Raw genomic sequence first — 41,509 nt, 5'->3', positions numbered from 1 at the left:
ATCCTATGTGCCTATATCGGAATAAGGAGATGATTTCCAATCTCCTACCGCGACGCGTCAATCTCACTCCCTTTCTTTTCTAAAATTAGAAAAGGTAAGAAGAGTATTGGATCACCACCTCAATAAATAATTTTTTTAAAAGAACTAGAAGGGATCTTAACCCCTGGTACATCAACTTTTCCCGAGGGAGTCTCAGGCACTTCGGCTTCAATACTTTTTTAGCTAGAGCAACAATCTTTATGAAAACAGACGTTCATGAACATTAATTCTCACCATGGCGTTTGCAAACTTGTTTGCGGTATTATTCGGCTGTGGTCTCTATATCTTCTGATTCTTACAGCGCATCGTGCGGAGTTGAACGTAATACGCGACACTCCTGCAAAAGTGCGAGAAAGGCGAGACCCCGCAGGGGCAAAGCCCCGAGGAGGCTCGGCGCGAGTCCGCGGAAAGGGAGCGTATTCCGTTCAACGAAGCTGCCGAAATAAAAGGAGGGGTTTAGCACCCTGCCTAACAGGGGGATCCTAAATTTTTTTAAAACATAAAAACAGATCACACTGCGACTATAGTCCTGAAATGAAAAAAGTCAGAAAAAAGTGTTTATTCATGATCTGAGAGGGTACTACATATAATAAGACAAAGATTGAATCTCTCACATACGAGGTTTAATCATAAGGGTCCTAGATTGACCGTGGTAACTCAACGTTTTGAGCCAACACAAGAACATAGGGAGCTTTACTCGTTCTTGCGTGGAGTGCAGGCCTTGCAGTACATAGAGGAAGCGTGAAGCGAAAGACAAAGCACCCACCTGCTATTGCAGGTTCAAAACAAGAGTAGAAAAAACGGCTATACCGGGATCCTTATCCACTTTAATTCTCTCCCGTTAATCATTAGCGGGATTTTAACTGCAAAAAAACTGCCCTGTTGTAAGGGCAGTTTTTTTATTTTGCAATTTTCTCGAGATTTCCGTTTTTATCCATCTTAAATGCAGGAGCTGCGCGATCTTCGCTTACTTCCTCCTCAAGAAGAGCCATCCGTCTGGCACGGTTCATAATCTGTATAATGGATTGATAATCCTCTTCGACCACTTTATGCTCTTCTTCCAGTTCTTTTAAACGATCCTCCAGCTCGGCTACTTTACGGTTAAGAAAATCATTTTCCCTTACAAGTCTGTCGTTTTCCACTTTGGCAGTAGCAGACATGTAGTTGTTTTGTGCCATGCGCTCAAGGAACTCGATTACGTCAGTGAGAGTCATTTCCCGTTTACGGTGTGTAACCGGCGGAAGAGTCACTTCAACCAATTCAGCTTCCTCTGCCACCTGATAGGGTTCTTCAGGGCGGTAGGTTTTTTCGATAGCTGAAGGTTCACTAACTGAAGGGGTTGTAACAGGCTTGGCATCGTGAGCCAAACGGCGTTTACGTTCTTTCCGGTGTTTTTTTGCTAGTTTGATTGCGTCGTCGTATTTATTACGCACAACAGCGTTCCAGCGGAAGCCACAGGCAGCTGATGTTCTGTTAAGGGCATCCCCTACTTCATCAAATGCGTTAAGCTGGGTGCTTCCTTCACGGATATGTCTTAATACAGTTTCAGCCAGCAGCAGATCATCTTCTTGTGACCATGCATCTTGTCTTACTTTCATGATTGCACAATCCTTTCTTTGGTTAAGATTCACGATTTACTACTAACATGGTCATATAAAAGAGTAAATATACCAGACTCACTAAAAATTACTAGCTTCTTCCAATATGGTAGCTTTCACCTTCTAGTGAACAGCAAACAGGGCGGCCAACAAGGAAACATCTTCCCTGTGGGCCGCCCTCTTAAAGAAACTGGCGATCTTTAAACACTTTTATTTCTTATTCTGTTTACGGTCTTCAAAGTAATCCAGACGTTTTTGTACCGTTTTTTCATACCCGTTGGTAGAAGGTGTGTAAAATATCCTGTTCTTAAGATGGTCGGGGAGGTACTGCTGCGGTACATAATGATTTTCGTAATTGTGGGGGTATTTGTATCCTTCACCGTGTCCCAGCTTTGAAGCTCCTTTGTAATGAGCATCACGAAGATGAACAGGAACATCACCGCGTTTTTCTTTTTCAACAGCCTGAAGAGCACTGTCAATACCACTTATGACAGCATTGCTTTTAGGAGCGGTGGCCAGATACAGCGTAGCTTCTGCTAATGGAATCCGTGCTTCAGGCAATCCGACAAACTCGACAGCATGTGCCGCCGCCTGTGCGATCAGAAGGGCGTTCGGGTCCGCAAGTCCCACGTCTTCAGCAGCGTGAACATAAAGACGTCTTGCAATAAACTTCGCATCTTCTCCTGCATAAATCATTTTGGCAAGCCAGTATAATGCGGCATCAGGATCAGAACCTCTGATGCTTTTTATAAAAGCAGATATTGTATCGTAATGATTGTCCCCTTGTTTATCATAGTGAACGACTCTCTTTTGTATAGATGCTTCAGCTGTATTAAGGTCAATCCGGATGATCCCGTCTTCATCGGGATCTGTTGTGAGAACGGCCAGTTCAAGAGCGTTGAGTGCCGTGCGGGCATCTCCGTTGGCTACGTCAATTAAATGATCGCGGGCATTTTGGTCGAGAGTGATTTGATATTCTCCAAATCCCCGCTCCTTGTCACCCAGCGCATGATCGATCACATTCCCGATTTCGGCATCCTCCAGAGAAGATAATCTGAAAAGACGAGACCTGGATATAAGGGCGGGGTTAACTTCAAACATAGGGTTTTCCGTAGTAGCCCCGATTAAAATGACCGTCCCGTCTTCAACAAATGGAAGAAGGGCATCCTGCTGTCCTTTATTAAACCTGTGGATTTCATCAATAAACAGAATGGTTTTCGTTTCTTCATATTTGAGACGCTCTTTTGCCCGTTCAACAATTGCCCTCACATCTTTAATTCCGGCTGAAACGGCGTTCAACTGTTCAAAACGGGCAGATGTGGAATTGGCGATGACCCTTGCCAATGTTGTCTTCCCTGTTCCAGGGGGACCGTGAAAGATCATCGCTGTCAGCCGGTCGGCCTGAATGGCACGGCGGAGTAAAGTGCCTTCTCCGATAATGCCTTTTTGGCCGATGACTTCATCAATGGTTCTGGGCCTCATCCGGGAAGCGAGAGGGCCTTTCGGTTTACTGTTTTCAGGGTAGTCGAACAAGTCCATGATTTTTCCCCCTGTATCTAGGATTTAATGATTGCAATTATCTTCAAACACCGTTAAAATGCTAGTGGCTGTAAAGGGTATTCAGGCCTTTTGCAAGTACGTTTATACAACAGTCTGATCATACCACGGATGCCTTTTATTGAACATTTATGTGCTATAATATAGGAAAGATAAATGATAATACAAGTAAACCTGTCTGAAAAGAATGGATAGTGTTTCCTTTTATCAGGCGGGAGGAGCAGAATATGAAGACATCTGTACCGGACCAGAAGTTTTTCAGGTGGTCCGTCTATATTATCGGGTTGATCATTATGAGCCTGGGCATATCGTTAACAATTCTTGCAGATCTGGGAAGTGCACCCTGGGATGTACTTCATATCGGACTGACCAATCAATTTGGACTTACAATTGGTACTTGGACAATAATTATGGGTTTTATTACGCTTATTACGGCAACCATGTTAACAAAAGAATGGCCGAAAGCAGGAGCCTATTTGAATATGATCCTTGTCGGGGTCTTTGTAGATATTCACCTGTTCATCCTGACTACACCGAGTACCCTTATTGGGCAGGGATTCATGCTTGTTGCAGGAATTCTTATTATGGGATTTGGGATTGGTCTTTATATCAGCCCGCGCTGCGGTGCAGGTCCGCGAGACAGTTTTATGCTTGCTGTGTCTGAGAAAACAGGAATGACGGCCTCGCGTATCAGAGGCTTAATGGAGATCGTTGTATTAGCTTTTGGCTGGTATCTCGGAGGCCCTGTTTTTTTCGGAACAATTATATTCAGTTTAACAATCGGCCCGGTTACGGGACACTGCCTGGTTTTGTGTCAGACCTGGATGGACCGGAGAATGGAAAGAGGGATTAGCGTTGAAAATATCCACTAAAGGAAGATATGGACTCACTATTATGATGGCTTTGGCAAAAAAATACGGTGAAGGTCCGATTTCACTAAAATCGATTGCAAAGGACCATAAATTATCCGAACACTATCTGGAACAGCTCATAGCACCTCTTCGAAATGCCCAGCTCGTTAAGAGTGTGCGGGGGGCATATGGGGGATACATGCTGGCAAAAGAACCACAGGACATTACAGCCGGTGATATTATCCGGGTTCTGGAAGGGCCGATCAGCCCGGTTGAAGTTGTCGACGATGAAGAACCGGCAAAGCGGGACCTTTGGATAAAGATCCGGGACGCTGTAAAAGATGTTTTGGACAATACGACTCTCCACGACCTTGCCACATATGAAGATCAGGGAGATCAGGAATACTATATGTTTTACATTTAGAGACTTTTCTGCAGTAACTGTCAGAAGGAATAGTGAAATGTACGGCTAAAGTGAGGCCTGTTTTTAGCCCTCGCTTTTGTTATGAGTAAAGGGACGATTTATCGGCCCGAGAGGTGATTAATATTGAAGAGAATTTATTTGGACCATGCAGCAACATCCCCGGTAGCACCTGCAGTTGTTGAAGAAATGATGCCTTATTACAAGGAAGCATTCGGTAACCCGTCAAGTATCCATCATTTCGGCAGAGAGGCACGACGGGGGCTGGACAGTGCAAGGGAAAGTATTTCTTCCGCAATCAATGCCCGGTTCGATGAGATTATATTTACGAGCGGCGGCACAGAATCGGATAACCTTGCTGTTATCGGTTATGCGACAGCCCATAAGGAGAAGGGCCGTCATCTGATTACAACTGAAATCGAACATCACGGGATTCTGCATGCTTTTGAGTACCTGGAAACACAGGGGTTTGAGGTTACTTACCTGGCCGTGGATGAGTCAGGAAGGATTACTGTTGAGCAGGTAAAGCAGGCACTCAGAGAGGACACCATTCTCGTTTCTGTTATGTTTGGAAATAACGAAGTAGGAACAGTCCAGCCAATTTTCGGGATTGGGCGTCTGCTGACAGATCATACGGCTGTTTTCCATACAGATGCGGTCCAGGCTTTTGGAATGGAAGAAATCGATGTAAGGAAGCTGAACGTCGATATGATGAGTGTGTCAGCTCATAAAATTAACGGACCAAAAGGAATCGGTTTTTTGTATTTAAAAGCAGGACTGTCTGTGAGCCCGGCTCTTTACGGCGGGGAACAGGAGCGTAAACGCCGTGCCGGTACGGAAAACGTGGCGGCTGTTGCAGGGATGAAGAAAGCCGTACAGCTGACATTGGACAAACGGATTCAAAAACGTGAAACGTACGAAAAATACCGGGATATAATTTTAAATACTTTTGAAGAGCAAGATCTTACTTTCTATGTTAACGGCAGCAGTGACGACCGTATGCCTCATATTTTAAACGTGAGCTTCCCGGGAGCAAATGTTGAATCAATGCTCACAAACCTTGATATAGCAGGGGTGGCTGTATCAAGCGGCTCTGCCTGTACAGCTGGATCGGTTCAGCCTTCCCATGTACTTTCAGCAATGTTCCCTGATGATCCGGACCGAAGTCAGTCGGCCATCCGTTTCAGCTTTGGTGAAGGATTAACAGAAGAAGATGTTTTGTATGCTGCAAAACAGACAGCAAATACAGTAAAGCGTTTAGTAAAATAACAGGAGGTGGCACACGATGGCACAAGTAAAAAAAGCACCTGAAGATACCAGGGTAATTGTAGGAATGTCCGGCGGAGTAGATTCCTCTGTAGCGGCTTATTTATTGAAAGAGCAGGGCTATGATGTAATCGGCATTTTTATGAAAAACTGGGACGACACTGATGAAAATGGCGTGTGTACAGCAACTGAAGATTACGAAGATGTTATCCGCGTCTGTAATCAGCTTGAAATTCCATATTATGCTGTAAACTTCGAGAAGGAATATTGGGACAAGGTCTTCACATACTTCCTTGAAGAATACAAAGCGGGACGCACCCCAAACCCGGATGTGATGTGCAACAAGGAAATTAAGTTTAAGGCTTTCCTGGATCATGCCTTATCACTGGGAGCTGATTATCTGGCAACAGGACATTATGCCAGAATCGGAAGAGAAGACGGTAAAGTGCAGCTTCTCCGCGGCATAGACGATAACAAAGATCAGACGTACTTTTTGAATGCTTTAAGCCAGGACCAGCTTCAGCATGTAATGTTTCCGGTAGGGGAAATTGAAAAGCCCAGAGTCCGTGAAATTGCAAAAGAAGCGAACCTCGCCACAGCTTCAAAGAAAGACAGCACAGGTATTTGTTTTATAGGCGAGCGCAATTTCAAGGAATTTCTCAGTGAGTTTTTGCCTGCCCAGCCAGGTGAAATGCAGACCATAGACGGGGAAGTAAAAGGGACCCATGATGGTTTAATGTATTATACTCTCGGTCAGCGTCACGGCCTTGGTATCGGCGGGGCCGGAGAACCGTGGTTTGTCGTAGGAAAAGACTTGGAGAGAAACGTCCTCCTGGTAGGACAGGGATATGATCACCCTAACCTGTATTCAGATGGATTAAAGGCCATTAAAATCAACTGGATTGAGCCTGTAGAAGGGAAGACGTTAAGCTGTACAGCGAAATTCAGATACAGACAAGCGGACCAGGAAGTAACGGTCGAACTGACCGGCAGCACAGAAGCAACTGTGACGTTTAAAGAACCACAGCGGGCGATTACACCTGGACAGGCTGTCGTTTTCTATGATGGGGACGTATGCCTGGGCGGTGGAACGATAGACGAGGTCATTACAAAGTAATCATTCAACAAGGGGAGAGGCAACAATGACAGACAAAAATCAGCAGGCTGTAAAGGAAATGCAGGAAGGAGATCTTGAGGCTGCAGCGAAATTATTAAACGAAGCGATAGAGGAGCATCCTGAAGATCCGGTTGCATATACGAACTTCGGAAATCTTCTGGCTGCAGTCAAAGAGGATGAGAAAGCCCTTCGATTTTTTGAAAAAGCGATTTCCATCGATGAAAATACAGCAGCGGCCCATTACGGCAAAGGGAATATCTTTTTTAACCAGGATAACTTCGAAAAAGCAATTGAGGCTTACCAGAAGACATTGGAGCATGGCCTTTTGGAGTCCGATGTTTATTATATGCTCGGTCTCAGCTATTACCAGATGAACGATTTATCACATGCTCTGCCAAGTCTGCAGCGGGCGATTGAATTAAACCCGAAGGATATTGATGCTAATTTTCATTATGCTCTTACACTTGCCCAGCTGGAACTTGTGGATCAGGCGGTTGAAGCTTTTAATGATGTCCTTCTTTTGGACCCTGAGCACGCGGACAGCTGCTTCAACCTTGGTGTTGCTTATGCGTATAAAGACGAAGCGGAGAAAGCTCTTAAGATGTTCGAACGGGCTATAGCCATCCAGCCGGATCATGTGCTGAGCCACAATGGTAAAAAGCAAATTGAAGCTCAGCTTAATGGAAATTAAGCTGATTAAGGGTGAAAGATCAAGACCAGAAGCGATAGAAGCTCCGGAAAGCAGGTCTGCTTATGATGAGCGAATCAACTGAAGCAAATTATGCAAAAGGGGAACTTCTTCATTTGATTTATCACAATGAAGAAAGTCTGTATACAGTTGCAAAAATAAAGGTCACAGACTCGAGTCTGGATCTTCCGGACCGTGAACTTACGGTGGTGGGGATTCTCCCTAAACTCGATTATGATGTGACCTATCTTTTTCATGGAGAAATAAAAGACCATCCGCGGTTCGGAAAGCAGTTTAAAGCTGAGCAGTTCCGTAAAGAAGTCCCACAGACGAAACAGGGAATTATTCATTACTTATCAAGTGACCGGTTCCCCGGTATTGGCGCCAAAACCGCTGAAAATATCGTTGAAACACTTGGGGATCAGGCCATTACGGCCATTCTTGAGGATAAAACCCGCCTTTACCAGGTGGAGGGACTGAAAAAGGACAAGGCTAATAAGATCTACGGTACTCTCCTTGAGGAGCAAGGCGTAGAGCAGGTCCTGTTAACGTTATATGATTACGGCTTCGGACTGCAGCTCGCCATGAAAGTGTATCAGGCATATAAACTTGATGCCATGCGGATCATTGAAGAGAACCCTTATAAAATGATTGAAGACGTGGAAGGAATCGGATTCTCCAAAGCTGATGCCATCGGCTACAAGCGTGGTCTCAGAGGAAACCATCCAGATCGTATCAAAGCTGCCGTCATTTATGTACTTACAGAACAGACGATGAATGAAGGTCATGTTTACACGCCCGTTAAGGCTGTTCTGACCGGGGCTCAAAGGCTTCTCAGTGAGAGAGAACGTGTGGATGAAGGAGATATTGCCCAGGCGGTTATTGAGATGGGTGAAGAAGGCAAAGTGATGGTAGAAGAAGAACGGATGTACCTTCTTACCCTGTACTTTGCTGAAAAGGGGATTGTCTCCAATCTGCACCGGCTGATCAGCCGTGGAAAATCAGTAGAGGATTTTCCGGAATCCGAGTTTTTAAAAGCTCTAGGCAGAGTAGAAGAAGAACTGGGAATCGAATATGCAGTTACTCAGAAGGAAGCCATCCAGACGGCTCTTACCTCTCCCGTAATGGTTCTGACCGGGGGACCGGGAACAGGAAAAACGACAGTGATAAACGGTCTCGTTGAAGTTTACGGAAAATTAAAGGGTGTTTCGGTAAATCCCGATGACTATAAAAAAGACGATCAGTTCCCGGTTATTCTCGCCGCCCCAACAGGGCGTGCGGCTAAAAGGATGACCGAGTCTACAGGTCTTCCTGCCTCAACGATTCACAGGCTTCTTGGCTTTAAAGGAAATCAGGACGACTTTGAATACGGTGATCATCATCAGCTTGAAGGAAGCCTGATTATTTTGGATGAAATGTCCATGGTGGACACCTGGCTTTGCAATCAGCTGCTAAAAGCGATTCCTGACGACATGCAGGTTCTGTTTGTAGGAGATGAAGATCAGCTGCCCTCGGTAGGGCCGGGTCAGGTTCTGAGTGACATCCTGTCAACGGAACTGTTGCCGTCTGCTCAGCTGACGGCCATCTTCAGACAGGCTGAAGGCTCCAGCATCATTACTTTTTCCCATGCTATAAAAGAAGGGAAGAACCTTGCAGAGGTAGACCGTAAAAGCAGCGATCTCCGGTTTATTCCATGTGCCATGTCCCAGACAGCTGATGCGGTTAAACAAATCTGTGAAAGAGCAATAGTGAGAGGCTACACCCCGAAAGATATTCAGGTCCTGGCTCCTATGTATCGTGGGGACGCAGGTGTTACAGCTTTGAATGAAATGCTTCAGGAGTTGTTTAATCCAAAAAAAGAAGGCAGGCGGGAAGTGGCCTACGGAGATGTAGTCTACCGGCATGGCGATATGGTTCTTCAGCTCGTTAACAATCCCGAAGAGAACGTATATAACGGGGACAGAGGTGAGATAGTTGCGATTTTCACACCAAAAGAAACGGAGCAGAACCAGACGATGATCGTTATTTCATTTGATGGAATTGAAGTCGCTTATTCAAAGTCGGACTTAAATCAGATCACCCACGCATACTGCTGCTCCATTCACAAATCACAGGGAAGCGAATTCCCTATTGTTGTTATGCCAATTGTGCGGAGCTATGCGAGAATGCTCCGTAAAAATCTGATTTACACCGGTGTGACAAGGGCGAGGGACTTTTTGTTAATGTGCGGTGAATGGCAGGCCCTTGAGCTTGCTGTTGGACGTGAAGAAGGGACCGGGCGGAACACGACCCTTCGTGAAAAGCTGAAAGCGGCATTTATGGAAGTGACTCACCAGCATGATAAAACGGGTGTTACCAAAGACTAAGGAGTGTTCAAGGAGTGTGATGCACTTTGCGAACATTTCAAAAGGTCAAGGGAACACCCGTTTTTTTACTGGCTGATGGATCGAATATTGGTAAAGTGAGCGATCTCTTTGTTGATGACAGCGGCAGTGTGACCGGCTTTTGGGTAGCGGGGAGGAAATGGTGGCAAAGACGTAAATTCCTGCGTTTGGATACCATTGAAAAAACAGAGGCTGCAGCGATTTATATAAAAAGTGATGCAGATCTGTCGTTTGCACCCGAAGCGCTTTTCCGCTTTCATGACGGGAAAAATCATCTTTTTGGAAAGCCTTTGTTAACGGAAGACGGGGCCGTAACCGGGCTTCTGGAAGATGTATATTTTCTTGACGATCTGGGCACGATTGTAGGGTATGAAGTGACCAATGGTTTTATTTCGGACTTTACTGAAGGCAGGCATGTTGTAAAAACTGACTGTCCTCTCAGAGTCGAAAAGGACCAGTTGGTGCTGCGGACTCACAGTTAATGCTTGGAGGAGAGCGAAATGCGTTGCCCAAACTGCAAAGGCAAAGATATTGGAAAAATCGGTTCAAATCAATTTTACTGCTGGAACTGTTTTATTGAACTCACCTTGTCAAACGGACGATTATCATTACACCAAGTAGAAGCAGACGGGAGTTTAAGTTCTCTCGATGACCTGTTTGCAGAAGAGGAACGTCGTGTCGAAACAGACTTCTGACTGGTGGTGACAGACGAATGAGGTATTTATCTTTAATGGCCATCGGTGCCGGCGCTGCTGCCTATGCCATGAGCATGGACAAAAAGACCCGGAGACGATGGAAAAAACGGATGGGGAACGTAAACTTCCTGGAGGAGTTTGACCTGGATGACTACATCCCAAGCAAACGCCAGATGAAACGTTACCAGCGACGTTTAAAGAAAGCAATTTCGTAAAACAAGAACCGGCAGACTTTCCTGCCGGTTTTTCAAATTGTCGGGGGTCTGTCCCCGCATAATTTTGTGCGGGGACAGACCCCCGACAATTTTGTGACTAAAAGGATGGATTTGGATGCACCCTAAATGGATGAGGGGGTGTATGCGATGCACGAGAGGTATGTGAGAAGACTCGTTAAGCTTGGGGCTGTAGTTTTGTTTTTAGTCATCATTGCAGTTCTTTATATGATGGTTGTTGAGCTTAAGGAGCTCTGGATAAAAGTCGGGCGAATTTTTCTCCCATTTCTCCTTGCTGTTTTTATCGCATATTTACTTCATCCGGCTGTGGTGTGGCTTGATCAGAGGAACGTCCGCCGTCCCTATTCGATTCTTCTCATCTTCGGGTTATTTTTAGCTGTATTTGTCACTGCCATCGTTAAAGCAACACCGTATTTTATTCAGGAAGGCAGGGACTTTCTCGATCAGCTTCCGGGGCTCGCAAATACATACCGGGGGTTTATGTCTGATTTTCATGAGCAGACGGAATGGCTCCCTGACAGCTTTCAGGTTAAAGCAGAAGCGTGGCTTCAAAAGGGGGAAGCCTTTACTGCGGATGCTCTTCTCGGGCTGGTCGATTTCCTGAGAACCGCCCTTGATTTTCTGTTTTTGTTTATCGTTATTCCGTTTATCGTCTTTTACCTTTTAAAAGACATTAAACTGATTCATAAAGTAGTCTGGTATTTTACACCGAGACGTTTTCGGAGTGAAGGGAAACAGCTTCTTGCAGACGTAGATGAGTCTCTCGGAAATTACATCCGCGGCCAATTGCTTGTCTGTTTTGGAGTAGGTCTGGTTGCTTTTATCGGTTTTTGGATCATCGGACTGCCTTATGCATCCTTAATTGCCCTGTTTATTGCCGTTACGAATATCATTCCGTACTTCGGGCCGGTTATCGGTGCAGTTCCTGTTTTGCTAATTGCTCTCACAGAGAGCATAAACCTGGTGGTTTTCGCTCTGGCAATTATCATCATCGTTCAGATAGTTGAAGGAAATATCCTTGCCCCGCTTATTGTAGGGAAATCTCTTCATATGCACCCGGTGTTGATTATTTTTGCCCTCGTAGTAGGCGGTGAGCTTGCAGGAATCATCGGTCTTATCGTAGCTGTTCCGTTACTGGCTGTGCTGAAAGTGTTTATTATTCATATTCGTAAGCTGTTACGAGAAAAAAAAGAAGTGATCGAACGCCAGGAATATTGACAAAGCTTTAACCGATTTCTATAATGACAGGTAGACAAGTGATTCCACATGAAAATTGTTGAAGGAACGGAATCGTTACAGCCCATCACAAAGAGAGGTACCTCCCAGGCTGAAAGAGGACCACGATGAAGAGTAACGGTCGGCTACTCCGGAGAGCAGGTTAATCCCTGCCGGCTGACACACTGTTATTGTGTTGCGAGGTGACAGACAACAAGTCTGTAACCAGGGTGGTACCGCGTGAGAACTCTCTCGTCCCTGATTTTCAGGGGCGGGAGTTTTTTGTGTTTTTAAGAATCTTTTTTAAAAAATGTTGACGAATGCACGACACACGTGGGGAAACGGAGAGCGAGGGAGCGTCAGCATTACATGATCCAAGTCAGATAAGACCAAGTGATTAATATGAAGGAGGAAATAAACATGAAACGATTAACATCTGCAGAAGTAAGACAGAAGTATCTTGATTTTTTTAAGGAAAAAGGACATGACGTGGAGCCGAGTGCCTCCCTTGTCCCGCACGAAGATCCATCACTTCTTTGGATTAACAGTGGTGTTGCAACACTGAAGAAGTACTTTGACGGCCGGGTGATTCCGCAAAACCCGCGGATCGTGAACGCACAAAAGTCTATTCGTACAAACGACATTGAGAACGTAGGAAAGACAGCCCGCCACCACACGTTTTTTGAAATGCTGGGTAACTTCTCGATCGGCGATTACTTTAAAAAAGAATCAATCCATTGGGCTTGGGAATTCCTCACTGATGAGAAGTGGATCGGATTTGATCCCGAGAAGCTTGCCGTGACCATTTATCCTGACGACGATGAAGCCTTCCAAATCTGGCACGAAGAAGTAGGACTGCCAAAAGAGCGGATCATCCGTCTTGAGGAAAACTTCTGGGACATCGGTGAAGGGCCTTGTGGACCAAATACTGAGATTTTCTATGATCGCGGTGAAGCATACGGCGATGACATGGACGATCCGGAAATGTTCCCTGGAGGAGAGAATGAGCGTTACCTTGAAATCTGGAACCTTGTTTTTTCCCAGTTCAATCACAACCAGGATGGCAGCTACACGCCTCTTCCAAAGAAAAATATTGATACGGGTATGGGTCTTGAGCGGATGGTAAGCGTGATTCAGGACGCCCGTACGAACTTTGATACGGACTTGTTTATGCCGATTATCGAATCTACAGAAGCTATTGCAGATACAAAATACGGTAGCGCTTCAGAAACAGATACGGCATTTAAGGTAGTAGCAGACCACATCCGTACCGTTACATTTGCTGTGTCTGACGGCGCGTTACCGTCCAACGAAGGCCGCGGCTACGTTCTACGCCGCCTTTTACGCCGTGCGGTACGCTACGCAAAGCAGATCGGAATTGAACGTCCGTTTATGTATGAACTCGTGCCGGTAGTTGGTGAAATTATGGAGCCGTTCTACCCTGAAGTGAAACAAAAAGAAGCGTTCATTCAAAAGGTCGTTAAAAACGAAGAAGAGCGTTTCCACGAGACACTTCATGACGGGCTTGCAATGCTTAATAAAGTCATGGATCAGGCTAAAGTAAATGGTGTTTCTGAAATTTCAGGTGATGATGTTTTCCGTCTTTACGATACGTACGGCTTCCCTGTGGACCTCACAGAAGAGTATGTGACAGATGCGGGCTTTACGGTTGATACTGAAGGCTTTGAAGCTGAGATGAAAAAGCAGCGTGACCGTGCCCGGGCAGCAAGACAATCTTCAGGGTCCATGCAGACTCAGGATGAAGTACTCGGCAACATAAAAGAGCCAAGCGAATTCATCGGCTATGATGTCCTTGACATTCGGTCCGTCGTAAAAGTGATTGTCAAAGACAAGCAGCTTGCTGAAACAGTAAAGGCCGGTGAACAGGCACAAATTATCGTGGACCGCACACCGTTTTACGCAGAAAGCGGCGGGCAAATTGCCGATAAAGGAACATTCGAGACTGAGGGTGTTAAAGTGAACGTACTGGACGTTCAAAAAGCTCCAAACGGCCAAAACCTTCACTCGGTTGAAGTAGTAGAAGGGACTCTTGAGCTCGATATGGGACTGAGCGCCAAGGTCGATCAGACAAACCGCATCGGTGTTATTAAAAATCATACAGCTACACACCTTCTCCATCAGGCACTTAAAGATGTCCTTGGTGAACACGTAAACCAGGCAGGTTCCCTAGTTGAAGAAGGACGACTCCGTTTTGATTTCTCCCATTTTGGTCAGATTCAGGAAGGAGAAATGAAGGAGATCGAAGAAATTGTCAATGAAAAAGTATGGAATGCCCTGTCGGTGCACACGATGTATAAGAGCTTAGCCGAAGCAAAGGAAATGGGTGCCATGGCTTTATTCGGCGAAAAATACGGAGACGAAGTACGCGTCGTTAAAGTTGGAGACTACAGCCTGGAGCTCTGCGGAGGATGTCACGTAAACAATACAGCTGAAATTGGTTTGTTTAAAATTGTTTCTGAAGCAGGAATCGGAGCGGGTGTCCGTCGAATCGAAGCACTAACCGGGAAGAATGCCTACATTCACATGAATGGTCAGGTTAATGTATTGAAAGAAGCAGCTGTAAGCCTTAAGTCGAATCTTCAGGACGTTCCAAAGCGTATCGAACAGCTGCAAAAACAGTTGAAAGAAAAGCAAAAAGAAAACGAATCCCTTTCAGCCAAGCTCGGAAACATGGAAGCAAGCAGTGTACTGGACGATATTCAGACTGTGGACGGGGTTAAAGTATTAAGTGTAAAAGTAAACGCATCTGACATGAATGGTCTTCGCCAGATGGCAGATTCTTTGAAAGACAAGCTTGGATCGGGTATCCTCGTGTTAGGAACGAACCAAGGTGAAAAAGTAAGCATTGTAGCCTCTGTTTCACAAGATCTGATCAAAGAAGGGTATCACGCAGGCAATATCGTCAAGGAAGTGGCTGCGCGCTGCGGAGGCGGTGGCGGTGGCCGTCCTGATATGGCCCAGGCCGGCGGTAAAGATCCTTCCAAGCTTGAAGGAGCTCTGCAGGCAGTACCGGAGCTTGTAAAAAGAAATTCCTTATCGTGATTGTTTCGTGTACAATGAAATTAGGTAAATTCTCCACTTTAAGTGGGAGAGACTGGAGAGGTGTTTGTGATGAGTTCAATGGATAATACAATGAAGTTTAACTTTCACGATGACTCAATGGATGCTGACGTAAAAGAAGTTCTGCTTACGGTTTATGCGTCCTTGGAAGAGAAAGGGTACAATCCCATCAATCAGATTGTCGGATACCTGTTATCCGGTGATCCGGCTTATATTCCCCGACATAATGATGCCAGATCATTAATTCGTAAAATTGAGCGGGATGAATTAATCGAGGAATTGGTGAAATCCTATTTATCACAGCACAAAGAGGAGAAGTAATGAAATCGTTAGGACTTGATGTAGGTACGAAAACCATCGGTGTAGCAGTCAGCGATGCGTTTGGCTGGACAGCTCAAGGGGTAGAGACCATCAGGTGGAAAAAAGGTGATGAAGAATCGGCCATTAAACGGATCGAACACTTTATTGCTGAATACGACGTATCTACCATTGTAGTAGGTTTACCAAAGAACATGAACGGAACCGTCGGTGAACGGGGAGAAGCGTGCCTTGAGTTCGCTGATCAATTAAAGGAACGAACCGGACTTGAGGTTACAATGTGGGACGAGCGACTGTCCACAGTAGCTGCTGAGCGTATGCTCGTCTCAGCGGATGTGAGCCGGAAAAAGAGAAAAAACGTAATCGACAAAATGGCAGCCGTGATGATCCTGCAAGGGTATCTCGACCGCCAGCAGTCGGCAAAGTAAACTCAAGCGCACAAGTTGTGCCTAAAAATGAGAAGAATTGAGGGTTTTACATGAGCGAATTTCGTATGCAAAAACCAGAAGAACAAGAACAAATCGTAATCCCGGATGAAACAGGGGAAGAGCATCTGTTTGAAGTGCTGTTCAGCTTTGATGTAGACAGCACAGGCAACTCCTACATCGTCCTTGCCCCGGCGGGCGCTTACGAGACAGACGACGAAGAAATCGAGGTTCATGCGTTCAAATACGAAGAGCCGGAAGGCGAAGACATCGCTCTTTTCCCAATTGAATCAGAAGAAGAGTGGGCAATGGTTGAAGAACTGTTGAACACATTCACAGCTGAAGAAGACGAAGTGGAATAATCATGAAACCGCCCAGCAGGGCGGTTTTTTAATTTGAATACTATGTTTGCTGCTGTCATACAGCCAGGCCACCGAGTCGGACGAATAGATCTGTCGAATATAAGCTGGTAAAAATAAGAATCAAATACGGTTATACAGGACCTCCCATTCTTATTTATAAATTCAGTCCTGCGGATATTTGATTTCATCCGGGTCAGCGCGGCTGTTTTTACACTTAGGCTCTGAATTTTTACGTTTAGGATGGTGCATTTTACACTTAGGGTCCCAGTTTTTACGTTTAGGATCTGTATTTCAACGTTTAGCCACATACACAACTCAATCCGTCAGAATAACACCTCAAACGGATTTACTTTCTCCATGACTCCATAACCCGGTCCGTCCCGCTCCATGCTGCAACCGACCAAAGCCATAGTGAACAGATAAAATACCGCAAAAGCATCGATAATTTGTCGGATTATAGTATAATAGAGGACGTATGGAAGGGGGAAAAAGATCTTGTCCGATAAGAAAGACCAACACAATCATGAAGAAAATCAAATAAGCGGCAAATTAATTGAAAAACAAAAAGAAGCGAGTTTGGTGCGAAAGATCGTGCTGATCTGCTTTGTTGTAATTTTACTATCCGTAGTAGGTGCAGCAGCGGGTACATATGTTTACATTACAAATGCAATCGGACCGGTGGATGAAGAAGCTGAGGAAGCAACATCAGTTGAAATTCCAATCGGCTCTTCGACTTCCGGTATCGGAAACATCCTGGAAAGCGAAGGACTTATCAGTAACGCAACCATCTTCCGCTATTATGTCCGTTATAAAAATGAAGGCGGATTTCAGGCGGGAGAATATGAGCTGTCTCCGTCCATGGATATGGATGAAATTATTGCGGCATTAAAAGAAGGCCGGGTATATCAGGACTATGAGTTCAGCTTTACAATTCCTGAAGGCCGCTGGCTGGAGACAATTATCAACCACATTGCCGAAAACACAGAGCATGAGTACGACGAGTTTATGGAGCTCCTCTCTGATGAAGATTACCTGAGGGAACTCATTGATGAGTATGCCATGCTGGACGAAGAGATTTTGGAAGACGATGACATCCGTCATCCGCTTGAAGGGTACTTGTTCCCGGCACGGTATGACTTTACAGAAGAAAACCCTGAAATGGAAGAAATCCTTACAACCATGCTGGACAGAACCCAGGGAATTCTGGCTAACATGGCTGATGAAATTGAAGCAAGTGAATACACTGTTCATGAAATATTGTCGATGGCTTCCATCATCGAAGCAGAATCGATTGGCGATGAGGAACGTGAGACCATTTCAGGTGTTATTCATAACCGCCTTGAAGATGACATGCCATTGCAGATGGATCCTACGATCGCGTATGCCCAAAATAAGCATATATCACGTACAACCAGGGATGATACACAAACAGATCACCCATACAATACGTATGTGAACAGAGGGCTTACTCCGGGGCCGATTAACAACCCGGGCCAGAACTCGATTATCGCTGCCCTTAATCCTGAAGATCACGACTATCTTTACTTCTATCATTCAGAAGACGGACAGTCTTTCTTCTCTGAAACGTATTCAGATCATCAGGATGTTCTAAGGGAGCACCGTGACAACAATTAAAATGACTTCAGAAAGGGAATGCCCCGTGCATTTCCTTTCTTTTTATGTTAAAATAAGTCGGTGTTTATAACTGAATGCGCATAATTTATAACCGATGGCACCCAAAAAAGGAGGCCCTTTTTTTATGAACGATCAAAAGAAAACAGAACACTATATAGAAGCTTTACTCCCGGAAAGAACCGGGATTTTATCTGAAATGGAATCTCTGGCCCGTGAAGAACGGGTGCCGATTATGGAACAGACAGGACTCGAAGCGATGCTTTTGATGATGAGTCTTCACAAGCCTAAGCGGATTTTGGAAATTGGAACGGCAATCGGCTATTCTTCTCTCAGAATGGCAGACCGTCTTAAGGATTCGACAGTCGTAACAATTGAACGGGACGAGGATCGTATCCGTCAGGCAAGAGCGTTTCACGAGAGAGCGAATGCACAGGACCGGATCACGATTATTGAAGGAGATGCTTTGGAAACAGCGAACCAGGTTTCTCAGCTTGGACCGTTCGATGCACTGTTTATCGATGCGGCTAAAGGGCAATATGAACGTTTTTTTGAGCTTTATGAGCCGATGGTTAACGACGGAGGAGTTATTTTCTCCGATAATATCCTTTTTAAGGGGTTTGTACCGGGTACAAGAACACCTGAGAAAAAGCGTATGGAGCAGATGGTAAAACGTCTGCAGCAGTATAATGAAGCCCGCATGGCAGACGGCCGTTTTCAAAGCATGATCTATCCTATCGGAGACGGATTGATGGTAAGTATAAAAGAACCCCGTAACAACGGATAAGAAAGGCTGGTGCAGATATGACAAAAAAACCGGAGCTTCTTATAACACCTGCTCGTGTTGAAGATATTTCTCCTTTAACTGAAGCTGGAGCGGATGCATTTTTGATTGGTGAAGAACGTTTTGGCCTACGCCTTGCCGGTGAATTTGGCAAAGAAGCAGTAGAAAAAGCAGTCGAAGCTGCTCACGCAGGAGGAGCTAAAGTATACGTAGCTGTGAATGCTCTGTTTCACAATGAGATGCTGCCTCTGCTCCCGGAATACCTTACCTTTTTAAACGAAGCCGGTGTGGATGCTGTCGTTTTTGGAGATCCGGGTGTACTGATGATTGCCAGGGAATCAGCACCTGATATACCTTTGTTCTGGAGTACGGAAACAACCGGGACAAACTGGTATTCTGCCAATTACTGGGGGAGAAAAGGTGCCCGCCGTGCTGTGCTCGCTCGGGAACTGAACCTTGATTCTGTAGTGGAGATTAAGGAAAATGCAGAGGTTGAGATTGAAGTTCAAGTGCACGGGATGAGCTGTATGTTCCAGTCCAAACGCACATTGATTGGAAACTATATGGACTTCCAGGGGAAGGATCTGAAGGTGGAAGGAAAGAGTAAAGACCGCAGTCTTTTCCTGTTCGACCCTGAGCGTGATTACAAATATCCCGTCTGGGAAGACAAGAATGGAACTCACATTATGAGCCCGAAAGATATGTGTATGATTGATGAACTGGACGAATTGGTGGATGCAGGGATTGACAGCTTTAAGATTGAAGGCATCCTGAAAAGTCCGGAGTACCTTGTGAAAGTCACAAAGCTTTACAGGGAAGCAATCGACCTGTATGCGACGGATGCTGATGCTTACTTTGATAAAAAAGAAGACTTTCTATTACGTGCTAAAGAAGTTCAACCTGAGAACAGGGATCTGGATACTGGTTTCTTCTTTAAGGAAACCGTGTATTAAGGGGGAAAAAGTATGGCCGAGATATCAGTTAAAACAGCGGATGGTAAGCGTGTCATTACAAAAAAGCCGGAACTTCTTGCACCGGCAGGAAATCTTGAAAAATTAAAAATTGCTGTTGAATATGGTGCGGACGCAGTCTTTATCGGCGGACAGGATTTTGGCCTCCGTTCCAATGCAGGTAACTTTTCCATTGATGAAATGGCAGAAGGAGTTGCCTATGCAGACAAATTCAACGCCAGAATTTATGTAACGACAAATATATTTGCACACAACGAAAACATGGACGGGCTTGAGGGCTACTTGAAGGAACTGGAGCGTGTAGGTATCAGCGGTATTATTGTCGCCGATCCTCTAATCATCGAAACGTGCAAGCAGGCTGCTCCGAAACTGGAGATTCACCTGTCTACCCAACAGTCACTCACAAACTGGCAGGCAGTTAATTTCTGGAAAGAGGAAGGGCTTGAACGTGTCGTTCTTGCCCGTGAGGTGGGTCTGGAAGAAATGCTGGAGATGAAGCGAAACGTGGATATCGAAATTGAAACGTTTATTCACGGAGCTATGTGTATCGCATATTCCGGACGCTGCGTGCTGAGTAACCATATGACAGCCCGGGACTCCAATCGTGGCGGATGTTGTCAGTCCTGCCGCTGGGATTACTTCCTTTATGAAGGGGACGCTGAATCTGCAGATCAAACTGCCCTGTTTAATGATGGAGATGCTCCATTTGCCATGAGCCCGAAGGATTTAAACCTGATAGAAGCCATTCCGAAGCTCGTTGAAGCAGGTATTGACAGTCTGAAAATAGAAGGCCGTATGAAATCGATTCATTATGTAGCAACAGTTGTCAGTGTATACCGGAAGGTCATCGATGCGTACTGCGCTGACCCTGATAACTTTTATATCAAAAAAGAATGGCTTACTGAACTTGCAAAATGTGCAAACCGGCCTGCTGCACCGGCATTTTTTGAAAATACGCCGGGGTACGAAGAGCAGCTGTTCACAAATCATAAAAAACAGGCTTCACATGACTTTACAGGGCTTGTTCTTGACTATGATGAAGAAACGCAAATGGTGACACTGCAGCAACGGAACTATTTTGAGCCCGGTGATGAAATAGAGTTTTTCGGACCGCAGATAGAGAACTTCACCCAGAAGGTAGGTACCGTCTGGAATGATAAAGGAAAAGAGTTAGATGCAGCAAGACATCCGCTGCAGGTTGTGCGCTTTAAAGTTGATCGACCTCTTTATCCTGATAATATGATGAGAAAGGGAGTATTATAATGGATAAAAAGCCGATCATCATCGGTGTAGCAGGGGGTTCGGGCTCCGGTAAAACAACGGTGGCAAACGAGGTTTACCGTCAGTTTATGAACCAGTCAATCGTTATGATTGAACAGGATGCATACTATAAAAATCAGGACCACCTGCCGATGGAAAAGCGACTGCAGACCAACTACGATCATCCTCTCGCTTTTGATAATGACCTGCTCCTTGAGCATCTGAAGCAGCTGAAAAACTCAGAGCCTGTGAATAAGCCTGTTTATGATTACAAAAATCATACAAGAAGTGCAGAGGTTATTCCTGTTGAACCGAGAGATGTTATCATTCTTGAAGGTATTTTAATTTTGGAAGATGAGCGCCTCCGTGATATGATGGATATCAAACTATTCGTCGATACAGATGCTGATATCCGGATTATCCGCCGTATGATGCGCGACATCAATGAGCGTGGCCGGACGATTGACAGTGTTATTGATCAGTACACGAGTGTAGTCAGACCCATGCATCTGCAATTTATTGAACCTACGAAACGCTATGCAGATGTGATCGTGCCAGAAGGTGGCCAGAACCGGGTCGCCATTGATTTGATGGTCACAAAAATTAAAACCATCCTTGAAGAAAAAGCTATTTTATAATAGGATTAGAAAATAAGGAATCATTTGGCAAGCGACTAAAAGTTCAGTGTCCGGGTACTGACCATGTTCCGGGCACTGGGCGTTTCTTTATATGGCAGAGGGACGGGCTTTTCGTATAATATTTGCGTTTTGGCTTCAATACCTATATATTAATACGTATTCATAATGAATGAGTGGCGGATCGTTACCTGATTATGTAATCATATTTTCACATTTAGTTCATATGACTTAGTTACAATCCTTTGTCCTTTAACGGGTCGCCCATTGATCATGATTAACCAGCCTTAAACAAATGAAAGCGTTCGCTAAATGAGTAAATTGTTTGGAGGAGTGAAAGACATGGCAGAAGAAAAACACTATATGACACATGAAGGTAAAGAAAAGTTAGAAAAAGAAGTAGAGTACTTGAAAACAGAGCGGCGTAAAGAGGTCGTTGAACGTATAAAAGTGGCTCGCGACTTTGGAGATCTCTCTGAGAACTCCGAGTATGATTCTGCAAAAGAAGAACAGGCCTTTGTAGAAGGCCGGATCAATCAACTTGAAAAAATGATCCGAAACGCTGAGATCATTGAAGCAGATGCTTCTGACTCCAGTGTCGTATCCCTCGGTAAATCCGTGAAGTTCAAAGAGCTTCCTGACGGAGAAGAAGAAAGCTATCAGATCGTCGGCCGTGCCGAGGCTGACCCGATGGAAGGGAAAATCTCAAACGACTCACCTATGGCACAGAGCCTTCTCGGTAAAACGATTGGCGAAAAAGTCAGCGTACAGACTCCGGGCGGAGAAATGGAAGTTGAGATCCTCGAAGTAAACTAATTTAGAATACACAGTCAGCGTGTAATAACGCTGACTGTGTTTTTTTAAGGCTGTTTTTTGCAAGAAGATGAGACTGCAGAGCGAATAAGGGTAGCGAAAAAGTCTCGGCTGTTGCATTCAGCATTATGTAAAACTCTATTAGAACCGCCAAAGAGTAGAATTGCACCTCGAAATATTAGAGCAAATGGGCTATAATATCCATGTGTAATTTGAGCGTATGTGAATAAGGAGGTCTTGTAATTGGCTCAATACGGGAATTATGGTGGCCCAAACAGGGCAGATATGAAGAAAAAGCAACGTATTAACCGTTTGTTAAACGTAGCAATAGGCGTCGTAGTTATCACGATCTTTGTTGTGGCAGGGATGACCATTTTTGGCGGAGGATCATCTCCGGCAACGACGGAGGAACAACAAGAGCAAGAAGATCAGACCACAGGTGAATCAGACAACGGTGATCTCAACATTGAATCAGAAGAAGATGCCGAGCAGGATGGAACAGAAGAGGAAGCTGAAGAAGGCAGTGACAGTGAGTTTGATGAGAGTGCCGATTCTTCCGACCTTGACGAAGCAGGCAATGAAGATGGTGACTCCAATGAAGCAGATGAAGAATCATCATCAGAAGAGGAATCATCATCTGAAGAGGGTACAGAAGACGAAGACGAAGGAACTGAAGAAGATACGTCTTCTGACGATGGAGAATTTCGTCCGGTAGGAACTTCGCAGAGTGAACCGTTTGCGATGACAAGTGAACATTACAGCCGTGACCACGTAAACTGGGGCGAGATGATGCAGGCTGTTGAACAGGCTACAGGATTAAATGAAGGAAGCGACGGTGTCACCCTCTGGCGTATCCAGAACGGTGGAGACCCTCAGAGCGCAGTAGCCGTAATCAGCGAATCATCTGAAGCAAACACCCCGTTTGAAGTCCGGATAGAATGGGTAGAGAATGAAGGATGGAAGCCTGTATCTGTGGATCAGCTATCGTCGAATCCTTATAATTAATAACTCAATGGTAACGCCCGCTATGTCTTTCATAGCGGGCGTTCACACTAGTAATCATTTTTAATTTTGAGCTTTAAAGTGGACAACTGCGGTGTAAACTAAGTAGCCCTTAGGATGAGTTGATACCTGATGTGATACATGATGCACACTGAGCATAATTGCCTGGTTGTCCTCTATTTTCTGCTGGATTTGTTTTTCGAGTGCTTTTAAGCTGCCCGCTTCAAAAAATTCAATTTTGTCTTTGAACGCTTCTGTATGTAAGAACATGTTCCACACCCCTGCTAATTTTCTACATACTAAGCATACTAAACGTTGCAGTCAAACAACAAGAGAACGGCCAAAAAGTAAAAGAATAATTTCGATACATCTTAGAGATTGGAATCACTAGTAGTCGAGGGAGGGGACAGCCATGTCACCGGAAATGATTGGTCTTAGTTTTATCTTATTAGGTTTGTTCATTGTTATTGGAAAGTGGATCCGCGTTTTTTCACCACTTTTGCAGAAGCTGTTCTTGCCAACATCCATTATTGCAGGATTACTGGCATTAGTATTAGGGCCGGAGATTTTAGGGCGGATTGTGGCTTTGTTTACGTCAGATGATTATATACTTACAAACGGATTTGTACCGCCTGAAGTGGTGGAAGTCTGGTCCGAACTGCCCGGACTGTTTATTAATATCGTTTTTGCGTCATTATTTCTGGGTAAGACACTGCCCAGCCTGAGGAAGGTATGGATCATCGGGGGTCCGCAGGTCGTTATGGGTCAGATGGTTTCCTGGGGACAGTATGTTGTCGGTTTGCTCTTAGCTGTTTTCCTGCTGGCGCCGGTATTCGGCGTAAACCCGATGGCAGGTGCCCTCATTGAAATCAGTTTCGTCGGTGGTCACGGTACCGCCGCCGGTCTGTCTGGTACATTTGCAGATCTTGGATTTGAAGAGGGTGCTGACCTGGCGATCGGTCTTGCCACAATCGGTATTTTAACCGGTGTGGTTGTCGGTATTATCCTGATTAACTGGGGAGCAAGAAAAGGATACGCCAAGGAAGTAGGCGGTCAGCAGGGATTGTCCAGTAACGGACGTAACGGAATCGTTGAACTTGAAAACCGCGACAGCGCAGGAGAGCTGACGACCCGTCCGGAATCAATTGAACCTTTGTCTCTGCACATTGCTTATGTGGGAATTGCAATCTTTATTGGTTTTATTCTTCTTGAAGGATTAATCCTGCTGGAAGCATTCACTTGGGGACCTTGGACAGACACGTACCTGATGATTTATGTTCCACTCTTCCCCCTTGCCATGGTCGGGGGGATTATTACACAGCTTATTTCGGATAAATACGATAAATTCCGTCTGATTGACCGTAAGATGGTTAACAGGATATCAGGATTTTCACTTGATGTGTTAATTGTGAGTGCCCTTGCAACGGTTTCTCTTACAGTCATCGGGGACAACCTGGCTGCCTTTGTCACACTTGCTGTTGCAGGTGTTGTATGGAACGTATTTGCTTTTGTTGTACTTGCACCAAAAATGATCCCTCAATACTGGTTTGAACGAGGTATTGGTGACTTTGGACAGGCAACAGGTATTACAGCCACTGGGTTACTTTTAATGAAAGTGGCAGACCCGGATAACAAAACCCCGGCCCTTGAAGGTTTTGGGTACAAACAGATAATGTTCGAGCCGTTTGTAGGAGGGGGACTCTTTACCGCCGCATCGCTGCCGCTGATATTCCAGTTCGGTCCGGTTGCAGTATTAATCTTTGCTACCATTGTTACGATTGGCTGGCTCTTATTCGGTTTGTTATACTTCGGAAGAAAATAGTATCTTGTTCTTGCACCACTCCTGTACTATGATAAAAGTTGTGAATAAGTGAAGGGCTGCGGCCTGGATAAAAGGAAGGGAATGCCTTATGATAGTTGGAATAATCGGTGCAATGGAAGAAGAGGTTGAACTTCTGAAGAAAAAGATGAATATCAGAGAAGAACAAGTGATTGCAGGCTGTGAGTTTTACTTTGGGAAATTACAGGGTGTTGAAGTGGTTGTTTCTAAATCTGGAATCGGCAAAGTCAATGCTGCGATTTGTACAACACTTATGAATCAGCTTTATCATCCCGATGCCATTATTAATACCGGTTCTGCCGGAGGCTTTCATAAAGAGCTTGCTGTGGGAGATGTGGTCATTTCTACAGAAGTCCGATATAACGACGTAGATGCTACTGTGTTTGGCTACGAGTTTGGCCAGGTACCGAGAATGCCAGCGTTCTATGAGCCGAATGAGGAGTTAAAATCAATTGCAGAGAAATGTGCCGGAGAAGTAGGGGTTCGCTCTGTTCCCGGTCTAATCATATCAGGGGATTCGTTTATGAGTGATCATGTCCGTGTTGAAGATATCCGCTCGCGGTTTAACGACCCTTATTGTTCGGAAATGGAAGCAGGGGCTATTGCGCAGGTGTGTCACCAGTTTCAATGCCCGTTTGTCATCATTCGTTCTCTGTCTGACATTGCAGGGAAAGATGCGAAAGTTTCCTACGATGAATTTTTGGAAACAGCATCTGTAAACTCTGCGAGAATGGTCATTGCTATGCTCGAAGAAATCAGACAAAAGCGGTAAATTTGGCATCTTTGGTGGGAATTTCTAACCAGATTCCTCACACCTTCATGATATAATAGAGTTGCTTTGCAAGAGAGAGTTACTCTATTCGTGAGGTGATGCTCCATGTCACAACAGCAGGTTGAAACATTGAAAGCCAAGGTTACGGATTATAGACGATACGCCTTTGTGATGCTGGCGTTAAGTATATTTATGTTTGTCGGTATTCTTATTCCCAATGAAGCGCTGGCGGCAGAACACCAGCCCATTCTGATGGGAATGAACGTTGTAGCCCTTCTTGCAGCCGTTGTGTTTCATAGAATTGCAATGGGTACAGAGAAGAAGCTCCATGAAGATGAATAGGAAAGTGATAAAAGGACGTCCATTTCGGGCGTTCTTTTTTTAGAAGGCTCTGTTAACCTCACGTGTAGATTTACTCTCATTGCAGTGAAGGCGCAGGTGAGCCTCCTGAAGGGTTTACCTGTTTCTTCCTCTACCAGTAACGCTATCTTTTGCTTTTTAAGGACACTGTATTCCGTTCAACGAAGCTGAATTTCAATAAAGGCTAGTAACACGCTTCCTAATTGTTTTTCAAAGGAGCCCTAAAGAATCGCTATATCTGCCAAATGTTTATTGGTACTGGACAAAACCCGTCTGTACTGCTCATTGAAGAAGACATGATATAATCAAACTTAAAAAAGAATAGTCTGTCGGAGGGGTATTATGGGGAGCAGTAAAAGAAGGCCTCTTATTTTGGCGTGCGTCATGCTTGCGATGTTCATGAGTGCAGTTGAAGCCACGATCGTTTCAACAGCAATGCCAAGTATAGTCGCTGATCTTGGCGGTTTTTCGTTATTCAGCTGGATTTTTTCTACATACTTACTGATGCAGGTCGTGACAATTCCAATCTACGGAAAACTCTCAGATATGTTCGGAAGAAAAATCGTTTTCGCCACCGGTGTAAGCTTTTTTCTCATCGGGTCGGTTATGTGTGGGTTTGCTCCTTCCATTGAATGGCTTATTGCAAGCCGGGTGATACAGGGAATCGGAGCTGGGGCTGTACAGCCGATTGCAACGACAATTGTAGGGGATATATATACAAAAGAAGAACGGGCAAAAATCCAGGGTTATTTAGCAAGTGTGTGGGGAATTTCTGCCGTTATGGGACCTGTCCTCGGGGGACTGATTCTTCAGTTTGCCCACTGGCAGTGGGTGTTTTGGATTAACATTCCAATCGGTATTATCTCTGTTACTGGAATTATCTTTTTCCTGAAAGAGAAAGTAAAGAAGGAGAAAAAACAGATCGACTATGCGGGAACAGGATACCTTCTTGTCGGGATCACAGCACTTATGCTCGTCTTTATCCAAAGCGGCACAGCCTGGGCGTGGGCTTCTCCTCAGACTGGAGGCCTGTTGGGGGTGTTCGTTTTCAGTCTCCTGATGTTTATCCGTCAGGAAAAGCGGGCCAAGGATCCGGTTATGACTCTTTCAATCTGGAATGACCGGTTAATTGCGACGGCGAATGTGGCTTCTCTTACTCTCGGTGCCGTTTTGATCGGTGTGTCGAGCTACCTTCCTACCTATGTGCAGATTGTACTGGGAGAGTCGGCAATGACAGCAGGATTTACGCTCACTATGATGAGTGTTGGGTGGCCGATATCGTCAACACTCGCAGGGCGGCTGCTTGTGCCCCTTGGCTCGAGAAAAACAGCCATGCTCGGCGCGTGCAGTCTATTGATCGGTGCGACAATGTTTCTTCTTCTGTCCTATGTTCAGCAACCACTCTGGGCAGGGGCAGCTTCGTTTTTTATCGGAGGAGGTATGGGATTTACTACAACAACATTTATTGTGTCAATCCAGAGTCAGGTTGATTGGAACGTGAGAGGAACAGCGACAGCTTCAAACATGTTCATGCGGATCCTTGGAAGTGCCCTTGGTGTTGCTATGCTCGGAGGTCTCTTAAACAACCGGCTTGCAGGTTATCTTAAGGAGGAAGGCGCCGGAATTGACCTTCCCCAGACTCTTGATGCAGCTAATCTCCTTTTAGATCCTGTAGAACGGCGACGGTTTTCTGAAGAGGAATTGAACGTCCTCTCCGACGGGATTGCCTTTGCGTTGAACAGTGTGTATCTCGGGGTGTTTATCATGGCCTTAATCAGTATCGGGCTGATTGTTTCTCTGCCGAAAAAGGACAAAGGGAGCAATTAGGGTAAGAAATGAAGAACATGTTTTAAAATCCGGGCAGTGAGCCCCCATATGATCCGCCCCTCATATTCATAAAAATGCTCGTGAACAACGCCGGTCCGCCAGTTGTAGTTTTCTCCTCCTGGTATGAGGTGATAGGGAAACGTTTCTTCCGGCTGTACTTCCAGATAAATGTTGTATGTTTTCACTTCCATGTCCTTTAGAGCCTGCACTGGCACCGTAAAGACCTCCTCGACTTCAGTGCGGTTGATGTTCATCTCTGCTTGAGGGTGGATTTCACCTATGAATGGAAAAATGTTAAACCGGTAAGGGGTGATCATATAATCAAGGGGACCGTAGACGACTACATCTTCATAAGTGACCCCAATCTCTTCTACCAACTCCCGGACGGCAGCATCTTCTGCACTTTTATCATCCGGGTCTACTTTCCCCCCGGGGAAGCAGATTTCTCCCGGCTGTTTGATATTTTTTCCCCGTACCTGAAACAACAGGTGAGGCTCGTCATTTTTATAGATGATCGGTACAAATAATGCAAATGAGCGGTAATGCTCCTGGTCAAGAAGACCGGGCTTTCTGTCACGAAAGAATGCGCTGATATTAGTGCTTGTAGGTTTCATACATGTCGGACTCCTTTATGTTCAGCTTTAGTAACAGGCAGGTGGATAGAATGGTGGTGCCGGAATAACAACAGGTTAAATTTCGTATATATACGTTCATTTTATCAAAAGGGGGGCTTTAAAGAGAAGTCCCGAGGTCTTCTCCTTCGGGGGGATAAAGGACAAAGGGATGCTCCTTTAACAGCCGCTATATTTTTAATTGTAATTAAAATTGAAGCAAATTATAATGATAATTAGAAAATGGAGGAGGCGAAACCGATGAAACTTACAGTAAACAAACCGATTTTTGCAGAATCAGCAAGCACACTCGTTAATCTGGCGTCCCAGTATCCGTCAACCATCCTTATTAAAAAAGACCACTGGGTGGTCGATGCCAAAAGTCTGCTTGGTGTACTGGCACTTTCGCTTCAGCCTGATCAGGTAGTGGAAGTAGAAGTTCAAGGCGAAGATGAAGATGATTTTACAGAAGAACTGATGGGAACCGGATATTTCTCACAAGCCTAAGACAAAGAGCGCTGCCGTGCAGCGCTCTTTACTGTTTTTTATAAATACTGGTTAAACCAGTTTTCAAGCTCTTTTAAACGGGCGTAGCGAAGCTTAGGAGGACCGCTTCTTGACAGCTCGTGATTGGCATTAGGGAAGCGGACGAAACGTGTCTCTTTCTTCTGATGCTTTAAAGCAACAAAAAGCTGCTCGGCCTGTTCTACAGGACAGCGGAAATCACGTTCCCCGTGAAGAATGAGAAGAGGCGTGTTAATATTCTTCACGTATTTCAGCGGTGAGTGATCCCACATTTTATCCGGATCCGTAAATAGATCAGCGCCAATCTCCCACTCTGTAAAGAAATAGCCGATGTCACTTACGCCGTAGAAACTGATCCAGTTGGAAATGGAGCGGAGCGTCGCTGCGGCTTTAAATCGGTCTGTGTGGGAGACGATCCAGTTTGTCATAAACCCGCCGTAACTCCCGCCCGTAACCCCGAGCCGGTCTTCGTCAATATAGTCAAACTGCTCCACAGCCTGATCCACGGCACTCATAAGGTCTGTATAGTCTTTCCCGCCGTAATCACCACGGCAGGCATCTACGAATGCCTGTCCGTAACCGTGTCCGCCTCTTGGGTTTGTGTAAAGAACAGCGTATCCTTTGGCTGCAAGGAACTGCATTTCATGAAAGAATGAATTGGCATACATAGCGTGAGGTCCACCGTGAATTTCAAGGATTGCCGGATATTTTTTTCCTTCTTCAAACCCGTACGGTTTCATTACCCATCCGTGAATGTTCCAGCCGTCCTCTGCTTTGAAGTTAACTTCCTCAGGAAAAGAAACGTGGACTTCTTCAAGAAAGGCACGGTTTACATCGGTCAGTTGTGTCTGCTCTCCTGTGGAGAGGTCAACTAAAAACGCATCTCCTGGATTCACAGAAGTGCTGATGGCAAGAACGGCTTTCTGCTGTTGTGGTGAAATATCGTACCCGTATATATGATGAAATCCTGTCACGAGCTCTGTCACTTCTTTGTCCAGTGCGACACTGTACAGGTTCGTGCTTCCGTATACACTCGCTGTAATATACAGCTTCTGGTTTCCAACATCCCACACCGGGCCGGGGTTCGGGTGTCCGGAGCGGAGATCACCGATAGCGGTGTCCCCAAGGTTTACATCCCAGTCCTTTGTCAGACAGGTTGCTTCACCGGTAGACATATCCATTACCCATAGCTTCATATGAGTGGCACCCGAATACTCTTTCTGGTGGCCGTAATAGGCAATCTTAGCCCCATCATGACTGAAAACCGGGAACGTATAAATTCCTTCTCCATCGGTGAGGAGGGTTTCTTCTTTTGACTCTACATCCAGAACATACAAGTCTGAAATGATGTGGTAATCCTGATCCTCTTTTTTGTTGGCAAAAAACGTCACCTTTGTGCCGTCTGGTGACCAAGTGCCGGGCTCGTGATTATAATCTCCCTCAGTAAGGAGAATGGCTTCGTCAGATTCAAGGCTGTAGCAGGCAAGCTGCTTGGTTTTGCTGTCCAGAAAACCACTTGCATCGGATTTATACTTGAGCCGGGTCACAACAAGAGGCTCATTTTCTTTATCCTCAGGCTTTTCTTCAGGTCTTGAGAGAAGGTCTTCCCCGGGTTCAAGGGTAGTTGTAAAGAGAATGCGCTGACTGTCCGGTGACCAAGAAGGCTGCATTGCCCCGTTTTTCAGGGTAGTAAGCTGTTTGGCTTCCCCGCCGTGTGTAGAGAGCAGAAAAAGTTGGGGCTTTTCAGCGCGGTTGGATAGAAAAACAATCCACTTTCCGTCCGGAGAGAAGCGGGGATAGCTGACCCGCTCTTCTCCAAATGTCCACTGTACAGCTTGTTTTTCGCCCGTTTTCTGAACAAAAAGTTGAGAGACGTATTCGTCTTTTTCACTGATTGTCTGTTTTATGTACGCAATTGTTTCACCATCAGGAGAAAGCTGAGGTTCATTTAATGTCGTGATTTTTTTTAAGTCTTCAATTTCAATCGGCCGTTTCATAATCAACTCTCCTTTTATTCGAATGGTTTAAGTATAATGTACGTTGTCTGAACCTTCAATCAATTCGAACCGTAAAATACTGTTTGAAAGCGTATGCATGATATGCTAGAATCAGTGACGTAAACGTTTACGTTCAATTGCGGAGGTGACCAGGGTGGCTGTAACAATTAAAGACGTTGCAAAAAGATCCGGGGTCTCCATCGCTACTGTATCGCGAATTATCAATAATCAGACCGGATATTCAAACAAGACAAAAGACAAAGTCCTGAAGGCTGTCAAGGAGCTTGGCTACAGTCCTAATGCTCTGGCCCGGGGTCTGGTCGGGCAACCGACAAGAACGATCGGCGTACTCCTGCCGAATGTCTCAAGTCTCTTTGCAGGCAAGCTTTTTGAAGGAATTGAGGGAGCTGCAAAAGAACGTGGGTACAGCGTAGTTGTCTGTAATACCGGGACCGCCGGGAAGCGGACGATTGATTATTTACAGGTTTTAAAGGAAAAACGTGTGGAAGGAATCATTTACGGCAGCGGGGAGCTTACTGAGGATCAAAATGATGCTCTTCGTGATCTCGACATTCCAGTTGTAATGGCAGCCACAAAACCGGAAGATGAGTGTTTTCCATATGTGAAAGTTGATGATGAAAAAGCAGCCTGTGACGCTGCACGGTACCTTCTTAATAAAGGTCACACCCAAATCGCCTTTATAGGAGGAGATCTGGATGACCCGATAGCCGGCAAACCCCGCTACAGGGGGTTCTTAAAAGCAATGGAGGGAAGAAACCTGATTCCTGACCCGGCTCTTATTAAGCTGGGAGACTTTAGTTTTAACTCGGGGAAAGAAAAAATGATGGAACTTCTTCTAGGAAAGACTTCGTTTACCGCGGTTTTTGCAACAAGTGATGAAATGGCGGTGGGTGTTCTTCATGCAGCATATGAATCTGGGATTTCAGTACCGGGTGATGTATCAGTAATTGGCTATGACAATACCCTTGCGGCTGAGATGGCCATACCACCTCTTACAACGGTGGCACAGCCTTTGTATGACATTGGGACGCACGCGTTTATGACACTGGTTGAAAATAGGCAGGGCGAAAGTCTGATGAACCATGCCATTATAGAGAGAAAAACAGTCAGAAAGTTTAATGAGGAGGAATTGTAAATGACAAAACAATGGTGGAAAGAAAGTGTCGTGTATCAGATTTATCCAAGAAGTTTTAATGACAGTAACGGAGACGGGATCGGTGATCTAAAAGGAATTACGGAAAAGCTTGATTACTTAAAAGAACTTGGCGTAGACGTCCTCTGGCTTTCTCCTGTTTATGACAGTCCGAATGATGACAACGGGTATGACATTCGCAACTACAAGGCCATCATGGACGAGTTTGGCACAATGGAAGACTGGGAGGAACTCCTGGCAGAAACCCATAATCGGGGCATGCGTCTTATAATGGATCTTGTTGTCAATCACTCTTCTGATGAGCATGCATGGTTTGCAGAATCAAGAAAATCAAAAGACAATCCGTATCGTGATTACTACATCTGGCGTCCGGGTAAAGAAGACGGAACGGAGCCAAACAACTGGGAATCTGCCTTCAGTGGGTCAGCCTGGCAGCATGATGAAGCTACTGATGAATACTACCTGCACCTTTTTTCGAAAAAGCAACCTGATCTGAACTGGGAAAACCCTACCCTTCGTGAAGAAGTGTATGAAATGATACGCTGGTGGCTCGATAAAGGAATTGATGGCTTCCGGATGGATGTTGTAAACTTCATCTCCAAAGTAGAAGGCCTGCCGGATGCTAAGCCTCAAAAAGGGAAAAAGTATGCATCAGGTGGAGAATACTTTATGAATGGTCCGCGTATTCATGAATTTCTACATGAAATGAATCAGAAAGCAATGAAAGGCTATGATGCCATGACTGTGGGAGAAATGCCAGGTGTCACTCCGGAAATTGCCCGTAAGTATACAGACGAGGAGCGGGAAGAAGTGAACATGGTGTTCCAGTTTGAGCACGTAGACCTTGATTCCGGTCCGGGCGGCAAATGGGACCTTCGTCCGTTAAAGCTCCGCGACTTAAAAGACAACCTCACCAAATGGCAGAAAGCCCTTGAAGAAAAAGGCTGGAACAGCTTGTATATGAACAACCACGACCAGCCCCGCATGGTCTCCCGTTTTGGAAATGACAAAGAGTACCGTGTGGAGTCTGCTAAAATGCTGGCCACTCTTCTTCACATGATGAAGGGAACCCCATTTATTTATCAGGGGGAAGAGCTGGGAATGACAAACGTTCGATTCGATTCAATTGACGACTATGAAGACATCGAGACGTTGAATATGTATAAAGAAAAGCGTGAAGAAGGCGTTTCCCACCAGGACATCATGAGATCGGTTTATGTAAAAGGGCGGGACAATGCCCGTACGCCGGTTCAGTGGAACGACGAGCTAAACGCCGGGTTTACAACGGGAACACCCTGGCTTAAGGTGAATCCGAACTATACTGATATCAATGCAGAACAGGCTGTCAACGACCCGGGTTCCATCTTTCATTATTACAAAGAGCTGATTGATCTCCGCCATAAACATGACATTATCGTCTACGGAAGCTACGATCTTCTTGCTGAAAAAGACGAAAATGTCTTTGCATACGAGCGTAAGCTGCACGGGGAACAGCTTCTCGTAGTCTGTAACTTCTACGGTGAAGAAACGAGCTTTGAGGTCCCGGCTCACGTTAGCGGAAATCAAGGCGCCATTCTGATCAGCAACTACGATAACGAAGGTGTACGTGAACTTCCAGAGTCGATCCATCTCCGACCATTTGAAGCTGTTGTCTATAAGGTTTAATCTGAAAGGCCGTTTCTCAATTCGGGAAGCGGCTTTATTCGTTTTACAATGGGGCACTCGAGGGTAAAGTGAAGGTATCATCCAAAAACAAGGAGTGCTTTCAATGCTGTTTTCTTACAGAAGAATGATGAAACCATTTAACGTGATAGGAACAGAAGGAGAAATCGGGTCTGTAAGTGATCTTTATTTTGACGATCAGAGATGGACGGTACGCTATATTGTTGCAGACACAGGTGGTTTGTTTGATGGAAAGGAACTGTTTATTTCACCAGCCAGTATACAGGGTTATTCCATTGAAGAAGAGAGACTCCATGTATCCATTTCCGAGAAGGAAGCCAAAGAAAGTCCGTCCCCTGGAAATGAGCCGGTATCAAGACAGTTTGAACGTGAATTTGCCCAATTTTATAACCTGAATCCGTACTGGATGGGAGGCGGCCTTTGGGGCGCAGGTATGATGCCCAGGGATTTAACGAGTGAAGGGTACGAGGGAATTCAGGAGATTCACGAAAGTGATTCCAATGTTTTAAGTGTAAAAGATGTTGAAGGAAAAGAGCTTGCAACCGCTGATGAGAGCTTCGGGAAAGTGAAGGATCTGATTGTAGATGATAAATCCTATACGATCAGATATATTGTTGCAGATACGAAAAGGTGGCTTCCGGGAGGAAAGGAAGTTCTCCTATCAACAGATTGGATTGATGACGTAGACTGGGCTGAGTCGTTTGTACGTGTAAATGTAACAAAAGAGCAAATAAAAAATGCTCCGGAATATGTTAAGGGCTCCTCAATTGACCGGGAGATGGAGACAACTGTGTTTAAACATTACGGTAAACCGAAATATTGGAATTAATGAACAAACGGCCGGAACTGGTTTCCGGCCGAATTTTTTATGGGAAAAAAATTAAGGGATATGGGTAGACAAACAGCGTTGTTTTTCTATATAATGTGGTCAGTGCTCAAAAAGTTTCCTTAGGGAAACTTTTTGAGCTTGATAAAAAATAATAACCTACAGGAAAAATAGTTTTAGGACGGCACATTTTGTAATAGGTATACATATAGTGTGTTTAGTAAAAGAAGGGAGCGGAACAAATGATTAAAGATTGGATTAAGAAGGTGGCAGGAGTGACCGTTCTTGCATTAGGTACAGCGGCTTTGGCAGCTTGTGGAACGGAAGAAGAAGAAGGAGAGGCTGCAGAGGGATTGGAAATAACAACCAGCTTTTCTATTCTGGGAAACATCATTGAAGAAGTGATCGGGGACAGAGGATCTGTTGAGTACATTGTGCCGATTGGGGAAGAACCTCACGAGTATGAGCCTGTGCCAAGCGATTTTCGTAAAGTAAGTGACAGTGATGTATTTTACGTAAACGGCCTTGGTCTTGAAGGGTGGCTCGGCAGGATCGTATCCAATGTATCTGATACAGAAATGATTGAGCTTGCTGATGGAGTGGACATTATTAATCTGGAAGGCAGTAGCGATGAAGTAGACCCTCACGCCTGGTTAAGTCCTAAAAATGGAATTATCTATGTTGAAAACCTGGTGGAGGACCTGATCGAACGTGATCCTGAAGGAGAAAACGTATATCGTGAGAATGCTGAAAGCTACATTCAGGAGCTTGAAGAATTAGACGCATCTATTGAAGAAGAGGTTGAAGAAATTCCGGCAGATAAACGTGTGATAGTTGTAAGTGAAAATGCCTTCAAATATTTTGGAGAAGACTACGGATTTGAAACAGTAGGGATTTGGGAAATGAACTCACACGAAGAAGGTACCACATCACAAATAAATCGGGTAATTGACCTTGTACAGGACAGAGAAATTTCATCCGTTTTCGTTGAAAGTACAGTTGATCAGCGGTATATGGAGACCGTGTCCAATAATGCCAACATACCAATTGCAGGTGAAGTGTACACCGACGCCCTCGGCCAGGAAGGCTCAGGTGCAGAAACGTATATTGATATGCTTCGTCACAACGCTCAGACGTTTGTGGAAGGTCTAAAAGAATAAACGAAAAACGAGGCTTCCCATCATCCGGGAAGCCTTGTTTTATTTATGTCATACACTTTTCATTCATGAGGCCACAGTTATCTCCACCCAACTCCAGTTACTATACAAAATGTTGCTGCAATTCCCGGTAGACCATCATCGGAAGCGGCTGATGAGGACAAGAAAACAGGTTGTTTACTCCTAAGATCCAACATTCATCAACATCTTTTGGCAGTTCTTTCAACTTACTTTCCCCCTCCAACAGTCAAAACTTTTCATGTACACGCACATGGGAACTTTTACGGGCATATAGATGAAGATAAGATGCCCAAAAGGAGGTTTATCGATGTCAGGATTTTTAGCGGCCATCACATACCTCGTAAAAGAACTGTTCGTATTTGTTTCTTTTGTAAAGAACAATGCGTTCCCCCAGCCGTTAAAGGAAGAAGACGAACGGAGATACTTAAAGCTCATGAAAGAGGACGGAGATGCAGACGCCCGGAACAAACTCATTGAGCACAACCTCAGACTCGTCGCCCACATCGTTAAAAAATTTGAGAACACACGTGAAGACACCGAAGATCTCATCTCCATCGGCACGATCGGATTAATCAAAGCAATAGAAAGCTATTCATCCGGTAAAGGAACGAAACTTGCCACCTACGCAGCACGATGTATTGAGAATGAAATCCTCATGCACCTGCGCGCACTGAAAAAGGTTAAAAAAGACGTCTCGCTCCAGGACCCGATCGGAACGGATAAAGAAGGCAATGAAATCACCCTCATTGATGTCCTTCAGGCAGAAACGGTGGACGTAGTTGATGCAATTCAATTAAGCATGGAGAAAAAACAGATTTACGAATTCATACATGTCCTTGACGAGCGGGAAAAAGAAGTGATTGTAGGCCGGTTCGGGCTGGATTTAAAGAAAGAAAAGACCCAGCGTGAAATTGCCCGTGATTTAGGTATATCCAGAAGCTATGTCTCAAGGATTGAGAAGCGCGCCCTCATGAAGCTGTTTCATGAATTTTACCGCCATCAGAAGAATGCATTGAAACAAGAGCCGAATAACTGACAAAACACCACCTGATGAGGGTGGTGTTTTGTTTACTATGACTAGGTCCATGTCCCGTATTCCTGATCATTTCTGTGGCTTAATTCAGGAGGAGAGACATATATATCCTAAAGAACAGGCAAACAAGGATGGAGGATGCGGATGAACAATTTACTGATGAAGAGGGAATTGTCAGGAGAGCAGCTGTCAATCATCGCAAATGAGTTTGACAAGAAGAAAAAGAGCAAAGGTGTTCTCTATGTACTCTGGCTGTTTTTCGGCAGTATTGGTGTACACCGGTTTTATTTAGGAGATATCGGCTACGGTATTGGAATGATTGCGGTATGGATTGTAAGCTGGTTCTTAGCTTTCGTGCCGATACTTATATGGGTACTGGTTGATGTCTTTCTTATCGGGAAGCGCCTCGAGAAGATAAATGACCAGCTGGAGTTTTCCATTATTGAAAATGTAAAAAGCTATCAGAATTAAAAAAAGCTGACTGGCTATATATAATAAGAAGGTTTCACAACAACCTGTTGGAAACCTTCTTTTATTTTACTTTTGTCCTTTTTCTCATGGTGAAACAAACCATATGAGAGGCTTCAGAAAGCCGGCTGAGGGGCGCATTGTCGATGATGGTTTTGGATAAAGAGGAGGACCGTTTACGTTTACGGAGAGAAAAGGAGTTAATAGCACCTTTGTCATCACACGTAAACAGGATGCTGTATACGTATTTATCAGGGTGAAGGGGATCGATGAAGATGTGACAGTCCCTTGGGTTGAGTCGTTTCTTTACAATGGGATAAGCTCTCAGAACAACACGCCTGTTTTCTGTAATGCGGAGGAAATTGTTCAGGTTCTGATAAAACAAGTCGCGATCGTCAGGAAGAAGACGCCAGGTAAATGACTGCCCCATATAGGTTACGGAAAGCTGTGAAGGGTCTTCGGTTCTTGAAACCAAAAAAGTGGTGGAAATCAGAGCTGCGTTAATGATAAGAGGCTTTTTTAGGGTAGTCTTTGATCTTGTATAATCACGGCGGAACAGCAACCTGTACATATGGATAAAGAATGTCCTCACCATCAGCACCTCCTATATATGTATATGCTGATAAAGTGAAGAAAGGAATGTAAAAATCCACAGCATACAGGATAGGATATGATACTATCATAGTAGAGGTGGTCGATTTTTACAGAAAGGGAGTGGTTGAACGTGGTATTTACTTCGACTGTCGCTTTGCTTTTTTTCGTTAATCCTTTTTTTGCATTTGTGATCGGGTTTATTGCATGTATGTCGGGGAAAAAAGCTGCAGGAAATCCTGTTGTTGTATTTTTGTGCGTTTTCATCATGAGCATCCTGGTGATGACTACGGTTCAACGGATGACTATGGCACCTGAGCTGTACGGGTATGCTGCGTTTAACTCGTTTATTGGCTTGGCCGGGTTTGCCCTCGGACTTGTGGCAAAAAAAACTGTGCATACGGAAGATTAAAAGGAATGACGGCCGTTCATATGGCACTTGTCATTCCTTTTTCATGTCAGTTAATGATCCCGTGAGAAATGATTTCTACTGTCACATTCGGTTTGATAGTAATGTCCGGATAGACCTCATTCCAATCATTTTCTCTCCAAAATTGATTGTGGAAAGCAATGACGCGTCTCCCGATTCCGAGAGCATCGCAATTTGCTTCCTGAAGCGTTTCGAAGATCTGTTCAGCCTCTGCTGTGAATGCTCTCCCAAGCCTTTCATTCAGCATTGCCACATTTGCAGGGTCGTGAAGTTCGTCTTTTGGATATTCGATAACCTTTACTTTCATTGTAAGGTTTACCTCAGCAGTGACAGATTTCGCAGCATGATTGACATCTACTTTTAAGTTGCGGTCTGCCTCTCTTACAAGGAGTGTGATAAACTCTTCTGTCTCTGCATTTTCCTCAGATACTTTCTCGGTCAGAAAGGTATTCCTGCCACGAACGTTTTTCATTAAATTTAACAGAACCGAGTCTTCCGGTGAAAGTGTCCCTGTCATCTTTTCACCGTTAAACAGAGCATTTCCAACGAGAGAACTTTCATCTTCCTCATTTAACTCCATTAATGGAATTACCATGTCCTGCCCCGGATCAAACATGATAGGACAAATCAGCTGAACATTAAGGTTTTCCACAATTGAATTCTCTTCCGCTGTTTCAAGAAGGTCGGCAATAAATTCACTTGTCCTGGGTTTATCAGGCAGATCCTTACTTATTATGTCTTGAGCCATCCCGTTAAAGATGGCTATTTTGGCTCCGAGAGATCCGCGGGGATCCCGGTACATGACATCAATAGGATTGTATAGAGACTCCTCAGCCAAATCGCGGCCTATAACAATCACTCTCAACCTTGCAATGTCAATACGCTCTGAAACTTTATTATCCAGAGCCATTCTGGCTTCACGTACCGTATGTCCTAGTCCGCTGACGACTTCTGTCCGTTCGGGGGCTTCACGTTTACTGGGAACAGGTGAGGAGAGCGTCGATTGGTACAAACCATCTTCCATAAGATCAAGTCCGGCGCTCTTGGCAATCGTAATGTCACGCAGCTGCCTGGAATCCCAGCACCCCGAGAGCAGGATCAGACAAAGGATACACAGACTAAACTGACGGACTGTTTTCATTCTGAGACGCTCCTTTCCCTGGTGGTTTACGTATGAACGACAAAAGATATAAAAACAGGGGGATTATGAGCGTCATGAGGATGCTGAAATAGTCTACACCTTCTGAAAGCTTATGGACAGTCAGCTCGTTTGACGGTCCGATAGATACGAGAAATACCCCTATTGCAACGACAGTAACGAGTTTTTTACGGGGCACACCTTTGATAAGCTGAGTTGCAGATAAGGAAGCCAAGTACATATAGCTCATTAACGATGTAGTCACACTTACAATCCAAATCGCAGTAAAGATCAAATCAAGCCTGTCAATGATTTGCGTACTGAACGTTTTTAACATATATAAAATAGGCTGGGGAACAAGTTCAATTTCAGGCGGGCTGAAAAACATAAATGTAATGAGTACGGTAATACCGTACAGGCACGTCGTAAATCCATTTGCAAAGCTTGCTGTAATGAGAATTTCTTTTTTCTTTTTCACATCAACATATGGAAAGATGTAAAGGAAGACACCAAAGCCGAGCATCGCTTGCATCGAGGCAAGCACGCCTTTACTGATGGCCTTAACCCCGCTCGCACCAACAGGAAGGATGTACAAAGGATTTAAATTTGGTATTGCAAATAACAGAGCTCCGATGACCAGGATGAAAAGACTGCTTACAAAAACATAGAATCTGACAACGATGTGCAGTTTTTCCCGTGTTAAGTACCAAGCAGCAGATACTAGCAGAAAAATGATAACCCAGCCCGGTGTCTGGGGGAAAAGCCAAATTTCAATGATGTGGGCATACACTACGAGAATTAGAATACACACCGTTACAAAATAAAGAGTATAGACTAGATTAATGATATGCCCCACAAACTTTCCTGCAATGAGGGGTACTGCCTGAAAAAACATATGCTCCGGATTCCGGTTGGCAAGGGCATACAGAAGAAAGATAATAAGCTGAATGAAAAACCCTCCAAGGAATACGCTGATCCAGCCGTCCCATTCTGCTTCCTGAAAAACAGCAAATGCCATTGAAAGTATGCCTACTCCGACTTGTGTCTGTACGATAAAGAAGAACAGTTGTGGTTTTGTTATAAGCAGTTTATCATTCATGATGCGTATACTCCTTATGATGAGGAAGAATGGTTGTTCTTGCCTTCCTTTTGTTCATTCTTCACCTCTACAGTGTGAGGCAGCCGGACAAACCGGTTCATTAAGCCCTTCCAGTCAAAAGGCGCGAACGGATAAAAAAAAGGTTTTCCTATACTTGTGAGCTTACAAAGGTGAATCAGGTAAACTGTCAGACAGAATACGATGCCCACGAATCCTAACAAAGAAGCCATGATCATGATCGGATACCGCAGGAGCCGCATAGCCATACTCATTTCGTGAACAGGAACGACAAAAGACGAGATCGCCGTCAAGGCAACGACGATGATCATAATGCTTGAAATGAAGCCGGCGTTTACCACGGCATCACCAATAACGAGACCCCCTACAATACCTATGGTCTGACCGATCGGCGTCGGCAGCCGGATACCGGCCTCCCGGATAAGCTCAAGGGTAAGCTCCATGAAGAGGGCTTCAACCAGCGGAGGGTAGGGTATATGTTCAACCGCGTCTTTTATGACAAAGGTCATTCCAAAAGGGATGATTTCGTAATGATAGGTAATGATCGCAATATAAATCCCTGGAAGAGTCACGGCAAGCAAAAAACTGATGA

43 protein-coding genes and 1 other RNA gene (1 of these 44 running past the window's edge) are annotated in these 41,509 nt (G+C 44.9%); 34 read left to right on the top strand and 10 right to left on the bottom strand.

The window, feature by feature from the left end; translation table 11 throughout:
• Window positions 1–671 precede the first annotated feature (671 nt).
• Window positions 672–859, top strand: a non-coding RNA gene (gene ssrS, locus JSY36_RS15820) — 6S RNA.
• A gap of 79 nt (window positions 860–938) precedes the next feature.
• Here ssrS and JSY36_RS15815 read toward each other — a convergent pair.
• Together JSY36_RS15815 and JSY36_RS15810 are read right to left on the bottom strand one after the other, a co-directional pair.
• Window positions 939–1,640: an RsfA family transcriptional regulator gene (locus tag JSY36_RS15815; protein WP_205167097.1), complete on the bottom strand. Its 702-nt coding sequence runs from the start codon at window positions 1,638–1,640 to the stop codon at window positions 939–941.
• Window positions 1,641–1,847: 207 nt separating this feature from the next.
• Window positions 1,848–3,176 (bottom strand): AAA family ATPase, encoded by a 1,329-nt coding sequence (locus JSY36_RS15810; protein WP_205167086.1) that lies wholly within the window; start codon window positions 3,174–3,176, stop codon window positions 1,848–1,850.
• A gap of 245 nt (window positions 3,177–3,421) precedes the next feature.
• Here JSY36_RS15810 and JSY36_RS15805 point away from each other — a divergent pair, with 245 nt between their 5' ends.
• The 21 genes from JSY36_RS15805 to JSY36_RS15705 all read left to right on the top strand — a co-directional run bounded on the left by JSY36_RS15805 (window position 3,422) and on the right by JSY36_RS15705 (window position 23,350).
• The gene (locus tag JSY36_RS15805) at window positions 3,422–4,066 is read left to right on the top strand and encodes a YczE/YyaS/YitT family protein (RefSeq protein WP_205167085.1); all 645 of its coding nucleotides are present in this window, start codon (window positions 3,422–3,424) and stop codon (window positions 4,064–4,066) included.
• Entirely contained in the window at window positions 4,050–4,469 is a 420-nt protein-coding gene (cymR, locus tag JSY36_RS15800) for a cysteine metabolism transcriptional regulator CymR (RefSeq protein WP_122896285.1), read from the top strand. Before JSY36_RS15805 ends, cymR begins: the two co-directional genes overlap by 17 nt.
• Window positions 4,470–4,592: 123 nt before the next feature.
• Window positions 4,593–5,735 carry a cysteine desulfurase family protein gene (locus tag JSY36_RS15795; RefSeq protein WP_205167084.1) on the top strand — a complete coding sequence of 381 codons (1,143 nt, stop codon included), beginning with the start codon at window positions 4,593–4,595 and terminating at the stop codon, window positions 5,733–5,735.
• 16 nt (window positions 5,736–5,751) lie between these two features.
• Window positions 5,752–6,849 (top strand): tRNA 2-thiouridine(34) synthase MnmA, encoded by a 1,098-nt coding sequence (gene mnmA, locus JSY36_RS15790; RefSeq protein WP_205167083.1) that lies wholly within the window; start codon window positions 5,752–5,754, stop codon window positions 6,847–6,849.
• A gap of 25 nt (window positions 6,850–6,874) precedes the next feature.
• Window positions 6,875–7,540, top strand: a complete 666-nt coding sequence (locus JSY36_RS15785) for a tetratricopeptide repeat protein (protein ID WP_205167082.1) — start codon at window positions 6,875–6,877, stop codon at window positions 7,538–7,540.
• A gap of 62 nt (window positions 7,541–7,602) precedes the next feature.
• Window positions 7,603–9,903 (top strand): SF1B family DNA helicase RecD2, encoded by a 2,301-nt coding sequence (recD2, locus tag JSY36_RS15780; protein WP_236784992.1) that lies wholly within the window; start codon window positions 7,603–7,605, stop codon window positions 9,901–9,903.
• A 26-nt stretch (window positions 9,904–9,929) separates the two neighbouring features.
• Complete coding sequence (locus tag JSY36_RS15775) at window positions 9,930–10,403, top strand: PRC-barrel domain-containing protein (protein ID WP_205167081.1); 474 nt, start codon at window positions 9,930–9,932, stop codon at window positions 10,401–10,403.
• A gap of 18 nt (window positions 10,404–10,421) precedes the next feature.
• Window positions 10,422–10,616, top strand: a complete 195-nt coding sequence (locus JSY36_RS15770; RefSeq protein WP_122896290.1) for a hypothetical protein — start codon at window positions 10,422–10,424, stop codon at window positions 10,614–10,616.
• Between the two features lie 17 nt (window positions 10,617–10,633).
• The gene (locus JSY36_RS15765; RefSeq protein WP_142996763.1) at window positions 10,634–10,831 is read left to right on the top strand and encodes a hypothetical protein; all 198 of its coding nucleotides are present in this window, start codon (window positions 10,634–10,636) and stop codon (window positions 10,829–10,831) included.
• 147 nt (window positions 10,832–10,978) lie between these two features.
• The gene (locus JSY36_RS15760; protein ID WP_205167080.1) at window positions 10,979–12,067 is read left to right on the top strand and encodes an AI-2E family transporter; all 1,089 of its coding nucleotides are present in this window, start codon (window positions 10,979–10,981) and stop codon (window positions 12,065–12,067) included.
• A 417-nt stretch (window positions 12,068–12,484) separates the two neighbouring features.
• Window positions 12,485–15,127 carry an alanine--tRNA ligase gene (gene alaS, locus JSY36_RS15755; protein ID WP_205167079.1) on the top strand — a complete coding sequence of 881 codons (2,643 nt, stop codon included), beginning with the start codon at window positions 12,485–12,487 and terminating at the stop codon, window positions 15,125–15,127.
• A gap of 69 nt (window positions 15,128–15,196) precedes the next feature.
• Window positions 15,197–15,466 (top strand): IreB family regulatory phosphoprotein, encoded by a 270-nt coding sequence (locus tag JSY36_RS15750; protein ID WP_205167095.1) that lies wholly within the window; start codon window positions 15,197–15,199, stop codon window positions 15,464–15,466.
• The gene (ruvX, locus tag JSY36_RS15745; protein WP_122896295.1) at window positions 15,466–15,891 is read left to right on the top strand and encodes a Holliday junction resolvase RuvX; all 426 of its coding nucleotides are present in this window, start codon (window positions 15,466–15,468) and stop codon (window positions 15,889–15,891) included. Before JSY36_RS15750 ends, ruvX begins: the two co-directional genes overlap by 1 nt.
• A gap of 50 nt (window positions 15,892–15,941) precedes the next feature.
• Window positions 15,942–16,250, top strand: a complete 309-nt coding sequence (locus JSY36_RS15740) for a DUF1292 domain-containing protein (protein WP_122896296.1) — start codon at window positions 15,942–15,944, stop codon at window positions 16,248–16,250.
• Between the two features lie 495 nt (window positions 16,251–16,745).
• Window positions 16,746–17,885 (top strand): endolytic transglycosylase MltG, encoded by a 1,140-nt coding sequence (gene mltG, locus JSY36_RS15735; RefSeq protein ID WP_205167078.1) that lies wholly within the window; start codon window positions 16,746–16,748, stop codon window positions 17,883–17,885.
• A gap of 124 nt (window positions 17,886–18,009) precedes the next feature.
• Window positions 18,010–18,669, top strand: coding sequence for an O-methyltransferase (locus tag JSY36_RS15730; RefSeq protein ID WP_205167077.1), 660 nt, complete (start codon window positions 18,010–18,012; stop codon window positions 18,667–18,669).
• A 17-nt stretch (window positions 18,670–18,686) separates the two neighbouring features.
• Window positions 18,687–19,619, top strand: a complete 933-nt coding sequence (locus tag JSY36_RS15725; protein WP_205167076.1) for a peptidase U32 family protein — start codon at window positions 18,687–18,689, stop codon at window positions 19,617–19,619.
• A 12-nt stretch (window positions 19,620–19,631) separates the two neighbouring features.
• On the top strand, window positions 19,632–20,900 hold the full coding sequence (locus tag JSY36_RS15720; protein WP_205167075.1) for a peptidase U32 family protein: 1,269 nt from the start codon (window positions 19,632–19,634) through the stop codon (window positions 20,898–20,900).
• A complete protein-coding gene (gene udk, locus JSY36_RS15715) occupies window positions 20,900–21,535 on the top strand; it encodes a uridine kinase (protein WP_205167074.1) in 636 nt (211 codons plus the stop codon). The genes JSY36_RS15720 and udk overlap by 1 nt, the downstream gene beginning before the upstream one ends.
• A 339-nt stretch (window positions 21,536–21,874) precedes the next feature.
• Entirely contained in the window at window positions 21,875–22,348 is a 474-nt protein-coding gene (gene greA / locus JSY36_RS15710) for a transcription elongation factor GreA (protein ID WP_122896302.1), read from the top strand.
• 240 nt (window positions 22,349–22,588) lie between these two features.
• Window positions 22,589–23,350: a YrrS family protein gene (locus tag JSY36_RS15705; RefSeq protein ID WP_205167073.1), complete on the top strand. Its 762-nt coding sequence runs from the start codon at window positions 22,589–22,591 to the stop codon at window positions 23,348–23,350.
• Between the two features lie 60 nt (window positions 23,351–23,410).
• Here the strand turns inward: JSY36_RS15705 and JSY36_RS15700 are convergent, their stop codons facing one another.
• A complete protein-coding gene (locus JSY36_RS15700; protein ID WP_122896304.1) occupies window positions 23,411–23,617 on the bottom strand; it encodes a DUF2536 family protein in 207 nt (68 codons plus the stop codon).
• 142 nt (window positions 23,618–23,759) lie between these two features.
• Here JSY36_RS15700 and JSY36_RS15695 point away from each other — a divergent pair, with 142 nt between their 5' ends.
• From JSY36_RS15695 to JSY36_RS15680, 4 genes are all read left to right on the top strand, one after another.
• Window positions 23,760–25,169, top strand: coding sequence for a sodium/glutamate symporter (locus JSY36_RS15695; RefSeq protein ID WP_205167072.1), 1,410 nt, complete (start codon window positions 23,760–23,762; stop codon window positions 25,167–25,169).
• A gap of 88 nt (window positions 25,170–25,257) precedes the next feature.
• Window positions 25,258–25,959 carry a 5'-methylthioadenosine/S-adenosylhomocysteine nucleosidase gene (mtnN, locus tag JSY36_RS15690; RefSeq protein ID WP_205167071.1) on the top strand — a complete coding sequence of 234 codons (702 nt, stop codon included), beginning with the start codon at window positions 25,258–25,260 and terminating at the stop codon, window positions 25,957–25,959.
• A 105-nt stretch (window positions 25,960–26,064) separates the two neighbouring features.
• On the top strand, window positions 26,065–26,301 hold the full coding sequence (locus JSY36_RS15685) for a YrhC family protein (protein WP_205167070.1): 237 nt from the start codon (window positions 26,065–26,067) through the stop codon (window positions 26,299–26,301).
• A 360-nt stretch (window positions 26,302–26,661) separates the two neighbouring features.
• Window positions 26,662–28,146, top strand: a complete 1,485-nt coding sequence (locus JSY36_RS15680; RefSeq protein ID WP_122896308.1) for an MDR family MFS transporter — start codon at window positions 26,662–26,664, stop codon at window positions 28,144–28,146.
• Here the strand turns inward: JSY36_RS15680 and JSY36_RS15675 are convergent.
• Window positions 28,143–28,760 carry an NUDIX hydrolase gene (locus JSY36_RS15675; RefSeq protein ID WP_122896309.1) on the bottom strand — a complete coding sequence of 206 codons (618 nt, stop codon included), beginning with the start codon at window positions 28,758–28,760 and terminating at the stop codon, window positions 28,143–28,145. The two genes, JSY36_RS15680 and JSY36_RS15675, sit on opposite strands and share 4 nt — an antisense overlap.
• A gap of 258 nt (window positions 28,761–29,018) precedes the next feature.
• On the opposite strand from JSY36_RS15675, the gene JSY36_RS15670 reads away from it, so the two are divergent.
• The gene (locus JSY36_RS15670) at window positions 29,019–29,264 is read left to right on the top strand and encodes an HPr family phosphocarrier protein (RefSeq protein ID WP_205167069.1); all 246 of its coding nucleotides are present in this window, start codon (window positions 29,019–29,021) and stop codon (window positions 29,262–29,264) included.
• A 38-nt stretch (window positions 29,265–29,302) separates the two neighbouring features.
• On the opposite strand, the gene JSY36_RS15665 is transcribed toward JSY36_RS15670, so the two are convergent.
• On the bottom strand, window positions 29,303–31,279 hold the full coding sequence (locus tag JSY36_RS15665; RefSeq protein ID WP_205167068.1) for an alpha/beta hydrolase family protein: 1,977 nt from the start codon (window positions 31,277–31,279) through the stop codon (window positions 29,303–29,305).
• A gap of 154 nt (window positions 31,280–31,433) precedes the next feature.
• Here JSY36_RS15665 and JSY36_RS15660 point away from each other — a divergent pair, with 154 nt between their 5' ends.
• The 4 genes from JSY36_RS15660 (at window position 31,434) to JSY36_RS15645 (ending at window position 36,122) form a co-directional block, all read left to right on the top strand.
• Complete coding sequence (locus JSY36_RS15660; protein WP_205167067.1) at window positions 31,434–32,435, top strand: substrate-binding domain-containing protein; 1,002 nt, start codon at window positions 31,434–31,436, stop codon at window positions 32,433–32,435.
• Window positions 32,436–34,118, top strand: a complete 1,683-nt coding sequence (locus JSY36_RS15655) for a glycoside hydrolase family 13 protein (RefSeq protein ID WP_205167066.1) — start codon at window positions 32,436–32,438, stop codon at window positions 34,116–34,118. It abuts the gene before it with no gap.
• A 103-nt stretch (window positions 34,119–34,221) separates the two neighbouring features.
• Window positions 34,222–34,965, top strand: a complete 744-nt coding sequence (locus JSY36_RS15650; RefSeq protein WP_205167065.1) for a PRC-barrel domain-containing protein — start codon at window positions 34,222–34,224, stop codon at window positions 34,963–34,965.
• A 239-nt stretch (window positions 34,966–35,204) separates the two neighbouring features.
• On the top strand, window positions 35,205–36,122 hold the full coding sequence (locus JSY36_RS15645; protein ID WP_205167064.1) for a metal ABC transporter solute-binding protein, Zn/Mn family: 918 nt from the start codon (window positions 35,205–35,207) through the stop codon (window positions 36,120–36,122).
• A gap of 100 nt (window positions 36,123–36,222) precedes the next feature.
• Here the strand turns inward: JSY36_RS15645 and JSY36_RS20705 are convergent, their stop codons facing one another.
• Window positions 36,223–36,345: a hypothetical protein gene (locus JSY36_RS20705; RefSeq protein WP_272873306.1), complete on the bottom strand. Its 123-nt coding sequence runs from the start codon at window positions 36,343–36,345 to the stop codon at window positions 36,223–36,225.
• A 102-nt stretch (window positions 36,346–36,447) separates the two neighbouring features.
• On the opposite strand from JSY36_RS20705, the gene sigK reads away from it, so the two are divergent.
• Together sigK and JSY36_RS15635 are read left to right on the top strand one after the other, a co-directional pair.
• Window positions 36,448–37,176 carry an RNA polymerase sporulation sigma factor SigK gene (gene sigK, locus JSY36_RS15640; protein ID WP_205167063.1) on the top strand — a complete coding sequence of 243 codons (729 nt, stop codon included), beginning with the start codon at window positions 36,448–36,450 and terminating at the stop codon, window positions 37,174–37,176.
• A gap of 141 nt (window positions 37,177–37,317) precedes the next feature.
• On the top strand, window positions 37,318–37,644 hold the full coding sequence (locus JSY36_RS15635) for a TM2 domain-containing protein (RefSeq protein WP_122896337.1): 327 nt from the start codon (window positions 37,318–37,320) through the stop codon (window positions 37,642–37,644).
• 61 nt (window positions 37,645–37,705) lie between these two features.
• Here the strand turns inward: JSY36_RS15635 and JSY36_RS15630 are convergent, their stop codons facing one another.
• Complete coding sequence (locus JSY36_RS15630; protein WP_205167062.1) at window positions 37,706–38,236, bottom strand: hypothetical protein; 531 nt, start codon at window positions 38,234–38,236, stop codon at window positions 37,706–37,708.
• 129 nt (window positions 38,237–38,365) lie between these two features.
• Between JSY36_RS15630 and JSY36_RS15625 the strand changes: the two genes are divergently transcribed.
• The gene (locus JSY36_RS15625; RefSeq protein WP_205167061.1) at window positions 38,366–38,644 is read left to right on the top strand and encodes a hypothetical protein; all 279 of its coding nucleotides are present in this window, start codon (window positions 38,366–38,368) and stop codon (window positions 38,642–38,644) included.
• Between the two features lie 46 nt (window positions 38,645–38,690).
• Here the strand turns inward: JSY36_RS15625 and JSY36_RS15620 are convergent, their stop codons facing one another.
• The 3 genes in view from JSY36_RS15620 to JSY36_RS15610 are tightly spaced (at most 14 nt apart) and all read right to left on the bottom strand, a layout consistent with a single transcriptional unit that may run on beyond the window.
• Window positions 38,691–39,803, bottom strand: coding sequence for a Ger(x)C family spore germination protein (locus JSY36_RS15620; RefSeq protein ID WP_205167060.1), 1,113 nt, complete (start codon window positions 39,801–39,803; stop codon window positions 38,691–38,693).
• Window positions 39,781–40,899 carry a GerAB/ArcD/ProY family transporter gene (locus tag JSY36_RS15615; protein ID WP_205167059.1) on the bottom strand — a complete coding sequence of 373 codons (1,119 nt, stop codon included), beginning with the start codon at window positions 40,897–40,899 and terminating at the stop codon, window positions 39,781–39,783. The genes JSY36_RS15620 and JSY36_RS15615 overlap by 23 nt, the downstream gene beginning before the upstream one ends.
• A 14-nt stretch (window positions 40,900–40,913) precedes the next feature.
• Window positions 40,914–41,509: the end of a spore germination protein gene (locus JSY36_RS15610; RefSeq protein WP_236785003.1), read on the bottom strand. 919 nt of this gene lie beyond the right edge of the window; only the last 596 of its 1,515 coding nucleotides appear in the window; the start codon falls outside the window, past its right edge — the gene reads right to left on this strand; its stop codon occupies window positions 40,914–40,916.

This window comes from Alteribacter salitolerans, assembly GCF_016901055.1.
Classification (GTDB): Bacteria; Bacillota; Bacilli; order Bacillales; family Salisediminibacteriaceae; genus Alteribacter; species Alteribacter keqinensis.
Note: the sequence above shows the minus strand (reverse complement) of the source record. Positions and strands in the feature narration are given on the sequence as shown.

Excerpts from the sequence above, each read along its gene's own strand:
- JSY36_RS15785 (WP_205167082.1), top strand. The coding sequence starts at position 6,875 with ATGACAGACAAAAATCAGCAGGCTGTAAAGGAAATGCAGGAAGGAGAT.
- JSY36_RS15665 (WP_205167068.1), bottom strand. The coding sequence starts at position 31,279 with ATGAAACGGCCGATTGAAATTGAAGACTTAAAAAAAATCACGACATTA.
- mnmA (WP_205167083.1), top strand. The coding sequence starts at position 5,752 with ATGGCACAAGTAAAAAAAGCACCTGAAGATACCAGGGTAATTGTAGGA.
- JSY36_RS15620 (WP_205167060.1), bottom strand. The coding sequence starts at position 39,803 with ATGAAAACAGTCCGTCAGTTTAGTCTGTGTATCCTTTGTCTGATCCTG.
- JSY36_RS15760 (WP_205167080.1), top strand. The coding sequence starts at position 10,979 with ATGCACGAGAGGTATGTGAGAAGACTCGTTAAGCTTGGGGCTGTAGTT.
- JSY36_RS15650 (WP_205167065.1), top strand. The coding sequence starts at position 34,222 with ATGCTGTTTTCTTACAGAAGAATGATGAAACCATTTAACGTGATAGGA.
- JSY36_RS15810 (WP_205167086.1), bottom strand. The coding sequence starts at position 3,176 with ATGGACTTGTTCGACTACCCTGAAAACAGTAAACCGAAAGGCCCTCTC.
- JSY36_RS15805 (WP_205167085.1), top strand. The coding sequence starts at position 3,422 with ATGAAGACATCTGTACCGGACCAGAAGTTTTTCAGGTGGTCCGTCTAT.
- greA (WP_122896302.1), top strand. The coding sequence starts at position 21,875 with ATGGCAGAAGAAAAACACTATATGACACATGAAGGTAAAGAAAAGTTA.
- JSY36_RS15765 (WP_142996763.1), top strand. The coding sequence starts at position 10,634 with ATGAGGTATTTATCTTTAATGGCCATCGGTGCCGGCGCTGCTGCCTAT.
- JSY36_RS15695 (WP_205167072.1), top strand. The coding sequence starts at position 23,760 with ATGTCACCGGAAATGATTGGTCTTAGTTTTATCTTATTAGGTTTGTTC.
- JSY36_RS15685 (WP_205167070.1), top strand. The coding sequence starts at position 26,065 with ATGTCACAACAGCAGGTTGAAACATTGAAAGCCAAGGTTACGGATTAT.
- JSY36_RS15725 (WP_205167076.1), top strand. The coding sequence starts at position 18,687 with ATGACAAAAAAACCGGAGCTTCTTATAACACCTGCTCGTGTTGAAGAT.
- JSY36_RS15770 (WP_122896290.1), top strand. The coding sequence starts at position 10,422 with ATGCGTTGCCCAAACTGCAAAGGCAAAGATATTGGAAAAATCGGTTCA.
- sigK (WP_205167063.1), top strand. The coding sequence starts at position 36,448 with ATGTCAGGATTTTTAGCGGCCATCACATACCTCGTAAAAGAACTGTTC.
- mtnN (WP_205167071.1), top strand. The coding sequence starts at position 25,258 with ATGATAGTTGGAATAATCGGTGCAATGGAAGAAGAGGTTGAACTTCTG.
- JSY36_RS15740 (WP_122896296.1), top strand. The coding sequence starts at position 15,942 with ATGAGCGAATTTCGTATGCAAAAACCAGAAGAACAAGAACAAATCGTA.
- JSY36_RS15645 (WP_205167064.1), top strand. The coding sequence starts at position 35,205 with ATGATTAAAGATTGGATTAAGAAGGTGGCAGGAGTGACCGTTCTTGCA.
- JSY36_RS15630 (WP_205167062.1), bottom strand. The coding sequence starts at position 38,236 with ATGGTGAGGACATTCTTTATCCATATGTACAGGTTGCTGTTCCGCCGT.
- JSY36_RS15680 (WP_122896308.1), top strand. The coding sequence starts at position 26,662 with ATGGGGAGCAGTAAAAGAAGGCCTCTTATTTTGGCGTGCGTCATGCTT.
- JSY36_RS15700 (WP_122896304.1), bottom strand. The coding sequence starts at position 23,617 with ATGTTCTTACATACAGAAGCGTTCAAAGACAAAATTGAATTTTTTGAA.
- JSY36_RS15655 (WP_205167066.1), top strand. The coding sequence starts at position 32,436 with ATGACAAAACAATGGTGGAAAGAAAGTGTCGTGTATCAGATTTATCCA.
- JSY36_RS15720 (WP_205167075.1), top strand. The coding sequence starts at position 19,632 with ATGGCCGAGATATCAGTTAAAACAGCGGATGGTAAGCGTGTCATTACA.
- JSY36_RS15615 (WP_205167059.1), bottom strand. The coding sequence starts at position 40,899 with ATGAATGATAAACTGCTTATAACAAAACCACAACTGTTCTTCTTTATC.
- recD2 (WP_236784992.1), top strand. The coding sequence starts at position 7,603 with ATGATGAGCGAATCAACTGAAGCAAATTATGCAAAAGGGGAACTTCTT.
- JSY36_RS15750 (WP_205167095.1), top strand. The coding sequence starts at position 15,197 with ATGAGTTCAATGGATAATACAATGAAGTTTAACTTTCACGATGACTCA.
- alaS (WP_205167079.1), top strand. The coding sequence starts at position 12,485 with ATGAAACGATTAACATCTGCAGAAGTAAGACAGAAGTATCTTGATTTT.
- ruvX (WP_122896295.1), top strand. The coding sequence starts at position 15,466 with ATGAAATCGTTAGGACTTGATGTAGGTACGAAAACCATCGGTGTAGCA.
- JSY36_RS15635 (WP_122896337.1), top strand. The coding sequence starts at position 37,318 with ATGAACAATTTACTGATGAAGAGGGAATTGTCAGGAGAGCAGCTGTCA.
- JSY36_RS15730 (WP_205167077.1), top strand. The coding sequence starts at position 18,010 with ATGAACGATCAAAAGAAAACAGAACACTATATAGAAGCTTTACTCCCG.
- JSY36_RS15670 (WP_205167069.1), top strand. The coding sequence starts at position 29,019 with ATGAAACTTACAGTAAACAAACCGATTTTTGCAGAATCAGCAAGCACA.
- udk (WP_205167074.1), top strand. The coding sequence starts at position 20,900 with ATGGATAAAAAGCCGATCATCATCGGTGTAGCAGGGGGTTCGGGCTCC.
- JSY36_RS15675 (WP_122896309.1), bottom strand. The coding sequence starts at position 28,760 with ATGAAACCTACAAGCACTAATATCAGCGCATTCTTTCGTGACAGAAAG.